At 64.8% G+C, this 57,671-nt stretch carries 43 protein-coding genes, 1 tRNA gene, 2 pseudogenes and 1 riboswitch (2 of these 47 cut by a window edge); of the genes and pseudogenes, 28 read left to right on the forward strand and 18 right to left on the reverse strand.

The window, feature by feature from the left end:
- Positions 1-78: riboswitch (FMN riboswitch) on the reverse strand (it extends 96 nt beyond the left edge of the window).
- A 116-nt stretch (positions 79-194) separates the two neighbouring features.
- From EJI00_RS18165 to EJI00_RS18190, 6 genes are all read right to left on the reverse strand, one after another.
- Entirely contained in the window at positions 195-1,286 is a 1,092-nt protein-coding gene (locus EJI00_RS18165; RefSeq protein WP_126748892.1) for a DNA glycosylase AlkZ-like family protein, read from the reverse strand.
- Between the two features lie 320 nt (positions 1,287-1,606).
- On the reverse strand, positions 1,607-2,485 hold the full coding sequence (locus EJI00_RS18170) for a sugar phosphate isomerase/epimerase family protein (RefSeq protein ID WP_126748893.1): 879 nt from the start codon (positions 2,483-2,485) through the stop codon (positions 1,607-1,609).
- An 8-nt stretch (positions 2,486-2,493) separates the two neighbouring features.
- A complete protein-coding gene (locus EJI00_RS18175) occupies positions 2,494-3,681 on the reverse strand; it encodes a dihydrodipicolinate synthase family protein (protein ID WP_126748894.1) in 1,188 nt (395 codons plus the stop codon).
- A gap of 10 nt (positions 3,682-3,691) precedes the next feature.
- Positions 3,692-4,855: a Gfo/Idh/MocA family protein gene (locus EJI00_RS18180; RefSeq protein WP_126748895.1), complete on the reverse strand. Its 1,164-nt coding sequence runs from the start codon at positions 4,853-4,855 to the stop codon at positions 3,692-3,694.
- A gap of 50 nt (positions 4,856-4,905) precedes the next feature.
- Complete coding sequence (locus EJI00_RS18185; RefSeq protein WP_126748896.1) at positions 4,906-5,889, reverse strand: tripartite tricarboxylate transporter substrate binding protein; 984 nt, start codon at positions 5,887-5,889, stop codon at positions 4,906-4,908.
- Between the two features lie 146 nt (positions 5,890-6,035).
- On the reverse strand, positions 6,036-6,692 hold the full coding sequence (locus EJI00_RS18190; protein ID WP_126748897.1) for a TetR/AcrR family transcriptional regulator: 657 nt from the start codon (positions 6,690-6,692) through the stop codon (positions 6,036-6,038).
- Between the two features lie 93 nt (positions 6,693-6,785).
- Here EJI00_RS18190 and EJI00_RS18195 point away from each other — a divergent pair, with 93 nt between their 5' ends.
- The gene (locus tag EJI00_RS18195) at positions 6,786-8,504 is read left to right on the forward strand and encodes a thiamine pyrophosphate-binding protein (protein WP_126748898.1); all 1,719 of its coding nucleotides are present in this window, start codon (positions 6,786-6,788) and stop codon (positions 8,502-8,504) included.
- Between the two features lie 99 nt (positions 8,505-8,603).
- On the opposite strand, the gene EJI00_RS18200 is transcribed toward EJI00_RS18195, so the two are convergent.
- Complete coding sequence (locus EJI00_RS18200; RefSeq protein ID WP_019653319.1) at positions 8,604-9,044, reverse strand: SWIB/MDM2 domain-containing protein; 441 nt, start codon at positions 9,042-9,044, stop codon at positions 8,604-8,606.
- Between the two features lie 155 nt (positions 9,045-9,199).
- Positions 9,200-10,126, reverse strand: a complete 927-nt coding sequence (locus EJI00_RS18205; RefSeq protein WP_126748899.1) for a DMT family transporter — start codon at positions 10,124-10,126, stop codon at positions 9,200-9,202.
- 37 nt (positions 10,127-10,163) lie between these two features.
- Here EJI00_RS18205 and EJI00_RS18210 point away from each other — a divergent pair, with 37 nt between their 5' ends.
- From EJI00_RS18210 to EJI00_RS18260, 11 genes are all read left to right on the forward strand, one after another.
- The gene (locus tag EJI00_RS18210) at positions 10,164-10,592 is read left to right on the forward strand and encodes a gamma-glutamylcyclotransferase (RefSeq protein ID WP_409514032.1); all 429 of its coding nucleotides are present in this window, start codon (positions 10,164-10,166) and stop codon (positions 10,590-10,592) included.
- A gap of 246 nt (positions 10,593-10,838) precedes the next feature.
- Positions 10,839-12,158 carry an isocitrate lyase gene (gene aceA / locus EJI00_RS18215; protein WP_126748901.1) on the forward strand — a complete coding sequence of 440 codons (1,320 nt, stop codon included), beginning with the start codon at positions 10,839-10,841 and terminating at the stop codon, positions 12,156-12,158.
- A 298-nt stretch (positions 12,159-12,456) separates the two neighbouring features.
- The gene (thrS, locus tag EJI00_RS18220; RefSeq protein WP_126748902.1) at positions 12,457-14,364 is read left to right on the forward strand and encodes a threonine--tRNA ligase; all 1,908 of its coding nucleotides are present in this window, start codon (positions 12,457-12,459) and stop codon (positions 14,362-14,364) included.
- Between the two features lie 104 nt (positions 14,365-14,468).
- Entirely contained in the window at positions 14,469-15,083 is a 615-nt protein-coding gene (infC, locus tag EJI00_RS18225) for a translation initiation factor IF-3 (protein ID WP_126748903.1), read from the forward strand.
- A gap of 166 nt (positions 15,084-15,249) precedes the next feature.
- Positions 15,250-15,453 (forward strand): 50S ribosomal protein L35, encoded by a 204-nt coding sequence (rpmI, locus tag EJI00_RS18230; protein ID WP_007832497.1) that lies wholly within the window; start codon positions 15,250-15,252, stop codon positions 15,451-15,453.
- Positions 15,454-15,477: 24 nt separating this feature from the next.
- Complete coding sequence (rplT, locus tag EJI00_RS18235; protein WP_012747009.1) at positions 15,478-15,837, forward strand: 50S ribosomal protein L20; 360 nt, start codon at positions 15,478-15,480, stop codon at positions 15,835-15,837.
- A gap of 114 nt (positions 15,838-15,951) precedes the next feature.
- Complete coding sequence (pheS, locus tag EJI00_RS18240) at positions 15,952-17,028, forward strand: phenylalanine--tRNA ligase subunit alpha (protein ID WP_126748904.1); 1,077 nt, start codon at positions 15,952-15,954, stop codon at positions 17,026-17,028.
- Positions 17,029-17,068: 40 nt separating this feature from the next.
- On the forward strand, positions 17,069-19,510 hold the full coding sequence (pheT, locus tag EJI00_RS18245; RefSeq protein ID WP_126748905.1) for a phenylalanine--tRNA ligase subunit beta: 2,442 nt from the start codon (positions 17,069-17,071) through the stop codon (positions 19,508-19,510).
- Positions 19,511-19,515: 5 nt separating this feature from the next.
- On the forward strand, positions 19,516-19,887 hold the full coding sequence (locus EJI00_RS18250; protein ID WP_012747012.1) for an integration host factor subunit alpha: 372 nt from the start codon (positions 19,516-19,518) through the stop codon (positions 19,885-19,887).
- A 73-nt stretch (positions 19,888-19,960) separates the two neighbouring features.
- Positions 19,961-20,422, forward strand: coding sequence for a MerR family transcriptional regulator (locus tag EJI00_RS18255; RefSeq protein WP_126748906.1), 462 nt, complete (start codon positions 19,961-19,963; stop codon positions 20,420-20,422).
- A 26-nt stretch (positions 20,423-20,448) separates the two neighbouring features.
- Positions 20,449-20,525 (forward strand) — tRNA-Pro (locus EJI00_RS18260).
- A gap of 502 nt (positions 20,526-21,027) precedes the next feature.
- On the opposite strand, the gene cysC is transcribed toward EJI00_RS18260, so the two are convergent.
- The gene (cysC, locus tag EJI00_RS18265; RefSeq protein ID WP_126748907.1) at positions 21,028-21,576 is read right to left on the reverse strand and encodes an adenylyl-sulfate kinase; all 549 of its coding nucleotides are present in this window, start codon (positions 21,574-21,576) and stop codon (positions 21,028-21,030) included.
- Positions 21,577-21,955: 379 nt separating this feature from the next.
- Here cysC and EJI00_RS25605 point away from each other — a divergent pair.
- The 4 genes and pseudogenes from EJI00_RS25605 to EJI00_RS18280 all read left to right on the forward strand — a co-directional run.
- A pseudogene (locus EJI00_RS25605) lies at positions 21,956-22,069 on the forward strand (ESPR domain-containing protein); the annotation flags it as partial.
- A gap of 69 nt (positions 22,070-22,138) precedes the next feature.
- Positions 22,139-34,768 carry an autotransporter-associated beta strand repeat-containing protein gene (locus EJI00_RS18270; RefSeq protein WP_260590772.1) on the forward strand — a complete coding sequence of 4,210 codons (12,630 nt, stop codon included), beginning with the start codon at positions 22,139-22,141 and terminating at the stop codon, positions 34,766-34,768.
- Positions 34,769-34,938: 170 nt separating this feature from the next.
- Positions 34,939-35,751, forward strand: a complete 813-nt coding sequence (locus tag EJI00_RS18275; RefSeq protein ID WP_126748909.1) for a sulfotransferase family protein — start codon at positions 34,939-34,941, stop codon at positions 35,749-35,751.
- A gap of 550 nt (positions 35,752-36,301) precedes the next feature.
- Positions 36,302-36,616, forward strand: a complete 315-nt coding sequence (locus tag EJI00_RS18280; RefSeq protein ID WP_126748910.1) for a type II toxin-antitoxin system RelE/ParE family toxin — start codon at positions 36,302-36,304, stop codon at positions 36,614-36,616.
- A gap of 104 nt (positions 36,617-36,720) precedes the next feature.
- Here EJI00_RS18280 and EJI00_RS18285 read toward each other — a convergent pair whose 3' ends face one another.
- The gene (locus EJI00_RS18285) at positions 36,721-38,208 is read right to left on the reverse strand and encodes an ATP-binding protein (protein WP_221885050.1); all 1,488 of its coding nucleotides are present in this window, start codon (positions 38,206-38,208) and stop codon (positions 36,721-36,723) included.
- Positions 38,181-38,678 (reverse strand): PAS domain-containing protein, encoded by a 498-nt coding sequence (locus tag EJI00_RS25265; protein ID WP_221885049.1) that lies wholly within the window; start codon positions 38,676-38,678, stop codon positions 38,181-38,183. Before EJI00_RS25265 ends, EJI00_RS18285 begins: the two co-directional genes overlap by 28 nt.
- 780 nt (positions 38,679-39,458) lie before the next feature.
- Here EJI00_RS25265 and EJI00_RS18290 point away from each other — a divergent pair.
- A complete protein-coding gene (locus EJI00_RS18290) occupies positions 39,459-40,754 on the forward strand; it encodes a kelch repeat-containing protein (protein ID WP_126748911.1) in 1,296 nt (431 codons plus the stop codon).
- A gap of 173 nt (positions 40,755-40,927) precedes the next feature.
- Here EJI00_RS18290 and EJI00_RS18295 read toward each other — a convergent pair whose 3' ends face one another.
- Positions 40,928-41,683 (reverse strand): MHYT domain-containing protein, encoded by a 756-nt coding sequence (locus EJI00_RS18295; protein WP_126748912.1) that lies wholly within the window; start codon positions 41,681-41,683, stop codon positions 40,928-40,930.
- A gap of 335 nt (positions 41,684-42,018) precedes the next feature.
- Here EJI00_RS18295 and EJI00_RS18300 point away from each other — a divergent pair, with 335 nt between their 5' ends.
- Complete coding sequence (locus EJI00_RS18300) at positions 42,019-42,219, forward strand: hypothetical protein (protein WP_126748913.1); 201 nt, start codon at positions 42,019-42,021, stop codon at positions 42,217-42,219.
- Positions 42,220-42,338: 119 nt separating this feature from the next.
- Here EJI00_RS18300 and EJI00_RS18305 read toward each other — a convergent pair whose 3' ends face one another.
- Both EJI00_RS18305 and EJI00_RS18310 read right to left on the reverse strand, forming a co-directional pair.
- Entirely contained in the window at positions 42,339-42,818 is a 480-nt protein-coding gene (locus EJI00_RS18305; RefSeq protein ID WP_126748914.1) for a VOC family protein, read from the reverse strand.
- Between the two features lie 282 nt (positions 42,819-43,100).
- Positions 43,101-44,345, reverse strand: coding sequence for an MFS transporter (locus EJI00_RS18310; RefSeq protein WP_126748915.1), 1,245 nt, complete (start codon positions 44,343-44,345; stop codon positions 43,101-43,103).
- A 139-nt stretch (positions 44,346-44,484) separates the two neighbouring features.
- Here EJI00_RS18310 and EJI00_RS25445 point away from each other — a divergent pair.
- A pseudogene (locus tag EJI00_RS25445) lies at positions 44,485-44,634 on the forward strand (nitric oxide dioxygenase); the annotation flags it as partial.
- A gap of 334 nt (positions 44,635-44,968) precedes the next feature.
- Here the strand turns inward: EJI00_RS25445 and EJI00_RS18320 are convergent.
- Positions 44,969-45,244: a hypothetical protein gene (locus EJI00_RS18320; RefSeq protein WP_126748916.1), complete on the reverse strand. Its 276-nt coding sequence runs from the start codon at positions 45,242-45,244 to the stop codon at positions 44,969-44,971.
- 214 nt (positions 45,245-45,458) lie between these two features.
- Here EJI00_RS18320 and EJI00_RS18325 point away from each other — a divergent pair, with 214 nt between their 5' ends.
- Positions 45,459-46,598, forward strand: a complete 1,140-nt coding sequence (locus EJI00_RS18325) for a hypothetical protein (RefSeq protein WP_126748917.1) — start codon at positions 45,459-45,461, stop codon at positions 46,596-46,598.
- A gap of 12 nt (positions 46,599-46,610) precedes the next feature.
- On the opposite strand, the gene EJI00_RS18330 is transcribed toward EJI00_RS18325, so the two are convergent.
- The 3 genes from EJI00_RS18330 to EJI00_RS18340 all read right to left on the reverse strand — a co-directional run bounded on the left by EJI00_RS18330 (position 46,611) and on the right by EJI00_RS18340 (position 49,078).
- Positions 46,611-47,315 (reverse strand): SDR family oxidoreductase, encoded by a 705-nt coding sequence (locus EJI00_RS18330; RefSeq protein WP_126748918.1) that lies wholly within the window; start codon positions 47,313-47,315, stop codon positions 46,611-46,613.
- A 36-nt stretch (positions 47,316-47,351) separates the two neighbouring features.
- Positions 47,352-48,353 (reverse strand): NADP-dependent oxidoreductase, encoded by a 1,002-nt coding sequence (locus EJI00_RS18335; RefSeq protein ID WP_126748919.1) that lies wholly within the window; start codon positions 48,351-48,353, stop codon positions 47,352-47,354.
- Positions 48,354-48,478: 125 nt separating this feature from the next.
- The gene (locus EJI00_RS18340; RefSeq protein WP_126748920.1) at positions 48,479-49,078 is read right to left on the reverse strand and encodes a TetR/AcrR family transcriptional regulator; all 600 of its coding nucleotides are present in this window, start codon (positions 49,076-49,078) and stop codon (positions 48,479-48,481) included.
- A 99-nt stretch (positions 49,079-49,177) separates the two neighbouring features.
- Between EJI00_RS18340 and EJI00_RS18345 the strand changes: the two genes are divergently transcribed.
- The 8 genes from EJI00_RS18345 to EJI00_RS18380 form a co-directional block, all read left to right on the forward strand.
- Positions 49,178-50,254, forward strand: coding sequence for an RNA methyltransferase (locus tag EJI00_RS18345; RefSeq protein WP_126748921.1), 1,077 nt, complete (start codon positions 49,178-49,180; stop codon positions 50,252-50,254).
- A 92-nt stretch (positions 50,255-50,346) separates the two neighbouring features.
- Positions 50,347-51,141 (forward strand): DUF899 domain-containing protein, encoded by a 795-nt coding sequence (locus EJI00_RS18350; protein WP_126748922.1) that lies wholly within the window; start codon positions 50,347-50,349, stop codon positions 51,139-51,141.
- A 236-nt stretch (positions 51,142-51,377) separates the two neighbouring features.
- Complete coding sequence (locus tag EJI00_RS18355) at positions 51,378-52,919, forward strand: sugar ABC transporter ATP-binding protein (protein WP_126748923.1); 1,542 nt, start codon at positions 51,378-51,380, stop codon at positions 52,917-52,919.
- 2 nt (positions 52,920-52,921) lie between these two features.
- On the forward strand, positions 52,922-53,899 hold the full coding sequence (locus EJI00_RS18360) for an ABC transporter permease (RefSeq protein WP_126748924.1): 978 nt from the start codon (positions 52,922-52,924) through the stop codon (positions 53,897-53,899).
- A 5-nt stretch (positions 53,900-53,904) separates the two neighbouring features.
- Positions 53,905-54,921, forward strand: a complete 1,017-nt coding sequence (locus tag EJI00_RS18365) for an ABC transporter permease (RefSeq protein ID WP_126748925.1) — start codon at positions 53,905-53,907, stop codon at positions 54,919-54,921.
- Positions 54,922-54,965: 44 nt separating this feature from the next.
- The gene (locus EJI00_RS18370) at positions 54,966-56,192 is read left to right on the forward strand and encodes a sugar ABC transporter substrate-binding protein (protein ID WP_126748926.1); all 1,227 of its coding nucleotides are present in this window, start codon (positions 54,966-54,968) and stop codon (positions 56,190-56,192) included.
- A gap of 36 nt (positions 56,193-56,228) precedes the next feature.
- Positions 56,229-56,933 carry a FadR/GntR family transcriptional regulator gene (locus tag EJI00_RS18375; RefSeq protein ID WP_185868161.1) on the forward strand — a complete coding sequence of 235 codons (705 nt, stop codon included), beginning with the start codon at positions 56,229-56,231 and terminating at the stop codon, positions 56,931-56,933.
- Positions 56,934-56,985: 52 nt separating this feature from the next.
- A protein-coding gene (locus tag EJI00_RS18380; protein ID WP_126748928.1) for an asparaginase crosses the window boundary here: on the forward strand, positions 56,986-57,671 show its 5' portion. It continues 295 nt past the right edge of the window; only the first 686 of its 981 coding nucleotides appear in the window; the start codon lies at positions 56,986-56,988; its stop codon lies off the right edge, out of view.

Raw genomic sequence — 57,671 nt, forward strand, 5'->3', positions numbered from 1 at the left:
GCGGGCTCGTGCAGTTCCTCTCTCGAAGAAGCCGCCATTACCGCCGGTGGGGAGTTTCACCCCGCCCTGAGAACGCTTGCCGCCCGGCATGCCCGGGCGGCGGGGCGATTCTAGGAGCGGGCGGCGGCGCGGGTTGTCGCACGTGCGCCAGACCTTCCGCAGCGCGGGGGATTTTCTTTGCAGGCGACCGCGTGTCAGCGCTTGGCGAGGAACTGCGTCATGCGCTGCAGTTCGTCGTCCAGCGCCGCACTGAAGTCAGCATTGCGCGGCTTGCGGTCGACATAGCCGAACGAAGGCTGCAACCGGCCTTCGGGTGCAGTGACGTTGGCCCAGCCTATGACTCGGTCGTGCCAAAGCAGCGGCAGCGCGTAGTAGCCGAACTGCCGCTTCGGCGCCGGCGTGTAGGCCTCGAACTTGTATGTCCAACCCCACAGCAGCTCGAAGCGGCGGCGGTCCCACACCACGGGGTCGAACGGTGCGAGCAGGCGCACTTCATCATCAGGCGCGTGGCGGCGCGAGGCCGGGTTCTCGCCGGCCGGCCAGTACCAGATGGTGCCGTCGATGCGGCAGCTTGCAAGCTCTTCACGCGCAAGGCGCAGCGCCGCCTGCGTCTGCGCCGAGAGATGCGGCGCGCCGTAGCCGAGCAGCCGCACTAGGTAGGTCAGGCTGGCGGCGGGCAGCGGTGCGTATTTGCGCACCACCAAGTCGATGAGCGCGGCGGCCCTCTGCGCGCGGCCAGCGGGGCTTTCATCGGCGGGCGCATGCGTGACGGCCTCGTAGACGCGCGTGCCGCTGTCGCGCCGCACCACGCGCAGCATGCCGCGATAGTGCAGGCCGTCCAGCAGCCGCGTCGTCGCATTGCTGGAGCCGCCCCAGTAGTTCTTGACGCTGCCATGGGCAAAGTGCTGTTCGACTTCACGCGGATGCATCGGCCCGCGCTCGCGCACGAAGGCCAGCACATCGGCTGCCTTGCGGCGGGTGTCCGCGTCCCATGGCTGCCTGGGTTCACGCGGATGCATCAGCGCCAGATGCTCGCGCGGAAGGAAGCCGTAGTTGACGAGACAGTCTTCCTCAATGGCCAGCCGCGTGTAGCGGCTTTCAAGATCGCCTGCGCGGTAGTCCTTCACGCGATGGCGCAGCGTCAGGTCCTGCGCACGCGCGGGGGCGCGGATCGGGTCGGCTTGTACGAAGCCGAGTTGACGGATCGCGCCGGGCAGGGTGGTGGGCTTGAAGAGCGTGCGGGCAATTGCATAGCGACGCAGGTCGTCGAGGGTCGGGGTAGCCATGGGCGAATTGCAGCACAAGTGGCTGTTTTTCGTAGCGCTGCTGTTCAGGGATGCGCACCCGCCGACGGGGTACCTTTCTCCGCGAATGTCCCCCGGCCTGCGGCCTCCTCCTTTATTTCGCTGCGCAAGGCACCCCATCGACGGGTGCGTTGGGCGGAGCCGTGGTTGATCAGCGAAACACCAGCAGCGTGCCCCAGTGCACAGGGCATCGGGTGCTCCCCGCAGCGAAATAAAGGAGGAGGGCGAAGCCCGGGGGACATTCGCGGAGGGGAGTACCCGATGGCCTTGGCACTCGCCCAGAACAGAAGCCCGACCAGAACTCAAACAGCCTGCTTATGCCGCTCGATACACACATCAAGCGTCTCGTCACCGCTCCGCTGCCACCAGTCGAGGTTCGAAAAGATCTCGACTTCGCTGAACCCCGCAAAGCCCGCCTCTTCGACCCAGCCCCGGATTTTCTTGAGTTCCACGACGCCGTCGCCCATCATCCCGCGGTCAGACAGCAAGTCGCGTGTCGGCGTGAGCCAGTCGCAGACGTGGTACGCCAGCAGACGCTCGCGGCCGGCGCGGGCGATCTGCTGCTGCAGCTTCGGATCCCACCAAACGTGATAGATGTCCAGCGCCACGCCCAGCATGCCGCTCTTGCCCGCGTCGAGTTCGTCGCAAATATCGAGCGCATGTTCGAGCGTGTTGATGCACGCGCGGTCGGCCGCCTGCATCGGGTGCAGGGGCTCTATGGCGAGCGGCATGCCGACTTCGCGGGCGTACTCCAGCGAGGCGGCGATGCCGTCGCGCACTTCGCCGCGCGCACGGCCGATGTCCTTGTAGGCCGCTTTGTCGTCGAGCGCGCCGGGCAGCGCGCCGACCACCAGAACCAGGCAGGGCGCATTCAGCGTCTTGGCCTCGTCGATGGCGCGGCGGTTGTCCTCGAGCGCGGCCTTCAGGCCCGCCGCATCGGGCGCGGGGAAGAAGCCGCCGCGGCAGTAGCCCGAGAGGCCAATGCCGTGAGCCTTCAACTGCTTCGCGATCTTGTCGAGCCCGACGGCAGCCACCTGGTCGCGCCAGGGGCTGATCGCGTGAATGCCGCGTTCGGCGCACTGGTCGATGATGCGGTCCAGCGGCACCTCGGTGCCCGACTGCTTGCGAATGGTCGCCGTGTTGATCGATAGCCAGTCGTGGTTCTGCGAGAAATCGCGCATGAACTTGCTCAGCCTTCCACGCCGTGCAAGGCCAGCAGCGTCTTCATGCGCCGCACGGCCAGCTCCGGCTGCTCCAGCAGGTTGGCCGCATCGGCCAGCCGGAACAGCTCGGCAAAGTGCGGCAGCGAGCGCGTGCTCTGCTGGCCGCCGACCATGGTGAAGTGCTTCTGGTGGCCGTTGAGCCAGGCCATGAACACCACGCCGGTCTTGTAGAAGCGCGTGGGCGCCGCAAAGATGTGGCGCGACAGCGGCACCGTGGGGCCGAGAATCGCGTGGAACTTCTCGGTGTTGCCTTGGGCCAGTGCGCCCAGCGCCGCACTCGCGGCCGGTGCAATGGCGTCGAAGATGCCCAGCAGTGCGTCGCTCTTGCCGTGCGTCGGCTCGCTGCCGAAGCCGTCGCCGGCAATCAGCTCGGCGTAGTTGAAGTCGTCGCCGGTGTACATGCGAACACCTGCCGGCAGGCGGCGGCGCATCGCAATTTCCTTGTCCTTGTCGAGCAGCGAGATCTTGATGCCGTCCACCTTGTGCGGATGCGCGGCAATCACGGCAAGCGCCGTGTCCATTGCGGCGTTCACATCCTTGTTGCCCCAGTAGCCCGCGAGGGCCGGATCGAACATGTCTCCCAGCCAATGCAGCACCACCGGTTGCTTTGCCTGCGAGAGGATGCGGTCGTACACGCGCTCATAGTCGGCCGGGCTCTTCGCCACGCGGGCGAGGGCGCGGCTGGCCATGACGATCAGCTTGCCGCCAAGCGCCTCGATGGCGGCCATCTGCTCTTCATAGCCGCGGATCACGTCGTCGACGCTCTTCACGTCGTCGATGTTCAGGTGGTCGGTGCCGCAGCCGGAGGCCACCAGCGCGCCGGGCACGTCCTTCGCCGCGTCGAGCGAACGGCGAATCAATTCGAGCGAAGTCGGCCAGTCCAGGCCCATGCCGCGCTGCGCGGTGTCCATGGCTTCGGCCACGCCCAGGCCCAGCGAGAACAGGTGGCGGCGGTAGGCGATGGTGGTGTCCCAGTCGACTGCGGCCTGCAGCCACGGGTCCACCGCGGCCAGCGGATCGGCCACCACGTGCGCGGCCGAATAGGCGATGCGGTTGAACTTGACGCCCGCTTCGGGCTTGACCGGCGCGGTGCCGCGCAAGGCATACGGTGCGAGCGAGCCGCTCGCGGTGGGAAGGGTCAGCGAAAGTGCCATGCTGCCTGCCTCAGACCTTCAGCGCGGGCACGTCGATCCAGCGGCGTTCCTTCCACGACTCGAGCGCGGCTTCGACCAGCTGCACGCCCTTGGCGCCTTCGGGCAGTGTCCACTTGTAGGGCTCGTTCTCGACCACGTGGCGAATGAAGTGCTCCCACTGGATCTTGAAGCCGTTGTCGTACACCTGCGAATCCGGAATCTCCTGCCACTGGTCGAAGAAATTCATCATCTGTTTTTCGTCCGGGTTCCACACGGGGCGCGGCGTGGCGACGCGGGACTGGGCGCGGCAGCTCGAGAGGCCCGCGACGGCCGAGCCGTCGGTGCCGTCGACGTGGAAGGTCACGAGGTCGTCGCGGCGAACGCGTGTGACCCAGCTCATGTTGATCTGCGCGATGACCGGCTCGCCGTTGTGGCCGGTGAGTTCGCAGGTGGCGTAGGCGGCGTCGTCGGCGGTGGCCTCATAGGGCTTGCCGGCTTCGTCCCAGCGCTTGGGAATGTGGGTCGCGCCCAGGCAAGACACCGACTTGACCTCGCCGAACAGGTTGTCCAGCACATAGCGCCAGTGGCACATCATGTCCAGGATCATGCCGCCGCCGTCTTCCTTGCGGTAGTTCCAGCTCGGGCGCTGAATGGGCTGCAGGTCGCCCTCGAACACCCAGTAGCCGAACTCCAGGCGCACGCTGAGCATGCGGCCGAAGAAGCCCGCGCGGCGCAGCATGTCGAGCTTGCGCAGCCCCGGCAGAAAGAGCTTGTCCTGCACGGCGCCGTGCTTGAGGCCGGAGCCTTCGGCCAGGCGGGCGATTTCCACCGCTTCGTTCAGGTTGGTGGCAATCGGCTTCTCGCAGTACACATGCTTGCCGGCGCGGATGGCCTTGGCCAGCAGCGTGGGGCGCATTTGCGTGGTGCCGGCGTCGAAGAAGATGGTGTCTTCCTTGTTGGCCAGCGCCGCGTCCAGGTCTGTGCCCCAGCGGGCGATGTTGTGCGTCTTGGCAAGCGCTTCCATCTTCTCGGCGTTGCGGCCGATGAGGATCGGGTCGGGCATGACCTTGTCGCCGTTCGACAGCGTGACGCCGCCTTGCGCGCGGATCGCGCAGATCGAGCGGATCAGATGCTGGTTCATGCCCATGCGTCCGGTGACGCCGTGCATGATGATTCCGAGTCGTTGTGTAGCCATGTCTTCAGCCGAAAAAGTTGGAAGGAGAGGAAGAGAAAGGAAAGGGCGGATTACTGCGCCGGCGTCAGCCCGGCGGCCTTGACCAGCGCCGCGTTGGTCTTGATTTCGTCCTTGATGTAGGCGTCGAACTGCTCGGGCTTGAGCGTCCATGCATCGGCGCCCAGCTTCAGGAAGCGTTCCTTGACCTCGGGCGAAGCAAGCGCCTTCGCCACTTCGTCGTGCAGCCGGTTGACGATGTCGCGCGGCGTCTTGGCCGGCGCCATCATGCCGATCCAGAAGTTGAACTCGGAGCCGGGCACACCGGCCTCAGCCGTGGTCGGCACGTCGGGCAGGGCTGCCGCGCGCTTGGGCGAGCCGACGGCCAGCGCCAGCAGCTGGCCGTCCTTGATCTGGCCGATGACCGGCGCGATGGGCGAGAAGTAGTAGTCGACCCGGCCCGACAGCACTTCGGTCACGGCCTCTGCCGAGCCCTTGAACGGAATGTTGGTGGCGGCTATCTTCGCGGCCATCTTGAACTTCTCGGCGTTGAGGTGGGTGGCGCTGCCCTGGCCTGCCGATGCGTAGTTGATGGTGCCCGGCTTGGCCTTGGCCGCGGCGACCAGCTCCTGCAGCGTCTTGATGTTCTTCGACGGCGAGATCACCAGCGCATTGGGCAGCGACGAGATGGGTGTGACGGCGGCAAAGTCGTTCACCGTGTCGAACGGGAGCTTTGCGAAGGTGGACGGGCTCACCGTGTGCGACGACGAGTGAATCATGATCGTGTAGCCGTCCGGCGCGGCCGTGGCCACCGCCTGCTGGCCGATGGTGCCGCTGGCGCCGCCGCGGTTGTCCACCACCAGCGTCTGGCCCATGCTCTGGCCCATCTTGTCGGCGATGGCCCGCGCAATGATGTCGGTGGTGCTGCCGGCCGCAAACGGCACGACGACGCGAATGGGCTTGTTGGGATACCCGTTCTGCGCCGATGCCAGACCCGGCATCAAGGCGGCGAGGCAGGTGAGCGTGGCGAGTGCAGTGGTGCGTGCAAGTTGCTTCATGGTTGTCTCCGTGCGGTCGGGCCGCCTTGTCTTGATCGATTAATTCACCAATAAGTGAATTAGACAATTCTAGGAAGGCTGGCGCCGCAGCGCAACCGCCGCTGATCGGTAAATACCCGGAGATGGAAAAAGGGCGCCCGAAGGGCTCAATGCAGCACGTAGCCCAGCACGAGGTCGGTCATGTGCGAGAGGCGCTGCGCCATGGCCTTGGGCGCGCGCAGGTCACGGCCGAAGACGGCCGAGAGCGTGTGGTTGTTCGACAGGTAGAAGTAGCAGAGCGAGGCGATCGAGATGTAGAGCTGCACAGGGTCGACGCCGGCGCGGAACAGCTTGTCGCGCTTGCCGCGCTCGAGCACCGTGTCGAGCAGCTGCACCAGCGGCGAGTTCATCTCCTGGATGCGCTCGGAGCGCTTCAGGTGCGCGGCGCAGTGCAGGTTCTCGCTGTTGAGCAGCGTGATGAACTCGGGGTGCTCGAGGTAATAGTGCCAGGTGAACGAGACCAGTTGGCGGATGGCCTCGACTGGATCGATCTCGTCCAGGTGCAACTGCTGCTCGGCCTCGCGGATGTCGGCATAGGTGCGCTCGAGCACCGCCAGGAACAGGTCGTCCTTGCTGCCGAAGTAGTAGTAGATGAGGCGCTTGTTCAGCCCCGCGCGCGCGGCAATGCTGTCCATGCGCGCGCCGGCCAGGCCCCGTTGCGCGAACTCGTCGCGTGCCGACGCAAGAATGGCCAGCTGCGAGCGATCGGCATCGCGGGAGCGCGGCTCGATGGCTTCGGGTGGGGAATCTTTCGCGGCTTTCATCGCACGAATTTAACCATTTGGTGAATTAACGCAAGGCGTTGGGAGCGGGCGCACATAATTCCGGAGACATTTGCAGCTGAGGTTCGACTTCTCATGAGTACATCACAACCCGCCGGCCACCTGATCGTCGAATGCCTGGTCGAGCAAGGCATGGAGATCGCGTTCGGCGTTCCAGGCGAAAGCTTTTTGGCGGTGCTCGACGGCTTTCACGCCTACCGCGAACGCGCGCGGTTCATCGTCAACCGGCAGGAGGGCGGCGCCGCCTTCATGGCGGAGGCGCACGGCAAGCTCACGGGGCGGCCGGGCGTGTGCTTCGTCACCCGCGGGCCGGGTGCCACCAACGCATCGATCGGCGTGCACAACGCTTTCCAGGATTCCACGCCGATGGTGCTGTTCGTCGGCGACGTGGGCAGCGACTTTCGTGACCGGGAAGCCTTCCAGGAAGTGGACTACGGCAGCTTCTTCGGGCCGAGCACCAAGGGCTTTGCCAAGCGCGTCGAGCGCATCGACGACGCGAGCCGCATTCCCGAATACGTGGCCCGCGCGTTTTCTACAGCGATGAACGGACGCCCCGGACCGGTGGTGCTGGTGCTGCCTGAAGACATGCTGCGCACGCAGACCGCGTCCCGCCCGCTGCCGCGCGTGGACGCCGTTCAGCCTTGGAGCGACCCCGGCTCACTGCGCACCTTGCGCGAGCTGCTGCTTCAGTCGCAGCGGCCGCTGGTGATTGCGGGCGGCGGCGGCTGGACGACGCAGGCCGCGCAGGCGCTGCAGCGCTTTGCCGAGAACTGGCGGCTGCCCGTCGCCAATGCCTTCCGCTTTCAGGACACCTTCGACAACCACCATCCGCTCTACGCTGGCGACATCGGCATTGCCATCAATCCCAGGCTCGCGCAGCGCGTGAAAGACAGCGACCTGATCATCGCCATCGGCCCGCGGCTCGGCGAGATGACAACCGGCGGCTACACGCTGCTCGAAGCGCCGAAGGCCAGGCAGAAGCTGGTGCACATCCACGCGAGCGCGGAAGAACTCAACCGCGTCTATCAGGCCGACCTGGCCATCAACGCCGGCATGAGCGCCGCGGCGCGCAGCCTCGAGGTGCTGAGTGCGCCCAATACCTTGCCGTGGGAAGAGTGGGCGGCGCAGGCGCATGCGGACTACGAAGCGAACCTGAAGCCGCAGGCGCTCGCCGGCATGCCGGCTGAAACGCCGCGCGGCCCGGTCGACATGGCGGAGGTGGTTGCGCTGTTGCAGAAGCACCTGCCGCCGGATGCCGCCATTACCAACGGGGCCGGCAACTTTGCGAGCTGGGTGCATCGCTATTTCCGCTATCACGGGCTTGCCAAGGGCAGCAAGACGCAGCTGGCGCCCACCAGCGGCGCCATGGGTTATGGCGTGCCGGCGGGCATTGCGGCCAACCTTGCGACCGGCCGGGTGGCCTTCACGATTGCGGGCGATGGCGATTTTCTGATGACGGGGCAAGAGCTCGCGACGGCCTCGCAGCACGGCGGCAAGAGCATCATCGTGCTGCTGAACAACGGCATGTTCGGCACCATCCGCATGCACCAGGAGCGCGAATATCCGGAGCGCACGAGCGGCACTGCGCTCCGCAACCCCGATTTCTGCGGCCTGGCGCGGGCCTATGGCTATGCCGCCGAACGCGTGACGGAAACCGCGCAGTTCGAAGCCGCGCTGCTGCGCGCACTGGCGGCCGATACGGGCACGCTGATCGAGATTCCGCTCGACCCGGAGGTGATCACGACACGCGGCACGCTGGCGTCGATCACGCGTGCGGCGCAGGCGCGGGGCTGAACGAGCAAGACGAACCGAACGCCGTTCGCGGCCAAAAAAAAGCCGGCATGTGCCGGCTTTTTGATTCGGGAGCGCGATGGACGCGCAGTACCCGAGCGCTTACTTGACGTGCTTGCCGATCAGCGCGGCCAGTTCGAACATCGACACTTGCGGCTTGCCGAAGATTTCCTTCAGCTTGGCGTCGGCGTTGATGTTGCGCTTGTTGGCCTTGTCTTGAAGGTTGTTCTTCTTGATGTAGTCCCACAGCTTGCTCACGACTGCGGTGCGCGGCAGAGGCGTCGAACCGACCACAGCGGCGAGTGCCGGGCTGGGGGTCAGGGCCTTCATGAACGCGGCGTTGGGCGTGCGCTTCTTGGCGGGAGCGGCCTTCTTTGCAGGAGCCTTCTTCGCCGGTGCAGCCTTCTTCGCAGGAGCAGCCTTCTTTGCGGGGGCTGCCTTCTTGGCCGGTGCGGCCTTCTTCGCAGGAGCCGCAGCCTTCTTGGCGGGAGCGGCCTTCTTTGCCGGAGCTTTCTTGGCCGGAGCCTTCTTTGCAGTTGCCATGGTTGATTTCCTTTTTTGGTTGAACAGTCACCAATGAAAAACTTGCGTCTCCAGTGGCATTGCGGATGCTAAAGGAGAAAAAACGCGTTTCCAAGGGAAAAAGAGCTTTTTTCATTGGGAGTTGTTGTTTTTTCAGAGGGGAGAACCCGAGGTTTTCACCTTCGGCGTTCAGGCCAGGTCGCCAGCACCACGCCAATGAGCGCGAGCGCGAATGCAAAGAGCTGTGCTGCGGAGAGGCTTTCGCCGAGCACCAGCACGCCCACAAGGGCCGCACTCACGGGCAGCATCACCGCGAAAACACCGGCTTGCGCAGCGGGCACATGGCGCAGGCCCGTCATCCAGAGCCACACGGTCCAGATGCTCGCTGCGAGTGCGTAGACCACGAGCAAGGCCCAGGTGCCGATGCGCACGGCCGAGAAGTCGAACTGCAGTGCGAACCAGATGCCGAAGGGCATCGACAGCACGAAGCCCCAAAGGTTGATGAGCGACGAGATCCGCTTGGGCCCCAGGTGGCCGGTGAGGGACTTGCCGATCACCGCGTAGGCTGTCTCGCAAAGCACCGCGCAGAACACGAGCAGGTTGCCGAGCCAGGGCATCGATGAGGGCGCCGCGCTGTCTGTAGTTGCCGGTGCATGCGCGGGCGTGAGGGCCAGCAAGCCAATGCCGAGTGCGGCGCAACCGATGGCAAGGCCGATGCGCACCGTGATGCGTTCGCGCAGGAAGAGCCAGCTTGCCACCGCCACGGCCGCGGGAATGGACGCCATGATCACGCCCGCGGACACCGCGCTGGTGAGGCTCACGCCGAACAGCATGAAGATCGAGAACAGGAAATTGCCGAGGAACGACTCCAGGAAGACGAGGGCGCGCGTGCGCCCGCTCATGGGCGCTTCGTCGGGCGCGCGCCGAAGCCAATGCGGCATGGCCAGCGCTGCGATGCCGAAGCGCAGCCATGCGAGCAGCAGCACCGGAAAGGCTGCCACCAGCGGTTTGGAAAGGGCGACATAGCCGCCGACGAGCGACATGCTCAAGGCCAGGCAGCCATAGGCCACAAGACGGCTGGAGGCGGGAGCGGCGGTGTTCAATAGACTGGGATGCTTGTTGGGAACGATGGATTCAATGATGCCGCATTCACTGGAATTCGATGGTGCACCGGCCGTGCGCACACCAGGCCATGTCTTCGTCTACGGCACGCTGCGCCGCGGCGGGCGCAACGACATCGCGCGCTTTCGGCCCGAACCGATCCATGTGGCCGACGCCGCCATCGCCGGCACCCTGTACGACCTGGGCGCCTATCCCGGCCTGGTGCTGAACGGAAAAGGGCGCGTGCTGGGCGAGATCTACCGCATCGAGCCCGAGGTGGAGGCGGCGCTCGACGTGCTCGAGGAAGTTGCGGACGACGACTCCGGCGAATACATCAAGCGACGTGTGGCGGTGGATGCCGGAACGCGGCAGTTCGATTGCCTGGTCTACGAAATTCATCCGGCGCGGATCAGCGGGCGGGCTGTGATTGGCAGCGGGGACTGGATTGCGCACGCCGCCGCCAAATGAGCGTTTGCACGCGATCGTTTTTTCATAGCTGAAGCAGCGATTGCACTTTGCGAAATGGTCGACTGCTGCATTGCAATATTTTTTCTCAATATGAGAAAAATAATTTTGCATGGAGAAATATCTGTGTAAGTTATTGATTTTGCTAGGCTAAAAATATGTCTTCTATAAGACATAAGAGTGTTGCTTGCGCTTAAAGTAACTCCACGGCCGCAGCGCCCAACCTTCAATCAACCTCACGGAGTGACCATGCCCCAGACCCTTACCGAACAACTGAGCCGCGAACAGCAAATTGCCGCCCTCGAGAAAGACTGGGCCACCAATCCCCGCTGGAAGGGCATCAAGCGCGGCTACAGCGCGGCCGACGTCGTGCGTCTTCGCGGCTCGTTCCCCATCGAGCACACGCTGGCCCGCCGCGGCGCCGAGAAGCTCTGGGAACTGGTGAACAACGAGCCCTACGTCAACTGCCTCGGCGCGCTCACGGGCGGCCAGGCCATGCAGCAGGTGAAGGCCGGCGTGAAGGCCATCTACCTGTCGGGCTGGCAGGTTGCGGCAGATGCCAACAGCTATTCGTCGATGTACCCCGATCAGTCGCTGTATCCGGTGGATTCGGTGCCCAACGTGGTCGAGCGCATCAACAACACCTTCCGCCGCGCGGACGAAATCCAGTGGTCGAAGAACGTGAACCCGGGCGACGCGGGCTATGTGGACTACTTCGCACCCATCGTTGCCGACGCCGAAGCAGGCTTTGGCGGCGTGCTGAACGGTTTCGAACTGATGAAGGCCATGATCAAGGCCGGCGCCGGCGGCGTGCACTTTGAAGACCAGCTCGCTTCGGTCAAGAAGTGCGGCCACATGGGCGGCAAGGTGCTCGTGCCCACCACCGAGGCCGTGCAGAAGCTCATCGCCGCGCGCATGGCAGCTGACGTTTGCGGCACGCCCACGCTCGTGATTGCCCGCACCGATGCTGAGGCGGCCGACCTCATCACCAGCGACTACGACGAGAACGACAAGCCCTTCCTGACCGGAGAGCGCACTGCCGAAGGCTTCTACAAGACGAAGAAGGGCATGGATCAGGCCATCAGCCGCGCGGTTGCCTACGCGTACTACGCCGACCTGGTGTGGTGCGAAACCGGCACGCCCGACCTGGAGTTCGCCCGCAAGTTCGCCGAAGCCGTGCACAAGGTGCACCCGGGCAAGATGCTGGCCTACAACTGCTCGCCATCGTTCAACTGGAAGAAGAACCTCGACGACGCGACGATTGCCAAGTTCCAGAAGGAGCTGGGCGCCATGGGCTACAAGTACCAGTTCATCACGCTGGCCGGCATCCACTCGATGTGGTTCAACATGTTCGACCTGGCGCAAGACTACGTGCAGCGCGGCATGTCGGCCTATGTCGAGAAGGTGCAAGAACCCGAGTTCGCGGCACGCGACCGCGGCTACACCTTCGTGTCGCACCAGCAGGAAGTGGGCACCGGCTACTTCGACGAGGTGACCACGGTCATCCAGGGCGGCAAGTCCAGCGTCACGGCGCTGACGGGCTCGACCGAAGAAGAACAGTTCCACTGATTCGCCTGTTCCTCGATCTCGGAGCCCGGCCTTGCGCCGGGCTTTTTCGTCGGGGCTTGCAATACCCGATGCCGGTGGCCTGAACCGGCAGCGGATAGAATCGCGGTCTCTGCACCCAACAAGAGCGAGAAAGGCATCCTGGTTATGACACCGCGAACTACTCCGCAAGGATTCCGCGGCTTTTTCTTCTTCGAAGGAAAAGGCCGGTAGACCGCGCACGCTGGTTTCTTCCAGCTCTCACACCAGGCAAAGCGCGGCAATCACCGCGCTTTTTTGTTTTTCCGCCCGAGGTTTTTCCATGATCCAGATCACGCTTCCCGACAACTCGCGCCGCGAGTTCCCCGGCCCGGTTTCGGTGGCCGAAGTTGCCCAGTCCATCGGACCGGGGCTCGCCAAGATGACGGTGGCCGGCAAGGTCGACGGCAAGCTGGTCGATGCCAGTGATGTCATCGACCGCGATGCCAAGCTGCAGATCATCACGCCCAAGGACGACGAGGGCCTGGAGATCATTCGCCACTCGACGGCCCACCTGGTCGGCCATGCGGTGAAGCAGCTGTATCCGACGGCCAAGATGGTCATCGGCCCGGTGATCGAAGAGGGCTTTTATTACGACATTTCGTACGAGCGCCCGTTCACGCCCGAAGACATGGCCGCCATCGAGGCGCGCATGCGCGAACTGATCGCGCAGGACTACGACGTGGTCAAGAAGATGACGCCGCGCGCCGAAGTCATCGAGGTCTTCAAGTCGCGCGGCGAAGATTACAAGCTGCGCCTCGTCGAGGACATGCCCGACGAGCAGGCCATGGGCCTGTACTACCACCAGGAATACGTCGACATGTGCCGCGGCCCGCACGTGCCGAACACCCGCTTCCTCAAGGTCTTCAAGCTCACGAAGCTGGCCGGTGCCTACTGGCGCGGCGACGCCAAGAACGAGCAGCTGCAGCGCATCTACGGCACGGCATGGGCCGACAAGAAGCAGCTCGACCAGTACATCCAGCGCATCGAAGAGGCCGAGAAGCGCGACCACCGCAAGCTGGGCAAGGAACTCGACCTGTTCCACATCGACGAAGTGGCGCCGGGCGTGGTGTTCTGGCACCCCAAGGGCTGGGCCGTGTGGCAGGCGGTGGAGCAGTACATGCGCGGCATCTACCGCGACACGGGCTACTGGGAAGTGAAGGGCCCGCAGATCCTGGACAAGAGCCTGTGGGAGAAAACGGGCCACTGGCAGAACTACCGCGACAACATGTTCACGACGGAATCGGAAAAGCGCGAGTACGCGCTCAAGCCGATGAACTGCCCTGGCCACGTGCTCATCTTCAAGAGCGACCTGCGCAGCTACCGCGACCTGCCGCTGCGCTACGGCGAGTTCGGCCAGTGCCACCGCAACGAACCCAGCGGTGCGCTGCACGGCATCATGCGCGTGCGCGGTTTCACGCAGGACGACGGCCACATCTTCTGCACGGAAGACCAGATCCTCGACGAGTGCATTGCGTACACGGAACAGCTGCAGAAGGTGTATGCCGACTTCGGCTTCACGGACATCCTCTACAAGGTGGCCACGCGGCCTGACAACCGCGTCGGTTCCGACGAACTCTGGGACAAGGCCGAGCATGCGGTGATGGAGGCGCTGCGCCGCTCCGGGGTCGACTTCATCATCTCGCCCGGCGACGGCGCCTTCTACGGCCCGAAGATCGAATACACGCTGAAAGACGCGCTGGGCCGTCAATGGCAGTGCGGCACGATGCAGGTCGACTTCAACACGGCCGAGCGGCTGGGCGGCGAGTACGTCACGGAATCGAGCGGCCGCGCCCACCCCGTGATGCTGCACCGCGCCATCGTGGGCAGCCTGGAGCGCTTCATCGGCATGCTGATCGAACACCACGCCGGCGCACTGCCCGCATGGCTCGCTCCTGTGCAGGTGGCGGTGCTCAATATCAGCGAAGGCCAGGCCGATTACGCCGCTTCAGTGGCGAAAACGCTGCAGAATCAAGGGCTTAGGGTTCAGCTGGACCTGCACAACGAGAAGATTACGTATAAAATACGCAAGCATTCGTTGCAAAAGCTTCCCTATATCCTCGTCGTAGGCGACAAGGAGAAGGAAGCCGGTGCCGTCGCAGTGCGCGCCCGGGGCAATCAAGACCTCGGTGCAATGTCCCTCGAATCGTTCGTACTACGGCTCGTTCAGGATATTGCTGACAAGCGTTGATTTGTCCCGGAAGCACCCTCACATGTGTTGCCTGACCCAATCATGCCGCTTGTTCGCGAGAACTGACCGGCGTCCGCTACAGATTTTGTAGCAACTTTTGAAGGATTCTGACCATCGCTACTGCATTTCGCGACCGCCGCCACCGCGAGGAACGCCAACACCGCCTGAACCGGGAAATCATGGCCCCGGAAGTCCGCCTTGTAGGCCCGGAAAACGAGCCATTGGGTGTTATGAGTCTCTCCGAGGCCTTGCGTCTCGCCGGTGAGGCTGACGTGGATCTGGTCGAGGTCGTCGCCGCGGCCAACCCGCCTGTCTGTCGTCTGATTGAGTACGGCAAGTTCAAGTACCACGAGCAGAAGAAGGCGGCCGAGGCAAAGTCGAAGCAGAAGGTCATCGAGGTCAAGGAAATCAAGTTCCGGCCCGGTACCGACGATGGTGACTACAACATCAAGATGCGCAACATCAAGCGCTTTCTTGAAGAGGGTGACAAATGCAAGATTACGCTGCGCTTTCGCGGCCGCGAGATCACGCACCAGGAACTCGGTTTGGCTTTGCTGCAGCGCATTCGCGATGAGCTGGGCGACCTGATCGTCGTCGAGCAGTTCCCGAAGCTCGAAGGCCGGCAGATGATCATGATGATCGCTCCGGGCCGCAAGAAGCCAGGCGGCGGTACCGTCAAGCCGGCGTCGTCGGAAACGTCGGCGCCTGCAGCAGCCTGAAAAGGCCGGTTGAGTGACAGAGAGATAGCAGGGTTTTAAAGAATTTCGCCTTTGAGGGCGCTTCGAAAGACGTGCCGGCAGGGGCGGAGTAAAGAAGTGTCTCGGGGCCAACAAGTCCGTGGAGTATCCGCGGCGCCTCACGAGCACAAACTAAAGGAGCATTCATATGCCCAAAATGAAGACCAAGAGCAGCGCGAAAAAACGTTTCCGCGTTCGTCCCGGTGGCACCGTCAAGCGCGGTCAAGCCTTCAAACGTCACATCTTGACCAAGAAGACCACCAAGAACAAGCGTCACCTGCGTGGTGCAGTCGCAGTGCATGAGACCAACATGGTTTCTGTCGCCGCCATGCTGCCCGGCCGTGGCATTTAACTCAGACGAACAAGGAGTACACACATGCCTCGCGTCAAACGTGGTGTAACGGCTCGCGCCCGCCACAAGAAAGTTCTCGCACTCGCCAAGGGTTTCCGCGGTCGCCGCGGCAATGTCTTCCGCATCGCCAAACAGGCGGTAATGAAGGCTGGGCAATATGCCTACCGTGACCGCCGCACCAAGAAGCGCGTGTTCCGTCAACTGTGGATCGCGCGTATCAACGCCGCCTCGCGTGAACTGGGCCTGACCTACAGCCAGTTCGCAAACGGCATCCGCAAGGCCGGAATCGAGATCGACCGCAAGATGCTTGCGGACATCGCAGTGCACGACAAGGCCGCTTTTGCCGGCATCGTGGAGCAGGTCAAGGCCAAGCTGGCTGCTTGATCCTGTACAGCAGGGGTGCTGCCTTCAGGCAGTTTCCTGCGCTCACGACACAAGGGCTGGCGCTTGAAAAGGCTCCAGCTCTTTTTTTTATTTCCCCGCCTAATTTTTGCTGCTATGAACGAGTTGGACTCCCTGGTCGACACCGCACGCGTTGCCTTCGCCGAGGCGAAAACGCCCGCCGAGCTCGAGAACGCCAAGGCGCAGTTCCTCGGCAAGTCGGGCCGCGTCACCGAGCTGATGAAGGGCATGGCCACGCTCAGCGTCGACGAGAAGAAGTCGCGCGGCGCCGCAATCAACGTGGCCAAGCAGGCCATCGAGTCGTTGCTCACCGAGCGGCGCCAACAGCTGGCCGACGAAGAGCTCTCGCTGCAGTTGCGCGCCGAGGCGCTCGATGTGAGCCTGCCCGGCCGCCGCCGCATTCCGGGCGGATTGCATCCGGTGAGCCGCACCCTGGAGCGCATCGAGGAGATCTTCTCGAGCATGGGTTTCGACGTGGCCGACGGCCCCGAAATCGAAAGCGACTGGCACAGTTTCACCTCGCTCAACAACCCGCCGAACCACCCGGCGCGTTCGATGCAGGACACCTTCTATGTCGACCTGAACGGCGACGACGGCATTCCCTACAACCTGCGTCCGCACACCAGCCCGATGCAGGTGCGCTATGCGCATCAGCACATCAAGAAGTACGTTGCCGAGTTTGCGGCCGCAGCCGCAGACACCACCGGCGTGGTCAAGGCTCCCGAGATCCGCGTGATTGCGCCGGGCCGCACCTACCGTGTCGACAGCGATGCCACCCACTCGCCCATGTTCCACCAATGCGAAGGCCTGTGGCTTGGCGAGAACGTGAGCTTCAAGGACCTGAAGGTCGTCTTCACGGACTTCTGCCGTACCTTCTTCGAGAGCGACGACCTCGTGCTGCGCTTTCGGCCGAGCTTCTTCCCGTTCACCGAGCCCAGCGCCGAGATCGACATCCAGTTTGCGAGCGGCCCGCTGGCCGGCCGCTGGCTCGAAGTCGCGGGTTCGGGCCAGGTGCATCCGAACGTGGTGCGCAACATGGGGCTCGACCCCGAGCGCTACATCGGCTTTGCCTTTGGCATGGGGCCCGACCGGCTCACGATGCTGCGCTACGGCGTGAACGATTTGCGGCTGTTCTTCGACGGCGACTTGCGCTTTCTCTCGCAGTTCCAGTAAGCACCCATTCATAGAAAAAACCGAATACGAGATCGAAGAGATGCAATTCCCCGAATCCTGGCTGCGCGAGTTCTGCAATCCGCCCCTCGGCAGCGCCGAACTGGCCGAAACGCTCACCATGGGCGGCTTCGAGGTCGAAGAGCGCCGCCCCGTCGCGCCGCCCTTCAGCCGCATCGTGGTCGGCGAAATCAAGGAAGCCGTGCAGCACCCCAATGCCGACCGCCTGCGTGTGTGCCAGGTGGACGCGGGGCAGGGCGCCTTGCTCAACATCGTGTGCGGCGCACCCAATGCGCGTGTCGGCATCAAGGTGCCTTGCGCGCTGGTCGGCGCCGAACTGCCGCCCGGTGAAGACGGCAAGCCCTTTCTCATCAAGCTCGGCAAGCTGCGCGGTGTCGAGAGCCAAGGCATGCTGTGCTCGGCGCGAGAGCTGAAGCTGAGCGAAGACCACGGCGGTCTGCTCGAGCTCGACGCCGATGCACCCATTGGCGCCGATGTGCGCGACGTGCTCAAGCTCGACGACGCGCTGCTCACCCTCAAGCTCACGCCCAACCTTGCCCACGGCCTGAGCGTCTACGGTGTCGCGCGCGAACTCGCAGCGCTCACCGGCGCGCCGCTCAAGACGCCGGCCATCCAGTCCGTGGCCGCATCGTTTGCCGACGTGTTGCCGGTGAAGGTGGAAGCGCCCGAACTCTGCGGCCGTTTTTCGGGCCGCATTGTGCGCGGCGTGAACACCAAGGTCGCCACGCCGGCGTGGATGGTCGAGCGCCTAGCGCGCTGCGGCCAACGCAGCGTGACACCGCTGGTCGACATCTCGAACTACGTCATGTTCGAATACGGCCAGCCCAGCCACATCTTCGACCTCGACAAGATCCACGGCGGCCTCACGGTGCGCTGGGGCAAGGCGGGCGAACAGCTCAAGCTGCTGAACGGCAACACGATCAGCGTCGACGAAAAGGTCGGCGTGATTGCCGACAACGAGGCCGTCGAGTCGCTTGCCGGCATCATGGGCGGCGACGCAACCTCGGTGTCCGACGACACCCGCAACATCTACGTCGAAGCCGCCTTCTGGTGGCCCGAAGCCGTTCAGGGCCGCTCGCGCCGCTTCAACTTTTCGACCGACGCGGGGCACCGCTACGAGCGCGGTGTCGACCCGAGCCGCACGGTCGAGATCATCGAGCGCATCACGCAGCTCATCATCGAGATCTGCGGCGGCCAGGCCGGCGCCATGGACGACAAGATCCTGAACGTGCCCGAGGCCATGCCCGTCACGCTGCGCGTGGCACGCGCAGCGCGCGTCATCGGCATGCCGCTCTCGCAGGCGCAATGCGCCGACGCGCTGCGCCGCCTCGGCTTTGCGCTCAGCGAAGGCGAGGGAACGTTGACCGTGACCCCGCCGCCACACCGCTTCGACCTGCTGATCGAGGAAGACTTGATCGAAGAGGTTGCGCGCCTCATCGGGTTCAACAACCTGCCGACCACCGCGCCGCTGGCGCCCATCACGGCGCGCGTGCGGCCTGAAGCCCGGCGCAGCCGTTTCGCGGTGCGCCGCAGCCTGGCGGCGCTCGGCTACCAGGAAACCATCAACTTCAGCTTTGTCGAGGCGCACTGGGAGCAGGACCTGGCGGGCAACGCCAATCCGGTAAAGCTGCTGAACCCCATTGCCAGCCAGATGAGCGTGATGCGCTCGTCCTTGATCGGCTCGCTGCTGCAGGTGCTCAAGTTCAATCTCGACCGCAAGGCGCCGCGCGTGCGCGTGTTCGAACTGGGCCGCGTGTTCATGCGCGACGACAGCGTGGCCACCACCGACAGCACGGTGCGCGGCGTACACCAGCCGATGCGGGTGGCCGGCCTTGCCTGGGGCGATGCCGAAGAAGCACGCTGGGACGGCAAGCCGCACCGGGTCGACTTCTACGACGCCAAGGGCGATGTCGAAGCATTGCTCGCGCCGCTGGTGCCGAGCTTCGAGGCGGCCGAGCATCCGGCCCTGCACCCTGGCCGTTCCGCGCGCGTGCTGATCGACGGCAAGGCCATCGGCTTTGTCGGCGAACTGCATCCGCGCTGGCGCCAGAAGTGGGACTTTGCGCTGGCCCCGGTGGTTTTCGAGCTTGACCTCGATGCCGTTGCCGCGCGCCCCGTGCCCGTGGCAAAGCCTGTGCCCAAGCACCAGGCCGTCGAGCGCGACATCGCCGTGGTGGCGGCCGAGGCCGTCACGCACAATGCGTTGATGCAGACCATCCATTCGGCTGCGGCGGCACAGGGGCTGCTGCGGGACGCCACGCTGTTCGACATCTATCGCCCGCAACCCGCGCGCGACGGTGCCGTGCCGGCATCGGGCGGCTTGGCGCAAGGGGAGAAGAGCATGGCGGTGCGCCTGAGCTTCCAGGACGACAGCGCCACGCTGACGGACGAGCAGGTGGAGCCGGCCGTGCGCGGCATCGTCGAACAATTGAGCGCCAAGCTCGGCGCACGCCTGAGGGGTTGATGAGAATGAACGCTGCGGAATTCACGCTCGAAGCCCTCGAAACACCCGCACTCACGAAGGCGCACCTGGCCGACCTGCTGTTCGAGCAGATCGGCCTGAACAAGCGCGAATCCAAGGACATGGTCGAGGCGTTTTTCGACCTCATCGCCAACAGCCTGATCGAAGGCACGGACGTGAAGATCTCCGGCTTCGGCAACTTCCAGATCCGCGTGAAGGCGCCTCGGCCGGGCCGCAACCCGCGCACCGGCGAAGCCATTCCGATCGGCGAGCGTCGCGTGGCCACCTTCCACGCAAGCGCCAAGTTGAAGGAACAGATTCACGGAAGCATCGAGCAGAGCGGCACTTCCGAAGTCGAGTGGAGCCTGGGCGCCGAATAGTGCTTGGTGCTGCGCGGGTGCGTAGAGTAATCTCTAAGATTTCCCGCGCACGGTCTTGATTTCAATGGAAATAATGGAGAAAGCGCTCCCGCCCATTCCCGTCAAACGCTACTTCACCATTGGTGAGGTAGGCGAACTTTGCGGCGTCAAGCCGCACGTGCTGCGCTACTGGGAGCAGGAGTTCACGCAACTGCGCCCCATGAAGCGGCGCGGCAACCGGCGCTACTACCAGCACCATGAGGTGCTCATGATCCGCCGCATCCGCGATCTGCTCTACGACCAAGGCTTCACCATCAGCGGTGCGCGCAACAAGCTGCAAGAGCTGGTGCAAGGCGAGCGCGACCGCCGCAAGGCAGGCATGGTGCCGCTCGAGGGCATGGAGGCCGTCGAGATCGATCAGGAAGAGTTCGATGCGGCCGTTCACGAGGACGAACCCGCATCCGAAAGCGCCACTCGCACGGTTGATCCGTCGCAGTTGCTGCACCTGCGACGCGAACTCTTTGAAATTCGTGAGCTGCTGACCCTCGGACGGTGATTTCAGCCGGCTATAATCGAGAGCTTCGGTGTGTGGCGCAGCCTGGTAGCGCACTTGCATGGGGTGCAAGGGGTCGAAGGTTCGAATCCTTTCACACCGACCACGACAGTAAGAAAAAAGCCGGTTAGCGTTTGCTAACCGGCTTTTTTCTTTGTGCGTTTTGGGGAGCTTATTGGGGAGCACTCAAGCCAAAGAAAAAGCCCGCGTGCGGCGGGCTATATCCAACTTGTCGGAGTTGGCACCTTCCTCCGTTGTCGGGGGAGCGCTTTGTCGGCGCAGCTGACCTCTTCGACCGGATCAAGGCCTGCAATTTTTTTAGGTATGCGACCTCCGCGCGCAGTCGCTCGTTTTCTCCCGCAGGGTTTTCTCCGCATCGGGGGCGACCACGTTTGACGGCGCTGCAGAGCGTCGTTCCGGCTTCATTTTGGGGCGCTCTTCTTTCTCGTTCTGGAGAGTCTGCATGCGGCCTTGATCGAGATTGCGTTGCCAGACGACGACCTGGATGCGATGCGATCCTAGTAATTTTCAGGAATCACGGCCGACCCTTGTGTCTCATCATTTCACGATTTCGTGGCCGGTACTGGCACCTGCACTCAGTCGAGCGCCTAACCGTAGCGAGTTCGAATAAACGTAAGCAGCTTGCCCGCGCACTCGGAAATGCCGCTGACTCCGGTATTCAAGACGACTTCAGGTTCCAATGGCGGCTCGTACGGCGCGGATATACCGGTGAACTGGCCGATGCCCCCGCTCCTTGCCAGTCGATACAGGCCTTTGACGTCTCGACTCTCACAGATCTCAAGTGGACACTGGCAATAGACTTCAACGAAGTGTGGCGCGCCGATGATCCTCCTTGCCCACTGACGGTCATCGCGGGTGGGCGAAATCAATGCCACGATCGCAATTTGGCCGGACTCGAGAATGAGCTTGGCGAGTTCTGCGACCCGCCGGACATTTTCTCTGCGATCTTGCGGCTCAAAGCCGAGATCGCTACACAGGCCTGATCGGACCCTGTCTCCATCCAGCACGACGGACGGCTTGCCGGAGGTCAAGAGGCGCGCTCTCAATTCGTGTGCCAGCGTCGACTTTCCCGCTCCCGAAAGGCCTGTAAGCCACACGACAAATGAGCCTGAAGTCTCGGCACCTTGTGATTTCATACGAAATAGGTAGTAACAAACTTGTCCGACGCAGGTTTGATTGTGAATCGAATGTGCTCAACAGATGGAGCCGACTCCGTTTGAGCCCGTCGTCGGCTCCAGTCGCAAGCGGCGACCTGCCAGTTTTGGCTCGACGGTTGCTTGCAAAACGTTAACTAATAACTAAAGACTTCGACATATTTAACAAAATTCACCAAAGATCGATGGCCGGGGGGGGAGACAGTGATCGTTACAACCCGTACCATTTGTAAATATACGGGACTTAGGAGGCTTGCGCGATGGCTTACGGAATGGATGTTAACCACCAGGCTGAGACGCTGAGCGCGACGCCCTGGCGCCTGGCTTTCACGTATTTGAGCGAGTGCGAAAGGACGGGCGCATGAACCGCATTTTTCGCATCATCTGGTCTCGGGCATTGCAATCGTGGGTCGTGGCATCCGAGCGGGCGAGCGGCCGCGGCAAGGAGGGGGGGCGTGTTGATCGCCGAATTGCCATAGGTCGGCTCGCGCCCGGTGCCGTCGGCGTCCTCCGCCCAATCCCGCCTGGGCCGTTGCGGCCGGTCATGCTGGCGGCCTTGATGGCGCTGCCTGCGTTCGCGAGCGCCGCCGACCGGTACTGGGACGTGAATGGCACGGGTGTCGGCGCCGGCGGGACTGGCACCTGGGATGCCACCAGCTCGGTCTGGAGCCCGAACAACGACGGCGTCAGCGGTCCCTACAGCGCCTGGAACAATGCCGCGCTGGATGACGCCATCTTCGGCACCACTCCCGGCACTGTCACGCTGGCCCAGCCGATCACCGTCCATAGCCTCAACTTCGTGAACATGAACGGCTGGGTACTCACCGGGAGCAGCCTGGCCCTGGGTGGCGTGAATCCCACGATCACCAACGCCGGCACCGTCACGATCAGTTCGGTGATCAACAGCGCCAGCGGGCTGATAAAGGCCGGCGCTGGCGCGCTGACACTCGATGGGAGCAACAGTTTCGGCAGCGGTATCGCCATCAACGGCGGCTCACTGACGTTGAATGCGGCCAACAGCTTCACCGGGGCCATCAATGCCACCGGAGGTGGCCTTGCCATCGGCACGGTCGGCGACGCCGCGCTGGGCAGTCTCGGCAACCAGATCAATCTGGGCGGCGGGCAAACACTCTCCACCAGCGGCACGATCTCGGCAAGCCGCACCGTCAATCTGGTGAGTGGCATGGGCAATATCCGCGGCAGCGGTCTCGGCAGTGTGTTCTATACCGGCGCCGGCGGCATGAACGTCGGCGATGGCATAGCGCTGACCAACAATGCCAACAACTATCAGGGACAAACCCAATTCACGACCTTGCCGGGTTGGGGGGGCGATTCCTATTTCTTCAGTTCGATCGCGGACCTGGGCGTGGCGAGTGCGCTCGGCGCGCCCACCACCGTGGCCAACGGAACCATCCTGCTCGGGCCAGGTGGCGGCCAAGCCCTGGGGGCGTCGGCGCTTCATTACACCGGCACCGGGCACAGTTCCAACCGCAACTGGAATCTCCGCCCGGGCAACTATGCCGGTGGCGCCTACCTACATAACAGCGGCAGCGGTAGGCTGACGTTGACTGGCGCCATTTCCGCCACGGGTGGCTCGCAACCCTTCGGGTTCAGCGCCAATTCGGCGGACATGGATCTGCTGGGCGTGATCAGCAGCAACTCCGGCCGCTCCGCCGTGTTCACTGCCGGCGGTGGGCGTACGATCCGGCTGGGCACCGCCAACACGTTTTCGGGCCAGGCGAATATCGGCGGCGCCGGCACAGTCGAGGCATCGCTGATCGCCAATGTTGGCGTTGCCGGATCCTTGGGAACCGGTTCGATTTTCATCAACGGTGGCAACCTCTCTTATCTCGGCGCCGGCGAGTCGACCAACAAGAACTGGACCGTCTCCAACGGCGCGCTCAACAGCAATGGCACGGGGGCACTGGCGCTGGGCGGGACGCTGGCCATCGGTGGCACCGCGACCCTCGGCGGCAGCTTTACCGGCGCGGACAACATCATCTCCGGCGTGATTTCCGGCGCGGGCAATTTGCGCAGTGCGGGCAATTCCACCTGGACATTGACCGGCGCCAATACCTATACCGGCAGCACCATCGTCAACAGCGGCGTACTGCGCGCGGGCACCGCCGGTGCATTCGGCGCTTCCACCGTCGCCCAGGTCAATGGCGGCACCCTGGATCTCAATGGTTTCAGTCGGACGTTCAGCACGCTGTCCGGCACCGGCGGCACCGTGAACCTGGGCAGCGCCACGCTGACCCTGGAAGCGCCTACCGGCACCACGGCAAGCTACGCCGGCACCATCGCCGGCAGCGGCGGCCTGACCAAGCTGGGCGCCAGCACCCAGACCCTGACCGGCGCCAACACCTATACCGGCGCCACCACCATTGGCGGCGGCACGCTCAGCCTGAATTTCAGCCCCGCCGGTGGTCCTGCCAGCAACATCATCGCCAGCGCCTCCACGCTCAACATGAGCGGCGGCACGCTCAACGTGATCGGCGCGGCGGGCGAGAGCAATACTCAGACCTTCAATGGTCTGAACATTAGCGCCGGCAACAACATCATCGGCGCCACTTCCGGCAGCGGCGGCAGCACGACAGTGAACCTGGGCACCATCAGCCGCACTGGCGGGTTGATGAACTTCAATCTGCCGACCAGCGGCAACATCACCACCGCCAGCACCGTGCTGGGCGGCTGGGCCACGGTCAACGGCACGGACTACGCCAAGGTGGTGGGCGGCAATATCACGGCCTTCACCGCTGCCGATTACACCAACAAGGACAACGCGGCGAACTGGCTCAACAACGAATTCATCACCGATGCCGCTGGTTTCTTCGGCACTGTGAGCGGCAGCGTTCAGTTGGGTGGTTTGCGTTATACCCGGCCGGTGTCGACCACCGTAACCGTGAACCCGGGCCAGACCCTGGGCGTGGACGGCACCATCATCGTGGCGCCCACGGTGCTGAACACCAACCAAGTGATCACCGGCGGCATACTGACCGGCGCCAATGGCGGCGCGCTAGGCATCCAGCAAAACAGCACCGGCAACTTCACCATTGCTTCCCAGATCGTCGACAACGGCGTCGGAATGGGCTTCGTCAAAGCCGGCACGGGCCTGGTCACGCTGATCAATGCCGCCAACAGTTACACCGGCGGCACTACCGTGGCGCAGGGCATATTGTCGGTAAACAACATCGGCAACGGTGGCGTGGCCAGCAGTATCGGCGCCTCGTCCGCAGCTTCATCCAACCTGCTGCTGGAAGGCAGCACCTTGCGCTACACCGGCGCCAGCACCAGCAGTGACCGCGGCTTCACCTTCGCCAAGTCCGGCGCGATCCTCGGCAGTGGGATCGAAGTGAGCAACGCCGCGGCCAATCTGAGCTTCAGCGGACTGGTCACCAGCAGCGACGGCGCCAACTTCACCAAGAGCGGCGCCGGCACGCTGACCTTGTCCAACGACGGCAATGACTACACCGGCATGACGACCGTAACCGGCGGCCTGCTGTCGGTGGACACGCTGGCCAATGGCGGCCAGGTCAGCGGCATTGGTGCGGCGTCCGCGGCGTCCGCCAACCTGGTGCTCGACGGCGGGGGCCTGCAGTACACCGGCACCACCACCAGCACCAACCGCGGCTTCACCTTGGGCGCGGGCAACGGCACTGTCGACGTAAACAACGCGGCGACCACCTTGACCGTCAGCGGCGCCGTCGTGCAGCAGGCGGGGGGGAACCGTAGGCTGACCAAGAACGGCGCCGGCACGCTGGTGCTCTCCGGCACCAACACCTATACCGGTGGCAACACGGTCAACGCCGGCGTATTGCGTGCCGGCTCGACCCAGGCGTTTGGCGCCCTGAGCGGCGCCGGCGTCATGACGCTGGCCAATGCCGCCGGCGTCACCCTGGATCTCAACAACTTCAGCAACAGCATCGGCCCGCTCAACGGCGGCGGCGCCAACGGCGGCAACGTCACCCTGGGTTCGGCCACCTTGCGCATCGCCAGCGGTAATGGCAACTATTCGGGCGTGATCAGCGGCACCGGCGGTGTCTGGCGCACCGACGGCGGCAACCAGACTTTCAATGGCTGCAACAACACCTATACCGGGGTCACCAACCTGCAGGGCGCGACCCTGACCGTCGACTGCCTGGCCAACGGCGGCGCGGCCAGCGGCATTGGTGCGTCCAGCAACGCATCGGCCAATCTGACGTTCACCAACGGCAATTTGAACTATACCGGCGGCACCGTCAGCATCGATCGCGGGTTCAATCTTGCGGGCTATGGCGTCATCGATGTGGTCAGCGGCACGACGCTGGGCTTCAGCGGCCAGGTCATCGGTGGGGGTGAGCTGTACAAGGACAACGCGGGCACGCTGGTGCTGTCCGGCAACAACACATACACCAACAACACCCGAGTCAGAGGCGGCACGCTGCGCGCAGGTTCGAACACAGCCTTCGGCACCACCAACTCCTTCTGGTTGGACAACACCGCCGGCGCATTGCTGGACCTGAACAATTTCAATGCCAACGCGGGCGCTCTTATCGGCGGCGGCGCCGCGGGCGGGAACATCACGTTGGGCACGGGCACGCTGACGATCAGGGATGGCCTCGGTCAGACGTACGCGGGTGCGATCAGCGGTACCGGCAACCTGATCAAGAATGGTGGCGGCACCCAGACGCTGTCCGGCTGCAACAGCAGCTATAGCGGTACGACGACGATCAATGCCGGCGTGCTGGCGGTGGGCTGCCTGCCTAACGGCGGTGTCAACAGCGCGATGGGCGCTTCCAGCGCGGCCCCGGCAAACCTGGTGCTCAACGGCGGCACCCTGCGCTACACCGGGGGAGGCGACAGTACCGACCGACAGTTCACCCTCGGCACCAATGGCGGCACGCTCGATGCGTCCGGCGCCGGCATCATCGAGTTCGCTTCCAGCGCCCCGGTTACTTTGGCCGGCGCCAACACCGCACGCACGCTCACCCTGACCGGCACCAACACCGGCTACAACCTCCTCGCCGCGCAGTTGGACAACAACGGCGCCGGCGTCACTTCCCTGACCAAGACCGGCACCGGCACCTGGCGCCTGACCAACGCCAACAGCACCTATACGGGCGTCACGCGGATCAACGGCGGCGTGCTCAGCGTGGACCAGCTGGCCAACGGCGGGCAGGCCAGCAGCATCGGCGCATCGTCCAACGCGGCGGCCAACCTGGTGATCGGCAACGGTTCCACGCTGCGCTACACCGGCGCCGGCAGCACCACCGACCGCCAGTTCACCCTCGATACCGGTGTCACCTTCATCGAGTCTTCCGGCACCGGCGCGCTGCAGTTCACCAACACCGGTGCGGTGACCCTCACCGGAGCCAACACCGCGCGCACCATCGCACTGGGCGGCACCAATACGGGCGCAAACATCATGGGCGGCGCCATCGGGGACAACGGCACCGGCAAGACCACGCTGGCCAAGAACGACAGCGGTACCTGGATCCTGACCGGCAACAACACCTATACCGGCAATACCGTCATCAACAACGGCAATCTGGTGATCGGCAATGGCGGCACCACCGGCAACGCGGGTGCCGGCAATGTCATCGTCGATTCCCCAACCTCGACGCTGTCGCTCAACCGCAGCGACACCTTCACCTTCAACGGCACCCTGAGCGGCCCGGGCACGTTGGCGCAGATCGGCACCGGCACCAGCGTGCTGACTTCGGCCAACAACAGCATCGGCGCGACCACCATCAGCGCAGGCACGCTTCAGGTGAACGGTGGCCTGGCGACGCCAACGGTCGGCATGACCGGCGCCTCCGCGCTCACCATCAACGGATTGGTACAGGCCACCGGCGGCGTGCCGAGCGCGCTCACCGGCGATGCGGGGGCGCAGACGGTCACCGTCAACACCGGCGGCACATTGCTGGCCAACGGCAACCTGGGCGGCGGCAACGACACCGTGAACCTCACCGGCACCTTGAACACCGGTGCCGGATCCCTGCAGCTGGGCGACGGTGACGACACCCTGGTGCTCAACGACGGCGCGCAGATGCTGGGCGGCGGCGTGGGTTCGTCCGGCGGCAGCGGCACCGACACCCTGGTGGTCAATACCGCGCTGGGCTACACGCTGGATGGCGGCAAGATCGATACTTTCGACATCCTGACCAAGCAGAACACCGGCGTGCTGACCTTGACCGGCAACCATGACTTCGCCACGGGCACGACCCTGGATGGCGGCACGCTGGACGTGGACGGCACGCTGGCAACGACCGGCTTGACCATGGCCGACGACACCACGCTCAACGTGGATGGCGTCGTCAACGCCGGTCCGATGGGTCCGGTGATCATCACCGGCAGCGCCGGCAGCAATACCATCTCCGTGGCAGCTGGCGGCAGCCTGTCCGGCAACGGCAACCTGGGCGATGGCGCGGACGCCGTCACCCTTGCGGGAGAACTGGATACCGGCGCCGGAGCGTTGGCGCTGGGGGCCGGCGACGACCAACTGACCTTGCACAGCGGCGCCTTCATCATCGGTGCCGGCGTCGACGCAGGCACTGGCAGCAATGACCGGCTGGTGTTGGACAACGCTTCCGACCTGATATTCGATGGCGGCCAGACCGCCGGCTTCGAGTTCCTGGAAAAGAACAATGCGGGCTTGGCGACCATCACCGGTACGCAGACTTTCGCTGGAGGCACCACCATCAACCAAGGTGCCCTGACCCTCGCCGGGAATTTCCAGACCCCGACCGTGGCGATGACCGATGACACCGCGCTCAACGTCGAAGGCTCGCTGCAGGGCGGCGGCGGCACCAGCGCCGTGATCACCGGCAGCGTCGGCGACAACACAGTCACGGTAGGCGCAGGTGGCACGCTGCTCGCCAACGGCGACCTGGGCGCGGGCAACGACGTGCTGGACGTGGCCGGCACGCTGGACACCGGCGCCGGCGTGTTTGCGCTGGGCGACGGCAACGACACGCTGACGATCCACGAGAACACGCGCATCCTGGGCACCGTGTCGGCCGGCGCCGGCATCGACACCTTCGACACCCATATCGACACCGTGGCCGACCTGGGTGCGGTGCAGGGCTTCGAGACCCTGAGCAAGACCGGCACCGGCGTGCTGAACATCAACGGGCCCCTGAGCTCGGACTTCACCACGGTCCAGGTGGCTCAAGGCACCCTGAACGTGACCGCCGCCGGCGATGTGGTGCCGGCGCCCGGAAGCGCGCTGACCACCATCGTGGCAAGCGGTGCGACGCTGAACGTGGACGGCAGCTACGGTTGCGGCGCCGGCAACGACACGATGACCGTCGCAGGCACCGTATCGGGCAGCGGCACCATCGACCTGTGCGGCGGTGACGATACCTTGACCCTGCGGGATGGCGCGCTTCTGGGCAATGCCATCAGCGCAGGTCTCGGAACCGCGGACACGCTGGTGCTCGACGTTGCCGGCGCGCTCGCCTTCGATGCAGGCAACACCACCAACTTCGAACTGCTGCGCAAGGACAACGCCGGTACGGCCACTCTGACCGGGAGCCAGAGCTTCAGCGGCGGCACAGTGATCAACGGTGGCACGCTGGATGTGGACGGCGCGCTCGAAACACCCACGATCAACCTGGCCGACGGCACTGAACTGCGTGTGGACGGCACGGTGCAGGCGGGTGGAGCGGCGGCTGCCGTCATCACCGGCAGCGCAGGCATCAACACAGTGACCGTGGGCGTCGGCGGCACGCTGCGGGCCTCGGGCGACCTGGGCGCCGGTGACGACGTGCTGGATGTTGCCGGCACCCTCGATACCGGCGGCGGCGTGTTCGCGCTGGGCGACGGCAACGATAACTTCGTGGTGCACGATGGCACCGTGGTGAACGGCACCATCGATGGCGGCGCGGGCCTGGACACCCGTACCTACGCCATCAACACCAGCGCCGATCTGGGCGCGCTGGTGAACTTCGAGGGCGTGACCAAGACCGGCACCGGCGTGCTCAACATCACCGGCCCGGGCGCCACCGCGCTGCAGGAAGTGCAGGTGCTCCAAGGCGCGCTGGATGTTCACGCCGGTGCCAGCGTCGTCGCGACCGCGGGCAGTGCGTTGAACGCCATCGTGGCCACCGGCGCGACCCTGAACGTGGGTGGTGCGTTCGGCTGCGGCGGCGGGGACGACAGCCTGAATGTGTCCGGCACGCTCAGCGGCAGCGGCAGCGTCAATCTGTGCGGCGGCGACGACACCCTGGTCTTGAACGACGGCGCCAACCTGGCTGGGCTGACCAACCCCATCGACGGCGATGCGGGCTCGGACCTGGTGGTGCTTAACAATGCCGGCGCCCTGGCCCTCGACGCGGGCAAGGTCGCCAACTTCGAAGTGCTGCGCAAGGACAACACCGGCGAGGCGATCCTGACCGGCGCTCACAGCTTCAGCGGCGGCACCCTCCTCAACGGCGGCACCCTGACTGTGGCCGGCACCCTCGAAACGCCTGCCGTCGCCATGGGCGACGACACCGTACTCAATGTCGACAACCTGCTGTCGGCCGGGGCGGGCGCTGCGGCGGTCATCACCGGCAGCAGCGGCGCCAATACCGTCAACGTGCGCCAAGGCGGACTGCTGCTCGCCAGTGGCGACCTGGGCGACGGCGACGACGTGCTGAACGTGTCCGGCACCCTGGACACGGCCGGCGGCGTCCTTTCGCTCGGCGCTGGCAGCGACACCTTCACCATCCACGACGGCACGGTGGTGCGGGGCACGGTGGATGGCGGGGCGGGCCAGGATGTCTTCAATCCCGACATCAACACCAGCGCCGACCTGGGGGCGTTGACGAACTTCGAGGTCCTGACCAAGACCGGCAGCGGCGTGCTCAACGTCAACGGTCCCGCGCAGTCGGACTTTGCCGAGGTGAATGTGCTGGACGGTACCTTGAACATCGGCCCGGCTGGCGGGATCGGGGGGGTGCAGCACGCCACCGTGGCTGGCGGCGCCACGCTGAACCTGGATGGCAACCTGCTGTTCACGAGCGGCGACGATACCCTGTCGGTGGCCGGCACCGTGTCCGGCGGCGGAATGCTCGACATGGGCGACGGCAACGACACGTTCACGATTCGGGACGGTGCGAATCTGACCGCTTTGAGCACGCCGGTGAGCGGCGGCGCGGGCACCGATGTCTTTGTGGCCGACCTGGTCGGCAGCGCCACCCTCGGCGGCGCCGTCGACTTCGAGACGCTGACCAAGACCAACGTCGGCACCTTGAACATCGCCGGCCCGGCGCCCTCGACGTTCACTACCGTCAACGTGGAGGGCGGCACCCTGAACATCGGAATGGCCGGCAGCCTGAACGGCGTGCAGGACGCGACCGTCGCCAGCGGCGCGCGAATGGTCGTGGACGGCTCGCTGCGCTTCACGTCCGGCGCGGACCGCTTCACCGTGGCAGGCGATGTCAGCGGACTCGGCACGCTCGATATGCTCGATGGCGACGATACGCTGACCCTGAGGGACGGCGCTGACCTGTCCGGCCTGTCCATGGCCATCGACGGCGGGGCCGGCACCGACACCCTGGTCGCGGACATTGCCGGCAACGCCACCCTGGGCGGCGTCGCCAACTTCGAAACGCTGAGCAAGACCAACACCGGCACGCTGACCGTTACGGGACCCGCACCCTCGGATTTCACGACGGTGCACGTGGACGGCGGAACATTGGACATTGGCGCCGTCGGCAGTGTCAGCGGTGTGGTCACCACGACCGTGGCCGGGGGCGCGGCCCTGAATGTCGCTGGCAACTACAGCGGCTCGAGCGGCAATGACACGATGACGATCGCGGGAGCGGTCCGCGGCGCCGGTGTCATCGCACTCAACGACGGCGATGACGTCGTCACCCTCAACGACGGGGCGGACTTCAGCGGCTTCAGCGGCACCCTGGACGGCGGTGCGCACAGCGGCGGCGACACGGTGGTGCTCAACAATGCCGGGGCGTTGACCTTCGGCGCCGGCACCGTCACCAACTTCGAAGTCCTGGTCAAGACCAACACCGGCAAGGCGACTCTGACCGGCACGCAGAGCTTCAGCGGCGGCACCACGCTCGCCGGCGGCGAGCTGGTGGTCGACGGTGCCCTGGCCACGCCGACGCTGGCGATGAGCGACGACACGGCGATGACCGTCAATGGCACGCTCGATGCGGGCGGCGGTGCGCCCGTCGTCATTTCCGGCAGTGCCGGCGCCAACACGATCACCATCGCCGGGACCGCAATGGCCCGTGGCGACCTGGGCGACGGCGCCGACGTGCTGGATGTCGCGGGCACCCTCGATACCGGCGGCGGCTTGTTCGCGTTGGGTGCAGGAGACGACAAGTTCGTGGTGCACGACGGCACTGTGGTGAATGGCACGGTCGACGGTGGCGCCGGCCTGGACACGCGCGTGTACGACATCAACCTGGCCGCCAATCTGGGGGCGCTGGTGAACTTCGAGGGCGTGACGAAGACAGGCACCGGTGTGCTCAACATCACCGGCCCCGCAACCACCGCCCTTCAGGAAGTGAAGGTGCTCGGCGGCACCCTGAACATCGGACCGGCCGGCAGCGTGACGGCGATCCCCGGCAGCCCGCTCGACACCTTGGTGGCCGCCGGTGCGACCTTGAACGTCGACGGCAGCTATGGTTGCGGCGACAGCAACGACACGATGCGCGTGGGCGGCACGGTGTCTGGCACGGGAACCATCGACATGTGCGGCGGCGAGGACGTGCTGACCCTGCAGGACGGAGCGGTGCTGGCCGCCACGATCAGCGGTGGCGGCCACGGCACGGGCGACACGGTGGTGCTCGACACCACCAGCGCCTTCACCTTCGACGCGGCCCGCACGATCAATTTCGAGGTCCTGCGCAAGGACAACCTGGGCGAGGCGACGCTGACGGGGGCGCAGGATTTCACCGGGGGCACCGTTCTCAACGGCGGGACCTTGACGATCGCGGGGCAACTGGGGAGCCCGACCGTGACGATGGCCGACGACACGGTGCTGAACGTCAACGGCGTGCTGCAAGCCATCGGCGGCACCGCGACAACCATCACCGGCAGCGCCGGCGCCAACACCGTAACGGTTGGCGCAGGCGGCACCTTGCTGGCCGTGGGCGACCTGGGCGCCGGCAACGACGTGCTGGACGTCGCCGGCAAACTCGACACGGCAGGCGGCGTGTTCGCGCTGGGCGACGGCGACGACACCCTGCGCATCCACGACGGGACCCAGACCATCGGCACGGTGGACGGCGGCGCCGGTGTCGACACCCTGTCCGCGCAGATCGATCGCACAGCGAACCTGGGGCCGACGACGAACTTCGAGACCCTGCGCAAAGGCGGCGTCGGCACGTTGGCCCTGGACGGGAACCAGGCCTACATCACGACACTGGTGGACCAAGGCACATTGGCCCTGTCCGCCGGCACTTCCCTGACCAGCCAGCACACGACGGTCAGCGCGGGCGCCACCCTCGATGCACGCCGAGGCAGTTTTGGCGGCACCGCCGGCGATGACACCTTCAGCTCCATGGGCACGGTGATGGGCGCGCTCGCCTTTGGGGCCGGCAACGACATGGCGAGTTTCGTGGGCGGTGATATCACGGGTCTGACTGGCCTGGACGGGGGCGACGGCGGCGACGACCGGGTCAGCTTCAGCGCGCTGAAAGTGGATGCTGACGCATTGCCCATTCACGGCTGGGAGCGCGTGAGCTTGCAAGACGGCACTGCCATGAGCCTGGGCCGCAGGCTCGGCCTGGGCGGCGGAGTCCTGGCGATAGACGCAAGCTCGACCTTGCTCGCCAACGCCGGGGCAGCCATCGGCGGAAGCGTCGAGAACGCCGGCACGATGGTCACCGCAGCGAACCGCCTCGCGATCAGTGGCGGCTACACCGGGCGCAACGGCGCGTTGCAGGTGGCGGTATCGCCGGGCCGCGGCACCAGTGGCGGCCTGGACATCGCAGGCGATGTCGCGGGGACCACGGCGGTGACTTTCGTGAGCGACGGCACCGTGGCCGCGCAGTTGCCATCCTCGATACAGGTGATATCCAGTCCCAACGACGATGCCGCCACCGACGGCCGCTTTGTGGCCGCCGGCGACGGCACGCTTCGTTTCGCGGGCAGCGTGCACCCGTGGACGTTCGGAAAGCAGGGCGATGGCTGGTATCTCAATTCAGCCGCGGACGCCCTGCTGCCGGAGATCGGCGCGTATGCCGCGCTGCCGAGCATGGCGTACGCGGGCATCCAGGACAGCAGCCGACTGTTGTTCCAGCGCATGGCCGGCATCCGAGGCGACACGCCGCGCTGCGGTGCGGACGATACAGCGCCCCAGCGGGTTCGCTCGAAGCTGATCGGCGAGTGCACTGGCTTCTGGATGGCCACCACCTATAGCGACATGAAGATGGGCGCCAATCCTGGCTTTGCGTTCAGCGGCCAGAACCGGGGCCTGTACGCGGGCGTGGATTGGCTGTTGGAGGAGCACGCGACCCGCACTTGGCGCGGCGGTGTCTTCGTCGGCTTCCAGGAAGGTGACTATTCGACCAGCGGTGCCAATTCGACCGGGCTGCGAGTTCCCGGGAAGGCCAGGGTGAGCATCAATGCGCCGACCTTCGGCGGGTACAGCAGCATGACCTGGCGGGGCGGCACGTACGTCGACGTGACGGCGACGGGGCAGGTCGCGACAAGGACCAAGATCACTGCGGCGGATGGGTTCGAGCAATCCATCCGCGGCGAGAGCGTGAGCATGAACGCCCGCCTGGGCCACCGCTTCAAGCCCGGTGACGGCTGGACGGTGGAACCGCAGCTGCAACTGGGCGTCAGCTGGATGGCCGGCAGTCATCTGCAGGATGCCAGCGGCAAGCATGTGTCCATCGAGAACAGTGTGCTTCGCACGGCACGCGTTGCGGTACGCACGGAGAAAGTGTTCGATGCCGCTGGCGGCGCACGCATCCGTCCATGGGTGACGCTCGGGCTGCAGGACACGCTGGGCGAGAAGCGCAACAGCGTGTATGTCGGCGCGGCGGGATCGAGCGCGGCACCCCAGGGCTTTGCGAACCACGGCCTGGGCCGCACAGCCACTCTGGAAATCGGCGTGGAGGCCGAGGTGAACAAGTCGGTCAATCTTTTTCTTGTGGGCTCGTATGACAAGAGCGTTGGCGGCAGCAAGTTTGAACAGCGTCAGGCGAATCTGGGCGTGCGGATCAAATGGTGAGCGTGGCCGGCGATGCAGCGCTCGCCGATACACTGGCAAATGGCCACCGCTCATCGGAAGCCGCGGGCCGGTTCGCATGAGCAGTACATCGCGCGCACCCGAAAGGCTTGGTGACGGTTTGTGGCAACTGAAGGAGCGATGATGGCATCGCCGAGCGAGAGAGGGAAAAGATGAAGCCTGTTCATTTCATTTCGGGCCTGCCCAGGTCCGGTTCCACGCTGCTGGCAGCCTTGTTGCGGCAGAATCCGCGGTTCCACGCGCATATGAGCAGCCCGCTCACAGGCATGATCGATGTCATGTTGGGCGAGATGAGCGATCGAAATGAGTTGGCCGCCTTCATCACCGACGCGCAGCGCCAACGCGTGCTGCGGGGGCTTTTCGCGAGCTACTACGGCGAAGAGTTCACGGCCGACGTCATTTTCGACACAAGCCGCAGATGGTGTTCGAAGCTGTCGGTGCTGAACGCGCTCTTCCCGGACTTCAAGATCATTGCATGCGTACGCAACGTCTCGTGGATCATCGACAGCCTGGAGCGGGCAGTCCAGAGAAACGCGTTGCGCCCGTCCTTTATGTTCAACTTCCAGACCGGAAGCACGGTCTATAACCGGGTCGAAGGCGTCGCCTTTGGCGAGGGCCTGGTGGGCTACTCATACAACGCATTGAAGGACGCCTTCTACGGCGAGCATGCGCATCATCTGATGCTGCTGCAGTATGAAACGCTGGTGCGTGACCCCGCCATGGCCATGGCAGCGGTCTACGATTTCGTCGGGGAGGCGCCGTTCCAGCACGACTTCGACAATGTGCATTTCGATGCCGACGAGTTCGATGAGCGCACCGGTATGCCAGGCTTGCATGCGGTCGGCAGGAAGGTGAGCGCCCCCGACCGCGTGACGGTGTTGCCGCCGGATATCTTCCGGCGCTTCGAGAATGATGCGTTCTGGCGCAATGCGCCATCGAACGTTCGTGCAGTGCGTGTGGTGTAAGTCCGGTGGCAGGCACAACTCGAGAGAGAGGCTTTCGGCAGCAAGGGACCTCGGTGCAGGCGAACTTGCGAAGCGGCAAGGCGGGAAAAGCGAGGCGTCAGCTTCGAAGCTCTGCGCTTCGGTCGCAAAAAGCCGACTCTCGCTGCCGCCGATTGAGTTGGCCAATCTGAACGGGCAGGCTCCCGCTGACTGCGGCCCCCACGTGAAGTCGAGGGCGGACCTGAACAGCACGACTCCGTTGCGAAAACTGATGGGTCGCGACGAGATTAAGGCGGGGCGGTACAGCCAGCCGGATCCCATCGGACTGGATGGCGGGTGGAATCGGTTTGGCTAGAGATTCTCGGTTGCATGGGCGTGGCCGCTATCTCTCTCGCTGCTACGCGACACCTGGCGGCAAGCTACGGCGGGACCAGGCCGAATTCATGGCGCGCGGGTTGCAGTCGCTCGCGGAAGCCCGAAAGAGCGGCGAGTACTTCGATGCGGGTGAAGTGATGCGGCGGCTTCGGATGAAGCTCGGTGCCGCGAAGGCGCAACGCGCATCGCCTGCGCGGTGACCTACCGCGTCAGGTTCACGAGGGAGGCGCTCCAAGATCTGGAGCGCCTGTACGACTTCGTCCTCGAGCGCGAGCTGGATCGAGGGAGCGGCCTGGAACTCGCCGAGCGGGCGCTGGAAGCGATCGAGAACGGCATCGCCACCTTGAGCTTTTCGCCTTTCACGTGTCGCAAAGCGGGCGGCGATCCGTTCATTCGCGAGCTCGTGATTCCGTTCGGCGGCAGTGGCTACGTGGCGCTGTTCGAGATCGAGTCCGCCGACTCGATCGTCGTCGCGGCCGTCAGGCCTCAGCGCGAAGACGACTATCACTGAACACGGCGGGCGCGCCATTCAACGACATTCAGTCTCTTGTGAGCTGATAAAGACAGCGCTCCCGTGTCAGGCGGCTGATGGGTTGCCTCAGGCTGCAGCGCCTGCTAGCGCTGATTTGCGAGCGTGTGCCGGACCTTGCGGGCAAGATCTTCGCGCGCATACGGCTTGGCGAGCAGTTCCACCCCCGGGTCGAGGCGGCCGCCGTGCACGATGGCATTCCGCGTGTAGCCCGATGTGAACAGCACCGCAAGCCCTGGCACCAGTTCGCGCGCCCTGCGCGCCAGGTCTGGGCTGCGCAAGGGACCTGGCATCACGACATCGGTGAAGAGCAGGTCGATCTTGATACCGCTCTGGATGATGGCGAGTGCCTGCTCGCCGTCGCTCGCTGCGAACACCTTGTAGCCTAGCTGCTGCAGCATCTCGACCACGGTGGATCGCACGTGCTCGTCGTCGTCCGCAACCAGGATCGTCTCGGTCCCGCCCACCACCGGGCCCATGTCGGGTGAGGCCACTTCCTCCTCGGGATTGCGTGACCGCGGCAGATAAAGCTTGACGGTCGTCCCGTCGCCCACCTCGCTGTAAATCTTCACATGGCCGCCCGACTGCTTCACGAAGCCGTACACCATGGAAAGTCCCAAGCCCGTGCCCTTGCCCTCTGGCTTGGTCGTAAAGAACGGATCGAAAGCTTGTGCAATGACATCGGCCGGCATCCCCGCGCCGGTGTCCGACACGGCCAGCATGACATAGTCTCCCGCTACGAGGTCGGCATGTACACGGGCATACGCGGCATCGAGGGTTGCGTTGGCAATCTCCACCGTGAGCTTGCCCGTCCCATCCATGGCATCACGCGCATTGATGGCCAAGTTCAATAGAGCATTCTCGACCCGCGCCACATCGACGGAAGTGCTCCAAAGGTCATCGGCGACGGTGGTTTCCAGCAGCACAGCCTCGCCCAGAGCGCGTTGCAACATCTCGTGCATGGCCTGCACGACGCGACCGAGATTCACGACCTTCGGCTCGAGCGTCTGCCTGCGACCGAAAGCCAGCAGTTGCCCGGCCAACTTGGCCCCACGCCGCACGCCGGCGAGCGCGTTCTCGACGCGCCGTTCGGCCCGTTCCAGTCCTGCCACGTCGCGGGCCAAAAGCTGCAGATTGCCAGCGATGACTTGCAGCAGATTGTTGAAGTCGTGTGCGACGCCACCCGTGAGCTTGCCGATGGACTCCATCTTCTGCGCCTGCATAAGCGCCTTTTCCGTGCGCTTGAGCACCTCGGCCGCCTCTCGGCGTTCTGTGATGTCGCGAGTTATTTTGGCGAAGCCAAAGAACCTTCCATCGTCATCATGAAGCCGATCGATGATCACGTGGGCGAAGAATCTGCTTCCGTCCTTGCGGACCCGCCAGCCTTCCTGCTCGAAGCGGCCTTCTGCCGACGCGATGGCAAGTGCTTTTGCGGGCAACCCGATGGCCTGGTCCTCCGGGGTATAAAAGCGCGAAAAATGCGTTCCGAGCACGTCAGCCTCGGCGTATCCCTTGATGCGCTGAGCGCCCGCGTTCCATTTCGTGATCAGGCCATTTGGGTCGAGCAGGTAGATCGCATAGTCGTCACCCCCTGTACGAGCAGCCGGAACTCCTGTTCGCTTTTGCGGAGCGCCTCCTCCGCAGCCTTGCGATCGCCCACGTCGCGGGTGATCTTGGCAAAGCCCAGCAGGCGCCGATCGGCGGCATAGATGAGGTCGATGACGACGTTGGCCCAGAAGCGAGTGCCGTCCTTGCGCAGCCGCCAGCCTTCGGCCTGGAACGTCCCTTCCTTTTGTGCGGTTTGCAGGGCGCGCTCGGGAATTCCCGCCGCGCGGTCTTCTGGCGCGTAGAAGCGCGAAAAGTGCTGGCCCACGATTTCGGCAGCCGCATATCCTTTGAAACGCTCGGCACCGGCATTCCAGCTCACCACATGGCCCTGCGGATCCAGCATGTAGATCGCGTAGTCGTGGATTGCCGAAACGAGCAACTCGAAGCGTTGCAGTTCGATCAGCCTGCTGTCATCGGGAAGGTCGCTGGTGTCCATGGCTGATTTCTGGGAGGCTGTAAATTGAACCGAGCCTCCATGCTCCGACCAGCGGCATTCCACTGTTCGGGAAGGGAGGACCCTTGAGGTCCCGGCGGCTGCCGGTCATAGCGGGCGTTAGCTTGCCAACCGGCCGCGAGTTTGACATCCCGCGCTCAAGCTGCGACTCTCACCACCTCAAGAAGGCAGTATGGTCCCGCCCGGTGCGCCTGAACGCTCGGGCGAGGCAGCGGCAGCGTTTCGCATCGACGCTTATGCAATCGTTGCCGATACTGTTTCAGCCTCCGAAGCCGAGCCGTCAAAGGCTCCTCTTTTCGTTTGAGCGCCCCGAAGATCTTCGCGGGATCGGCTTCCCCGAGCGGGAAACCGGCATGTTCAATTTCTTGGAGGTAGTCGAGGGGCAGCACGGTATCGCTTCCAGGATCACACGAAACGATTCGATCCTGCCGAGCGATTTAGTTAGACATGCGTGACACCGCCGATACACCGCGTCAGCGGATTCTTTCAAAGCACTCGGCGCTTCGCGATCAAATGGCCGTGGCTTTGCAACGTCCACGAACGAGGTGCTCGCCTTTATGCCGCCCGATGCCGCGAACTTCCCTCGGTCTTCTTGGCAAAGTACGAGGCGGCGCTTTTTAGCATGTCGCGTCAAACCGCTTCTCACGGTCATGCCCGGCCCGTGCGCCTCTTGGGAAGCCCAAGCCGCATGTTCTGGCTGGACCATATACCGCGCAGGCGCCTTACACCGTCACCGGCACCAACGCGGCGGGCTTCATCACTGTGACGCTGCAGCTCGAAGTGCAGCCGGCGCTTGTCGGGCCCGCCAGCGTCGTTTACAGCACGCCCACGGTGCTGTACGTCGCAACCGAAGCGATCGTTCCCAACACCGCGCAGACGACCGGCGGGCCGGTTGCCACATTCACCGTCGCGCCGGCGTTGCCGGCGGGCCTGAGCCTCAACGCACAGACGGGTGCCATCACCGGCACGCCGGCCGCGCTGCAGTCGCTGGCGACGTACACCGTCACCGCGAGCAACGCTGCGGGCTCGGCGCAGACGCAGGTGCGCATCGCCGTCACCGCTCGCGGCAGCTGGGTGTCCACCGCCACTGTTCCCGACGCACGGCATTACTTCGCGCTCACGCGCCTGCCCAACGGCAAGGTGCTGGCCTCCGGTGGCTTCACCGCCGGCGGCGTCACCAATTCGGCCGCCCTCTACGACCCCGCGAGCAACACCTGGACGGCCACTGCCTCGATGCTCTATGCGCGCAATGGCCACTCGGCCACGGTGCTTCAGGACGGCAAAGTGCTGGTTGCGGGCGGGAGCGACTCGGCGCGCGCGGGCGTGCTGCCAGCGGAAATCTACGACCCCGCCGCCAATACATGGACGGTGACGGGCAGCATGGCCGAGGAGCGCGAGTGGCATTCCGCGGCGCTGTTGCCGAACGGCAAGGTTCTGGTCGTCGGCGGCTATAACTCGGAGCCCTCGCTCACCTTCTCGCAGACCGCGGAGCTGTACGACCCGGCCACTGGCGTCTGGACGATCGCGGCGACGCCATTGGCGACCGCGCGTGGCCAGCATGCGATGGAACTGCTGCCCGGCGGCAACGCCGTGCTGGTGATCGGCGGCGTCAACCGCCAGGGCTTCGTGAACACCGCCGAAGTGTTTGCGGTCGATGGCAGTTCAACAACCTCGATACCGATCAGCATCATCGGCAACCTCTTCCGATCGGCATTGCTCGCCGACGGCAGTGTGTTGGCGCTGGCGGACGGCAGCACCACCGCGTTGCGCTTCCACCCCGCGACGTCGACATGGACGACGAGCACCTTCAGCACCTCGCGCAGCCTGCCTACCCTCACTGCCCTGGCCGACGGCCGCGTGCTGCTGGCCGGTGGCAGCAGCCTGAACACCGCGGAAGTGTTCAATCCCGATTTCGATGTGTGGACAACAGCGGGACCGATGGCAAATGTACGCCGGGCTGCGTCCGCGGTCTTGCTGGATGACGGTCGCGTGCTGGCCGTCAGCGGATTCTCGAACACCGCTGGCGAAGTGGACGCCTCGGAGATTTATTTGCCTTGAACGGTTGCTTGCTGGAGACGTCATTGGGGCCGCCGCATCGAGCGGCAGGCGTGGCGCTGGAGCCCTTCGCGCGATTGGCCCATGTGCGCGTGAAGAGCGTGCCTCCCTGGAGCGCGGCGGTCTGGCCGCGCTGTACGGGGCTGCGGCGGCGAGCTTGGTGCATGGCTGAAACGTTACGGCTTTGCTGAAGTCGATTCTGCCGTGTGGCGTACGAACTGGTCGAGCGCCAGCACGAACAGCGCGGCCACGGTGAACATCACCACCCAGCCGGGCAACTGCAGCGCACTGACGACGGCCAGGCCGGAAGGAATGGCCTGGGGCGTTGCGGTGGTGCAGATGAAGTCTGCAGCCGCCATGCCCGTGTAGTGCATCGAGCAGACCGCGGCTCCCATCACACTCGCAGCCAGCCCGCGCATGACGACGGTGCGCGTGTTGAAAGCCAGCCACAGTGCCACGGTCGCGACAACGATGGCGATGAGAGTGGACAGGCCGATGATCGGGTACGACCAGTCGATGAAGCCGCCAAAGCGCATGCCGAACATGCCCAGGTAGTGCATGACGACCACGCCCATGCCCAGCAGGAAACCGGCGACCATGAGGCGCACCGGGCTGCGAGGTGAGGCAGCCACGTAGGCAAGCGCCATCGCTGTGGCGACGACCGCAGCCACAAGCGAGATCAGCGTCTCGAACATGGAATACGACACGCCCACGCGAAGCTGCAGCGCGAGCATGCCGATGAAGTGCATGGCCCACACACCAATACCGCCCAAGGCGAGCCCTGCGGTCGCGGAATGGTAGAGGCTGATGCGGCCTCCCGGCCCCACGATGCGGCGGGCGGCGACAAGCGCGATGAGAGAGCCTGCGACTGAAATGAAGTACGACAGCACGACCAAAGGAACGCTGTACGAAGGCGTGAGAAGTATTTCCATGCGAGTTTCCGAATTTGACAAGTGAACAGGGCCTCGGCCGGTCGCTGCCCGGTACCGCGACACGGGAAGTGACGCGGCGAACAGGCAGGTAGACAAGTGCCGGGCGAGCGTCTTGAGCGACCGCTGGGACAACGGGCGACGCCTACCGCTCGAAGTTTCGAGCTCGGGAATGTTTTCCATTGATTGGCAACATCACCGATAGGAATATTTTGCTTTCACTTATTAACGAAGTGAGCTTCGGAAGCTGATCTCGGCGCGCAAAGCGAGAGATATGTCACACCAGAGCCCAGGAGGTGAGCTACCGTGAGAAGTCCGCCACATGCGTTGCCTCATGAATGAACCACTTGCTGGGCAAAGATGCGGCTGTAGCGATGTTGCGGGAGCTCCTGCATGAAGCGGAGTTCGGTTCGCTGAACTGCATGGCGCTGCGCATCTTTCGCGCAGATGGCGTAGCGGAAGATTTCGTGGTTGGAGGAACGGCGCAACAACAGGCCGGAGCTTTGCTCGATCCGCAGCGCGGCTTGGGTCAGCGATGACGGGAGCTGCCTCCACGAGATGCCTCGGCTTCATGCCGACGGCAATCGCCAGATAGATAAACGGGTTGGGCCACACGCCCCGACCCGTTTTTCATTGTTTGCCCCTTGCCGGTGGCGCGTCAGCCGCGCCGGGCCGCCTCGATGGCGGCGATGTCGATGTTTCTCATCTCCATCATGGCGTCGAACGCGCGCTTGGCAGCCGCGGGGTCGGGATCGGTGATTGCGGCTGTGAGCGCGCGCGGCGTGATCTGCCACGACAGCCCCCACCTGTCCTTGCACCAGCCGCACGCGCTTTCCTGGCCGCCGTTTCCGACAATCGCGTTCCACAAGCGGTCCGTCTCGGCTTGGTCGTCGGTTGCAATCTGGAACGAGAAGGCCTCGTTGTGCTTGAATGCGGGCCCGCCGTTCAGCCCAAGGCAGGGTATGCCGGCCACGGTGAACTCGACGGTCAAGACATCGCCTTGCTTGCCTGCGGGATAGTCGCCCGGCGCGCGATGGATGGCGCGTACCTCACTGTCCGGAAAGGTCTTGGCGTAGAACTCGGCGGCGTCCAGCGCGGTGCCGTCATACCAAAGGCAAATCGTGTTCTTGCTGACCATCTTGGTTCTCCTGGGTTGGGGGAAAGATCGATGCGGCGACGGTCTTCGTCGCATCGGCGGTAGGCACCGGACCATACGCAAGTACAGATCCGATTGCCAGCGGCGCAACTGTTGGCCGCTTTGAGTGACGCCACCAAGGCCTATCAGGACTGGTTCGGTGTCGAGCCCGAACAGTTGATAGGCTGGAGCATGCGCGAGTTCTACGGCGACGAGGCCTGGGCGCAAAACAGCGTGTAGCTCCATGCGAGCGCTGACGACGAACCCTTGCCTCACTTGTCCCGCTTAGCCCGCCGGCTGTAGCCGCGGCTGCTTGCCGGCGTGGTCGGTGCGAGGGAAGGTGAGTGCGATGAGCACCGCGCCGAGCCCCACGGCCGTCGAGCCGATGTACATCCAGGCGTAGCTGCCATAGCGATCGAAGAGCCACCCGCCCAGCACCGGGCCGAGCGCCATGCCCAGGCTGGACAGCATCGACGCCGCGCCCAGCACGGTGCCCAGGATGCGGGCGCCGAAGTAGTCGCGCGCCAGCACCGCGTAGAGCGGCATCACGCCGCCATAGGCGAGGCCGAAAACAATGGCCACGGCATAGAAGCCGCCCAGCTGGTTGACCAGCAGGTAGCTGGCGGCGGCAAAGGCCTGGATCAGCAGCCCGGCAACGAGCACCCGCTTGGCGCCCAGCCGGTCCGCCAGTACGCCGAAGAGCAGCCGCCCACCCAGCCCCGCGGCGCCTTCCATGCTGTAGATGGTGACGGCCGCGAACGTCGGAAGCCCGCAGCCGATTGCATAGCTGACCGTGTGGAAGATCGGCCCCGAATGCGCCGCGCAGCAGGCAAAGAACGTGATCCCGAGCACGAGGAATGCGCGCGAGCGAAGCGCCTGCCCCACCTTCATCTGCGGCGCTGGTGCTGCGCCTCCGGCAGGGGAAGCGGAAGCGGCCGCGGGCGCCGCGCGAATGAGCCAGACCGCGGGCAACAGCACGACCCACGCGCCGATGCCGATGATCAGCTGCGCCATGCGCCAGTCGTAGTGCATGACCAGCCACGCAGCCAGCGGAGAGATGGTCATTGGCGCAACGCCCATTCCGGCCGAGACGAGCGACACCGCCAGGCTGCGATGCCTGTCGAACCACGATGCGGTGGTTGCAATCACCGGTGCGAAGAAGCTGCCGGCGGCAATGCCCATCAGCACGCCGTAGAAAAGCTGGAACTCGATCAAGGTCGACGCGCGGCTCGCCAGCACCGTCGAGAGCCCCAGCAGCACCGTGCCCGCCAGCACCACCACGCGCGGGCCGTAGAGGTCGCTCAGCGCGCCCCAGCCGAAGCCGGCAACGCCCATGCTCAGGAAGGCCAGCGTCATGGCGCTTGAAATGCCGGCCCGCGACCAGCCGGTCGCCGCGCTCATCGGCTCCAGGAAAACCGCCAGCGAGAACAGCACGCCAATGGCCACGCAAGTCATCAGCGCGCCGGCGGCAACAATGGACCAGTTCGAATCGAGCGCGTCGGCCGGGCGCGCGGAGGCATGGATGTTCATCGTCTGCTCCGAAAGAAAGATGGATATGGTGAACCAATTGGTTGACTATACCGGCATTTCTTTTTTTGCGCACGCTCCTGTCACCGGGCGCAATTGAGCGGTGACCTGCGCTGTACCAGTCGGCGGACGCGGGCCGCATCAGCAACTGCCGGCCGACGACGATGTCGACCTGTACTTCCTTGGCCCCAAGCCTTTCATGAAGGCGGTCCATGTCAGCAGCCTTGAGCTGGGCGTGCCCAAGCAGCAACTGCGCTACGAGTTCTTCGGGCCGCTCGAAGCGCTGGAGGCGGAAAGGGCAAACGATGCGCAGGCAGCATCTCGCAGCAGCGGGGGCGCCTGGTCTCCTCTCACCGTTCGTCAGTGGGCAGGCGGCGAGCCGCTTCGCGGCAGGCTTGCACGAAGCGTTGCGCGGCCGCGGCGTCGGGCCCGTCGAGCGCCGGCGGCACGGAGGGCTCGTTTTGCACGGCCGCGCGAAGACGACAGCGCAATACCGAGGGAACGCCGCAGGACCGCCGGGATGTTCTCGTCTTCGACGAGAAGAAGAGCGGCGATACGTGCGGCCCTTGGCGTCAACTCCACGGCCTGTTCATACAGGGGGCCGATTCGCATGGGTGTTCGCGCGATCACATCAACCGCAATCCCCGGTTGAACTGCATGAAGGTCTTGATGGGTGCCGGCGCGTTGCCCATCTTCGCTATCTCGGCGCGGCCGTCTTCCGTGATGCGGATCACAGTGGCCATGCGCGACGATACATAGGGCGAAGTCGGCTTGAGCGTCGTGATCTCGGCCTCGATCAAGCCTGTGGCCAGGAGCACCGAGACGTGCCGGATTTCCTCCGGATTGGCGACTCGAACCGGTAGCTGCACATGCTGCAGCCTGTTCAAGAACGAAAGCGGCATTCGATTCTCCGTTGCAGGCGCTAACCCTTGCGGGGGGAACACCTCGGAGGCAATCCACGTGCCCGAACCGCGCCCCCGTCGCGGTCCTGTTGGTTGTAGCACCTGCTCTGGTTACTACCTATGCGCCAAATGGCTACCGTCTGGTGGTAGTAGAAAGACTTACTGCATATATCGCTGTGAATTGTTCCGCCGCGATGTCTGGTACAAAAGGCCGATGACCGTTCCACTCGCGGTTTCCCTCGTCGATCTCCTTTTCGGACTGGCGCTCGGGCCCTCTGGCGGGGCCGCTCGCAACCGTTGCTCGCTCGAAGGCCTCGCCTGGAAGAAATCCAGCCGCGAAGGCGTGCTCGAGGTCACTGTCCAGGAACTGGAAGCGACCGCGCTGCAGTTCGCATCTGGACCTCTGGTACTCGAGATCGGCCGCATCGCCGTGCATGCGCTTGCAGGCCAGGTGCGCACCGGCGATGCCGGCGTACTGAGCCTCTCTGCCGTCCAGGCAGCCGAAGCCGAGCTCTCGGCAGTGAGGCTGCAGGGGCCCTTGGTCATGCCGCCGCAAATTCAGACGGCGTTGCAGGCCCTGCAGAGCGCGGGCGGCGCGGCACCGGCTGCCGGTGGCGCCACCACGCCCCAGGCGGCAGCCGACGCCTGGCGCCTCGGTCCGCTCGGGCAAGCGGAGGGCGCGATTCGCGGGCGGATCACCGATGCGCACCTGTTGTTCGACGCGGATGTCACGGTGCCCATAGAGCATGGGCAGATCGATTTCAACGACGCGACGGTCGAGCACGTGGGCCCGGATTCGCGCATGGGCGTGAGTCGGCTCGGGCTCTATGTCGATGCGCCGAACGGCCGCAGCTACCTGTACCAGTTCGCTTCGGCGCCGCTTGCCGGTGTGGAGTTCGAGCGCCGCGGTGCCTTGCTGAGCCCGTGGGTTTCCGAGCGCGGCAAGCTGCACTTGCAGGCGTTTGCCGAGGCCATGCTGCGCCAGTGCATGGGCGGCCACGGCCAGGGGTTGACCGAGCAGGCGCGCCTGCTTCTGGGCCGCACGGCGATTTCGGGCGAGGTGCAGCTTGGCGACGGAGTTCTCGCGGTGCCGGGTGCACAGGCGCACATGGAGGGCCGCGGCGAAGGGCGCAACGCAGTCGGCATGCACTCCGATGCGCTCGGCCAGGGCCTGACAGTGGAGATGGCTTCGCTTTCAGCCCGCGATGCGGCCGCGACGTGGAAGGGCGTGCAGCTGGGCTGCGACAGGATCACCGCGCGGCTCAAGCTCCAGCTCCTGATCGAAGGCGCACACGTGCGCTTCGTGATCGAGATCGAGAACTGCAAGCTCGCAGGGCTGCGGCTCGATCTTTAGGGCCGGCCCGGCTCAGGCGGCCTGCGGAAGGTAGCTGGGCCGCGGCGCTGTCATGCCGCGCTTGAGCTGCCGGGTGATTTCATCGGCCAGCACTTCGTCCTCGCCGGCTTCGAGCCCGTCGAGCGCCCGCTTGACGATGTCTCCGGGGCTGGTCTTGGGAACGTCGAACCCGCGCGTCAGGTCGGTATCGACATAGGCCATGTGCAGCGCCAGCACCTGGGTCTGCTGTGCCGAAAGTTCGCTGCGCAATGCGTTGGTGAGCGACCAGGCCGCCGACTTGCTGGCCGAATAGGCCGCCAGCTCGCCGCCGTTCGCCCATGACGCAGCCGACAGCACATTGAGCAGCGCGCCGCCGCCGTTGGCCTTGAGAATCGGCGCGAAGGCCTTGCTCATGCGCAGCACCGCAAAGAAGTTGGTCTCGAAGATGCGCCGCGTGACCTCTTCGCTGTCGGATGCGAGAAAGCCTCCCACTTGGGCAATGCCCGCGTTGTTGACCACCAGCGTCACGTCGGATGCCTGCGCGGCGGCGGCCGTCACGTCTTGCGGGTTGTCGACGTCAAGCCGCATTGCCTGAACGCCCGAGTGCGTTACAGCCACGGGGTTTCGTGCGCCGGCATACACCTTGCGCGCGCCGCGGGCGAGCAGTTCGCGTGCAAATACCAAGCGGATGCCGCGATTGGCGCCAGTGACGAGAGCAACGGAATTTTCGATCTTCATGGGAATCTCCTAGGTGGGGTGGGGGACGAACGAAGCTCACTTGACCTTGATGACGACCTTGCCCTTGGCACGGCCTGCTTCGACATAGGCCAGGGCTTCATTGGTGGACTCGAACGGGAACACGTGGTCCACCACCGGGCGGATGGTGCCGGCCTCGAACAGGCGGGTGATCTCGCGCAGCTGGCTCCCGTTCGCCCTCATGAAGAGAAACGAGAAACCGACGCCGCGGCCCTCGGCCCTGCGCCTGATGCCCGCGCTCAGGAGCCGCATGACCAGTTTCACGAAGCCGGGTGCGCCGCTTTGCTTGCCGAACTCGGGGTCGGGCGGTCCGGAGATGGTGATGAGCTTTCCGCCGCGCTTGAGCACGTGGAGCGACTTTTCAAGCGTCTTGCCGTCCTGGCTGTTCAGCACCACGTCGTAGTCCCGCAAGACATCCTCGAAGTCTTGCGACCGGTAGTCGACGACGACATCCGCGCCCAGGCTCTTGACGAGGGCCGCATTGGCCGCGCTCGTCGTCGTGGCAACAGTGGCGCCCAACTGCTTGGCCAACTGAATGGCAAAGGTGCCGACCCCGCCGGAACCCGCCTGGATGAAAACCTTCTGGCCCTTCTCGAGGCCGGCCTTCTCGACAAGTGCCTGCCACGCCGTCAGCGCCACCAGGGGAATGGAGGCTGCTTCCTCCATCGTCAGGTTGTTGGGCTTGAGCGCGAGCGACGCCTCCTTGACCGGAACGAACTCGGCAAAGGTGCCGATGCGGAAATCATCGACTCGCGCATACACCTCGTCGCCCGGCTTGAACTGCCGCACGCGCGCGCCGGCCTTCACGACCACGCCCGCCACGTCGTGGCCCAGCACCAAGGGCAGGCGGTAGGGCAGGATGAGCTTGAACTCGCCGTTCCTGATCTTGGCGTCCAGCAGGTTCACGCCGGCGGCATGAACCTCGACCAGGACCTCGTCGTCGCGCAGCTCCGGCGTTGGTATCTCCGCCGCTCGCAGCGGCCGCTTCTTGCGGTACCGGTCAAGAACAAAAGCTTTCATGGTCTTCCTTGTTTCCTGGCGGACCCAGGTTTGCGAACGGCGTCGGTGCCGGGATATTCATCTTCATTTCGCATGATGTTCATCATATTTTGAGGCGAAAAAACAGGCATCGTTTGGCGGCGGATTCAACCAGCGCCGAGGTGCTTCAATGCGGCTTCGCGCAGGCTGGCTGATAGCGCCGGCTCGTCGACCGCGCGGGCCAGCAGCAGCGTGCCCACCATGGTGGCGACCGTCACAAGGGCTCGTTCATGTGCGCCGGGCTGCCCCCAGTCGGGCGACTGGCGGGCGACAAGATCGATCATTTCCTTGACGTGGCGAGTGGTGACGCGGCGTACCTCCGGCGCCTGGCGCGGCGTTTCGGAACCCAGCGCGGCAAGGGGACAGCCGAGCTCGATCTGCGCCACGTGCTCTGGGGAAAGGTAGGTGCGAAGCATCACCGCCAGCGCCTGCTCGGGCGGCACGCTGGCCGCCACGTTGACCGCCACCGCGGCCGACTCGGCACACGCACGGCTCGCCGCTTCAGCCAGCATGGCTTCGCGCGACTCGAAGTGGGCATAGAAGGCGCCGTGCGTCAGGCCGGCTTCCTTCATGATGTCCGCGACGCCGGTTCCGCCGTAGCCGCTGCGGCGGATGGCGCGCGCGGCAGCGGACACGATGCGCTCGTGCGAGGCTTCCTTGGCCGAGGTTCTGGTTCCGTGCTTTGCATTTCGCATGATGTAGATCATATATTTTTCTGGGGAATACGCTCACGACGGGTTCATGCGTACCGCGCCCCGTAGTGACCGCCGTGCACAATCGGCCGCATATCGAACCGCTCTCACTGAATGCGAATCCACGAATTGAAACAACGGCTGCGGGAAGCCGGCGCGGGCCCCAGCCACGAGCAGCGCATCTTGCGGCTGTGGTCGCACGCGCTGCCCCGCAACAGCGGCAGGCGCCTGCCGGGGAGCTTCTTTCCGTCTTCGCTGCTCGAAGCCCTGCCGTCCATTGAAGCCGAGCTTGCGGGGCTGGCGCGCATTCACACCGTGCACGCCGGCGCGGACGGGTCCGAGCGGCTGCTCGTCGCCCTGGCGGACGGCCAGACCGTGGAGAGCGTGCTGCTGCCTCGTGAGGGCCTGTGCGTGTCGTCGCAGGTTGGCTGCGCGGTAGGGTGCCAGTTCTGCATGACCGGCCGGGACGGGTTGCTGCGCCAGGTGGGAAGCGCCGAGATCATTGCCCAGGTCGCCCTCGCGCGCACGCGGCGGCCGGTGCGCAAGGTGGTGTTCATGGGCATGGGCGAACCGGCGCACAACCTGGACAACGTGCTGGAGGCCATCGAGCTGCTCGGTACGGTGGGCAACATCGGCCACAAGAACCTGGTGTTCTCCACCGTTGGCGACGCGCGCGTGTTCGAGCGCCTGCCGCAAGAACGCGTGCGCCCCGCGCTGGCGCTCTCTCTGCACACCACCAAGGCCGAGCTGCGCAAGAGGCTCCTGCCGCGCGCGCCGGGCATCACGCCAGAAGAACTCGTCGATGCTGGCGAGCGCTACGCGCGCGCCACGGGCTACCCGATTCAGTACCAGTGGACGCTGCTCGAAGGCGTCAACGACGGGCCGGACGAGATCGAAGGCATCGTCAGGCTGCTGTCCGGCAAGTACGGCGTGCTGAACATGATTCCCTTCAATGCAGTGGATGGCGTGGCGTTCAGCCGCCCGTCATGGGAGCGCTGCAAGGAGATGGCCCGCACGCTGCACCAGCGCGGCATTTTGACCAAGCTGCGCAATTCCGCCGGTCAAGACATCGACGGCGGCTGCGGCCAACTGAGGGCGCGCGTCGCCGGGGTGCCGGTGCGGTTCGGGCGGGCAAACCGCAATCCCGCCAATCTTGTTACTCCCGCCCTTCGTCCCGCGGCGCCAAACTGACTCCTGGCCGCCGACGAGCGGTGAGCAAACAGCGGACGAATCGCGCTTCTGCCACGGGGCAGGGGAGTCCGCCAACCCAGGAGATTCGAGCAATGACTGCATCCACTGAAAACGGACCCAAAGACGCGCGTCCCGCCATGAACACGCCTCTCGTCGTGTCGCCCAAGGCGTGGCAAGCGGCCTATGAGCAACTGCTGGTCAAGGAAAAGGCGAACACCCGCGCGCGCGACGCGCTGGCCGCCGAGCGCCGGCGAATGCCATGGATGGCCGTGGAGAAGACCTATGCCTTCGAAGGGCCGGCGGGCAAAGCCAGCCTGGCAGACCTGTTCGAGGGGCGGCGCCAGTTGATCGTCTACCGCGCCTTCTTCGAGCCCGGCGTGTTCGGCTGGCCGGAGCATGCCTGCCGGGGCTGCTCGATGGTGGCCGACCAGGTGGCCCATGTGGCCCACCTCAACGCCCGCGACACCACGCTGGTGTTCGTCTCGCGCGCGCCCCAGCAAGATATCGCGCGGCTCCAGGCGCGCATGGGCTGGCAGATACCGTGGTTCACCCTCACCGACAGCTTCGATGCCGACTTCGGCGTGGACGAATGGCACGGCACGAACGTGTTCTACCGCGACGGCGGCCGGGTGTTCCGAACGTACTTCCTGAACAACCGCGGCGACGAGCAGATGGGCAACACCTGGAACTACCTCGACATCACGCCGCTGGGCCGCCAGGAGGTGTGGGAAGACTCGCCCGCGGGCTACCCCCAGACGCCCACCTACAAGTGGTGGAACTGGCACGACAGCTATGCCGCCGATGCCGCGTCCGACAAGAAATGGGCCGAGGTGTCGGCCGCCGGCGAGGCGGCGTTCCGGGCGCAGCAAGCGAGCACGAAGTCGTGAGATTGGCAGCCCAGGCCAGCGCTTGGGCTGTTCGACATCGCAGCCCCGCGCGAGTACCTCGCTCAGCGCCGCCAGGAGTTGAGCGCCACTGAGGCTATTTCCGATTTGCTCTGTTCAAGACGTATTTCGACTTCTTTACCTTCATTAATTTTCGTCGTACGAAATACATTTCAGCGAGCGCTTGCAAGCCGAAATCCTCGGTATGGTCAGACCGGTCTGGTCAAACCACATTGCAAATGAACCGCGCTGCATCGCCTCTGCTGGAGTTGAAGTCGATTTCCAAACGCTATGGCGCAACGGTCGCGTTGAGTGATGTTTCATTCGAGCTAAGACCCGGCGAGGTGTGTGGCCTGCTCGGCGAGAACGGCGCGGGCAAGTCCACGTTGGTCAAGACCTTGAGCGGTGTGGTCAAACCAGACAGGGGTGAGATTCTCATCCGCGGCGCCGAATTTCGGCCGAGCGACGTTGTCGACGCGCGAGCCCGGGGCGTCTCGACCGCCTTTCAGGAACTGAGCCTGGTGCCTACGCTGTCGGTGGCCGTCAATTTGTTCCTGCCGCGCCCGGGGGTCAACAAGTTGGGGCTGGTATCGACGCGTACGCTCGAACGCGAGGCCGAGCAGATCCTGTCCGACCATCGCGTTACCGACATTTCGCCCGCAACCCGCGTGGAGGATCTCCCACTGGGGCTGCGGCAGAAGATCGAGATCGTGCGCGCGTTGACATACAACCCCGCCGTGCTGCTGCTGGACGAACCGACGGCGGCGCTGTCCGATCGAGAGTGGCTGTTCGCGTTGATCGACAGCGTGATCGGCAAGGGCACCTCGGTGCTCTACATCAGCCACAAGCTGGACGAGATCCGCCGCCTGTGTCGACGCTGCCTGATTCTGCGCAACGGCCGCAAGGTTCTCGACAGCGAGATTGCGGCACTCAGCGACAACGAGATCTTCAGCAACATGGCTGGGCGCTCGGCGGTCGAGATCTTCATGCGCAGTACCAGCGCAATTCGCCGGGAGGCACCGTCGCTGCTCGAAGTCTCGGCTCTGCACGCACCGGGCGTCAACGATGTGAGCTTTGCGCTCAAGCCGGGCGAAATTCTGGGAATGGCAGGCCTGGAAGGGCAGGGCCAGTCGGCGCTGTTCAAGGTGTTGAGCGGGTTGACCGCATCGGACAAGGGAGCGATCCGCATCCACGGCAAGCTCGCCCGGATCGGCTCGCCGCGCGGAGCCCGTGCGCACGGACTGGTCCTGGTGCCCGAAGAGCGCAAGTCTGAAGGGCTGTTCACCGATTTGAGCACCGCCGCCAACATTTCGCTGCCGGTCATCGACCGCGCGACGTCGTTCGGACTGATCGACCGCAAGGCCGAGCGGCTCCTGATCGATACCGTGACGCCTCGCGTAAGCCTGGCGGAAGGTTACCTGCCAATGGGCATTGGCGCTCTTTCGGGCGGCAATCAGCAGAAGGCCATCCTGGCCCGCGCGCTGCTCGCCGGGCCGAAGTGCCTGCTGCTGTTCGACCCGACCCGCGGAGTCGACGTCGGCGCCAAGCAGGCTATTTACGAAATGATGCGCAACTTCGCGCTGGAAGGAGGAGCGATCTTGTTCTACTCGACCGAACTGGACGAACTGGTTGGCGTCTGCGACCGCTGCCTGGTGCTCTACCAGGGCGCGATTGCCGGTGAACTGGCGGAGGGCGAAATGTCCCAGGACCGCATTCTGTCGCTTGCTTCGGGTCAAGCGGGCAGCCGCGGGCACAAGGCGATGCAAGTCGAGGCGGCCTGAACATGGCCGCCCCGCGCACGTTCTTCTTGCATCGCCTCGCGGCTTCGGGCGGGGCGCCAGCGGCTTTCGTGCTGCTGATCGTCATGTTCTGCATCTACGCGATGCACGAACCTTCGGCGTTATCGATGCTCGGCATCGGCAACCTGCTCAACAACATGATCGTGCTCGCGCTGGCGGCCAGCGGACTGACGATCGTCATTCTGTGTGGCGAACTGGACTTGTCCGGCCCCGGCGTGCTTGCAATTTCCAACGTTACAACGGCAATGCTCGCCACTGGCGCCTTCGGGCCATTCGGCGGCCTGGCCTCGGTGCTCGTGATCGGCGCGCTGATCGGCGGCCTGAACGGGATGCTGGTCGCCTATCTCGGCCAGCAGTCGATCGCCGCCACGCTCGGCGTGCTGATCGTGTGCCAGGGCATCGCACTGTTGATCCTGTCAGCGCCCGGCGGCGCCGTGCCTGACGCCATGGTCGAGTTGCTGACCGGCGACATTGCGGGCATCCCGACGCCTGCGTTGATGCTTGCGCTGGTCGCAGTACTGTGGTTTCTGCTCAAGTTCTCGCGCACCGGCATTTCGATCTACGCAGTAGGGGCCGACAAGGCGGCGGCTCGTCTCTCCGGCCTGAACGTCGAAACCACCAAGCTGTTCGCCTTCGTGGTCGCGGGTGTCTGCTACGCGCTGGCCGGCTTCGTGCACGGCGCGCAAATCGGCTCCGGCGACCCGCGCGTCAGCGACTCTTTCCTGCTCTTCATCTTCGCCTCGGTGGCGATCGGCGGCGCCTCGCTCAACGGCGGCCGCGGCGGCGTCATCGGCACGCTCGTGGGCGCTGCAATCCTCACAGTGCTGCAAAAAATGCTCTTCGCCTTGGGCGTGGCCGATTTCTACACCAACATCTTCAATGGCGCAGTCATGGTGCTGGCGATCTATTTCGGCCGGCTCTCCGCCCTGTGGGGTGGCCTGCGCAACGGCGGGAAGGCTTGACCGGCATGGCCCATACACAGGCACCCGACACCGCCGCCGCTGCCCAGTCGGGCGACTTGCCGACCGCACCACCGCGCGCGCGCATCCCGTCCGAATGGTTGCCGGCCCTGACGGTGCTCGCGGCCACCGTGCTGCTGCTGGCCGGCATGAAGATCATCAACCCGGCCTTCGGCTCGATGAATCAGCTGGCCGCGATCCTGGTGACGGCCATCTTCCTCGTGGTGGCGTCCTTCGGCCAAGGGCTGGTGATGCTGCTGGGCGGAATCGATCTCTCGCTCGGCGTGATCATCGGCATCGCCGGCATGATGACCGCGCGGCTCACTGCCGGGAACGACAGCGCCTTGGCGACGGCGCTGCCACTGGTTCTGCTGGCTTGTGCCGCGATGGGGCTGATCAACGGCATCGGCGTGGCGATCGCCGGGATGCCGCCGTTCATCGTCACGCTCTCTTCGGGTATCGCCTTCTTCGGCGTGGCACTCGGCGCGAGCGCCGGCAGTTCGCAGCAGGCGGTCGCACCGGGGCTGCAGCGCTTCATGTCGGGCAACTGGCTGGGCGTGCCATGGCCGGTCCTCTTCATCGTGGGGTTCGCGCTCGCGGCCTGGCTGTTCCAGAACCGCAGCGCCTCGGGTCGCAAGCTCTACGCCATCGGCAGCAGTCCGATGGCGGCGCGGATTGTCGGCCTGCCGGTGGCGGCGCTGACCATCGCCACTTACGTGGTGAGCGGCCTGTGTGCCGGCGTCACCGGAATCCTGCTGGCCGGCTATTCCTCGAGCGCCACGCTCGACATGGGCAACGCGCTGCTGATGCCGACCATCGCGGCCGTCGTGATCGGCGGCGCGCGAGTCACCGGCGGCTCCGGCATTTATCTGGGCACCCTGGCCGGCGCGTTGTTCCTGAGCACGCTGTCCACTGTCATCACCGCGATGAGCCTGTCCCAGGGCCTGCGCAACATTGTGCAGGGAGGAGTCATCCTCATCGCCCTGCTGCTGCAAAGCGGGCGGCTGCGCCTGCGCAAGAACTGATCACTGTCACACGTCGGCCAACTCTGAAACCAAGGGAAACTCACATGAGGAAAACGCATACGCGCCAGAAATGGCTGCCATGTCTCGCATCGATCGCGCTTACGGCCGTGGCTACGCTGTTGCCGCACGGCGCCGCACAGGCGCAGCAGCGCTACAAGGTGTTCATGAACATGAGCTACAGCGGCAACACCTGGCAGGCGGCGGCCGCCAACGGCGTCAAGGCGCTGGCCTCGACACCGCCGTACGACAAGCAGGTCGAGTTCAAGACCATCATCTCGGGCACCGATGTGCAACGCCAGATATCCGATCTTCAGAGCATGATCGCCGCCGGTGCCAACGCAATCATCCTGTACCCGCTATCGCCGACGGCCCTGAACCGCGTGATCAAGCAGGCCTGCGCCAAGAACATCGCCGTTTTCACCTACGACAGCACGGTTACCGAGCCCTGCGCGTACAACGTGAGCAACATCACGGCCCGCTACGGTGCCAACACGGCCCAGTGGATGGTCAACCAGATGGGCGGCAAGGGCGAACTCATCTTCAATCATGGCGTAGCCGGCACCACCGTGACCAAGACCTACGACCAGCAGGCCTACGGCGTGTTCAAGAAGTACCCGGGCATCAAGATCGTGGGCGACTTCTACGGCAACTGGAACGACGCCACTTCGCAGGAAGAGGTGGCGAAGATCCTGGCGGCGCACCCCAACGTGGACGCCATCTGGACGGTGGATGGAACCTATGGTTCGCTGAAGGCCGTGATGAACAACCGGCCCGCCCGGCTGGTCACGATTGCGGGCCAGTCGAACAACGGTTATCGCCTGATGATGGCCGACCCTGCGCTGCAGGCCAAGGGGTTCAAAGGCTTGTCGTCCAGCGCCGCCCCCGCGGTGGGACCGTACGCGTTCAAGCTGATGATGGAAGTGGTAACGGGCAAGAAGAAGCTCGACAAGCGCAACATCGAGTACCCGCTGCCATGGGTCGAGGCCAAGGATGTGAAGCTTTGCAAGGGCGACAGCTTCGCTGACGGCTGCAATGTCTTCTCGGCCGACAAGGTGCCACCGCTGTTCATTGCCACCGCGCTCGACGGGCAACTGCTGCCCGAACTTGGCTTGCCCGCGGTGCAGAGTGGCGTGCCAACGCCGGGGGCCACGATCCAGGAGCTGCCGCCAGTGCGCTATGCGGACAACCTGCCGGGCGTCAATTGCAGCGAATGCGAGGCGCCCAAGGATTGGCTGGAGCCCAATCGCGTGACGCCAATTGCGCCCCGTTGAGGGCCGCGTTACCCGCTTTCCATGCCGCGTCCTGCCATGCCCGACTCGCCTTCATCGTCCCGTCCCCTCACGTCCCAGCTCGTGGTGCAGCGTATTCGAGACGGCATCGCGCGGGGGGAATTTCGGGCGGGCTCGAAACTGCCGCCGCAGCGCGAATTCGCGGCGCAGCTCAACGTCAGCCGGCCCTCGCTGCGCGAGGCGCTGTCGATCCTGGAAACACTGGACCTCCTTCGCACCGAACCGGGCAGCGGGACGTTCGTGGCCGAACCCCACAGCGAAGGCCCTCGCGAGGGCTGGCGGCTGAAGGCAGTCTATTCATTGCAGGAAATCTATCAGTTCCGCTTTGTGGTCGAGGGCTACGCGGCTCGGCTGGCCGCAATGCATGCCACCGACGAGGACATTGCGCAGCTGCGCAATGTCTACGACGAGCACCAGGAAGCGGTTCGCAGCAACGACGCGATCTCGAGCACGCAGTTCGATTTTGAGTTTCATCGGCTGCTCATGCAGTACTCAGGCAACGCCGTGTTCGTCGATCTTCAGGTCAGCTACCACCAAGCCATCCTGGAGAGCCAGTTCGTTCCCACCCGGCGCAAGGACCGGCATTGGGAAACGATCGTCGAGCACGGAAATATTTTGGAAGCACTAGTGCGCCGCAACGCCGACGACGCGAGCTATTTCATGCATGTCCACATCAGCCGGGCCGCCAATCGCGCGGGCGTGCTGCTCAACGACAAGCTCTGATGAACCAGCTTGCCATGCCCGTCGCGCGCGCACAGATCAGGGGAAGGATCCAATGAAGCGCGTCGTCGTTCTCGGAACCGGGGGGACCATTGCCTCCCGCTACAGCCAGAGCCATGGTGCAGTGGTGAGCCAGGACGGCGGCGACATGCTGCTCGAACGCGTCGACACGCTGCCGAAGGGCATTCGCGTCGAGGCCGAGCAGTTCTCCAACGTCGGGAGCTATGCGATCTCCCTGGAGGACGCATTTCGCATGGCCCAGCGCATCAAGGTGATCCTTTCGCAGCACGATGTGGCCGGCGTCGTCGTCACGCATGGCACCGACACCATGGAAGAGAGCGCGTATCTCTGCGACCTGTTTGTGCGTTCGGCAAAGCCGGTCGTCTTTACCGGAGCGCAGCGCGCTGCGGATGACCCTGCCAGCGACGGCCTCCGAAACCTGGCCGATGCGATTCGTGTGGCCGCGGCGGCGGAGATGCGCGGCGTAGGCACGGTCATTGCGTTCGAGCAGGAGTTCCACGCTGCGCGCGATGCCACCAAGGAGCACTCGTCGCGCACCGGCACCTTCGCTTCTGCCGAGCACGGCAAGCTCGGAGAGATCGACGGCGAGCGGGTCGTGCTGCAGCGCGTGCCGCTGCGCAGGGGCACCATCGACACCCTGCGCATCGATTCTCGGGTGGACGTGGTGAAAATGGCCATGGGGGTGGACGAGCGCTTCATCCGATGCGCTGTGGATGCGGG

The sequence above is a fragment of the Variovorax sp. DXTD-1 genome, assembly GCF_003984625.1.
Taxonomy (GTDB): domain Bacteria; phylum Pseudomonadota; class Gammaproteobacteria; order Burkholderiales; family Burkholderiaceae_C; genus Variovorax.

Coding starts and splice junctions, on each gene's coding strand:
- EJI00_RS18165 (WP_126748892.1), bottom strand. CDS start 1,286: ATGGCTACCCCGACCCTCGACGACCTGCGTCGCTATGCAATTGCCCGC.
- EJI00_RS18170 (WP_126748893.1), bottom strand. CDS start 2,485: ATGCGCGATTTCTCGCAGAACCACGACTGGCTATCGATCAACACGGCG.
- EJI00_RS18175 (WP_126748894.1), bottom strand. CDS start 3,681: ATGGCACTTTCGCTGACCCTTCCCACCGCGAGCGGCTCGCTCGCACCG.
- EJI00_RS18180 (WP_126748895.1), bottom strand. CDS start 4,855: ATGGCTACACAACGACTCGGAATCATCATGCACGGCGTCACCGGACGC.
- EJI00_RS18185 (WP_126748896.1), bottom strand. CDS start 5,889: ATGAAGCAACTTGCACGCACCACTGCACTCGCCACGCTCACCTGCCTC.
- EJI00_RS18190 (WP_126748897.1), bottom strand. CDS start 6,692: ATGAAAGCCGCGAAAGATTCCCCACCCGAAGCCATCGAGCCGCGCTCC.
- EJI00_RS18195 (WP_126748898.1), top strand. CDS start 6,786: ATGAGTACATCACAACCCGCCGGCCACCTGATCGTCGAATGCCTGGTC.
- EJI00_RS18200 (WP_019653319.1), bottom strand. CDS start 9,044: ATGGCAACTGCAAAGAAGGCTCCGGCCAAGAAAGCTCCGGCAAAGAAG.
- EJI00_RS18210 (WP_409514032.1), top strand. CDS start 10,164: ATGCCGCATTCACTGGAATTCGATGGTGCACCGGCCGTGCGCACACCA.
- aceA (WP_126748901.1), top strand. CDS start 10,839: ATGCCCCAGACCCTTACCGAACAACTGAGCCGCGAACAGCAAATTGCC.
- thrS (WP_126748902.1), top strand. CDS start 12,457: ATGATCCAGATCACGCTTCCCGACAACTCGCGCCGCGAGTTCCCCGGC.
- rpmI (WP_007832497.1), top strand. CDS start 15,250: ATGCCCAAAATGAAGACCAAGAGCAGCGCGAAAAAACGTTTCCGCGTT.
- rplT (WP_012747009.1), top strand. CDS start 15,478: ATGCCTCGCGTCAAACGTGGTGTAACGGCTCGCGCCCGCCACAAGAAA.
- pheS (WP_126748904.1), top strand. CDS start 15,952: ATGAACGAGTTGGACTCCCTGGTCGACACCGCACGCGTTGCCTTCGCC.
- pheT (WP_126748905.1), top strand. CDS start 17,069: ATGCAATTCCCCGAATCCTGGCTGCGCGAGTTCTGCAATCCGCCCCTC.
- EJI00_RS18250 (WP_012747012.1), top strand. CDS start 19,516: ATGAACGCTGCGGAATTCACGCTCGAAGCCCTCGAAACACCCGCACTC.
- EJI00_RS18255 (WP_126748906.1), top strand. CDS start 19,961: ATGGAGAAAGCGCTCCCGCCCATTCCCGTCAAACGCTACTTCACCATT.
- cysC (WP_126748907.1), bottom strand. CDS start 21,576: ATGAAATCACAAGGTGCCGAGACTTCAGGCTCATTTGTCGTGTGGCTT.
- EJI00_RS18270 (WP_260590772.1), top strand. CDS start 22,139: ATGCTGGCGGCCTTGATGGCGCTGCCTGCGTTCGCGAGCGCCGCCGAC.
- EJI00_RS18275 (WP_126748909.1), top strand. CDS start 34,939: ATGAAGCCTGTTCATTTCATTTCGGGCCTGCCCAGGTCCGGTTCCACG.
- EJI00_RS25265 (WP_221885049.1), bottom strand. CDS start 38,678: ATGGACACCAGCGACCTTCCCGATGACAGCAGGCTGATCGAACTGCAA.
- EJI00_RS18295 (WP_126748912.1), bottom strand. CDS start 41,683: ATGGAAATACTTCTCACGCCTTCGTACAGCGTTCCTTTGGTCGTGCTG.
- EJI00_RS18300 (WP_126748913.1), top strand. CDS start 42,019: ATGAACCACTTGCTGGGCAAAGATGCGGCTGTAGCGATGTTGCGGGAG.
- EJI00_RS18305 (WP_126748914.1), bottom strand. CDS start 42,818: ATGGTCAGCAAGAACACGATTTGCCTTTGGTATGACGGCACCGCGCTG.
- EJI00_RS18310 (WP_126748915.1), bottom strand. CDS start 44,345: ATGAACATCCATGCCTCCGCGCGCCCGGCCGACGCGCTCGATTCGAAC.
- EJI00_RS18320 (WP_126748916.1), bottom strand. CDS start 45,244: ATGCCGCTTTCGTTCTTGAACAGGCTGCAGCATGTGCAGCTACCGGTT.
- EJI00_RS18325 (WP_126748917.1), top strand. CDS start 45,459: ATGACCGTTCCACTCGCGGTTTCCCTCGTCGATCTCCTTTTCGGACTG.
- EJI00_RS18330 (WP_126748918.1), bottom strand. CDS start 47,315: ATGAAGATCGAAAATTCCGTTGCTCTCGTCACTGGCGCCAATCGCGGC.
- EJI00_RS18335 (WP_126748919.1), bottom strand. CDS start 48,353: ATGAAAGCTTTTGTTCTTGACCGGTACCGCAAGAAGCGGCCGCTGCGA.
- EJI00_RS18340 (WP_126748920.1), bottom strand. CDS start 49,078: ATGATCTACATCATGCGAAATGCAAAGCACGGAACCAGAACCTCGGCC.
- EJI00_RS18345 (WP_126748921.1), top strand. CDS start 49,178: ATGCGAATCCACGAATTGAAACAACGGCTGCGGGAAGCCGGCGCGGGC.
- EJI00_RS18350 (WP_126748922.1), top strand. CDS start 50,347: ATGACTGCATCCACTGAAAACGGACCCAAAGACGCGCGTCCCGCCATG.
- EJI00_RS18355 (WP_126748923.1), top strand. CDS start 51,378: ATGAACCGCGCTGCATCGCCTCTGCTGGAGTTGAAGTCGATTTCCAAA.
- EJI00_RS18360 (WP_126748924.1), top strand. CDS start 52,922: ATGGCCGCCCCGCGCACGTTCTTCTTGCATCGCCTCGCGGCTTCGGGC.
- EJI00_RS18365 (WP_126748925.1), top strand. CDS start 53,905: ATGGCCCATACACAGGCACCCGACACCGCCGCCGCTGCCCAGTCGGGC.
- EJI00_RS18370 (WP_126748926.1), top strand. CDS start 54,966: ATGAGGAAAACGCATACGCGCCAGAAATGGCTGCCATGTCTCGCATCG.
- EJI00_RS18375 (WP_185868161.1), top strand. CDS start 56,229: ATGCCCGACTCGCCTTCATCGTCCCGTCCCCTCACGTCCCAGCTCGTG.